This window comes from Methanoculleus sp. (assembly GCF_020696975.1).
Lineage (GTDB): Archaea > Halobacteriota > Methanomicrobia > Methanomicrobiales > Methanoculleaceae > Methanoculleus.
On sequence record NZ_JAJGBK010000021.1, the window covers coordinates 1 to 55,827 of the forward strand.

56 protein-coding genes and 2 tRNA genes (1 of these 58 only partly in view) are annotated in these 55,827 nt (G+C 62.8%); 33 read left to right on the top strand and 25 right to left on the bottom strand.

All coding sequences use genetic code 11. The features are described from left to right. Positions 1-503 precede the first annotated feature (503 nt). The 3 genes from QZ650_RS05835 to QZ650_RS05845 form a co-directional block, all read right to left on the bottom strand. Positions 504-710: a histone family protein gene (locus QZ650_RS05835; RefSeq protein ID WP_066955067.1), complete on the bottom strand. Its 207-nt coding sequence runs from the start codon at positions 708-710 to the stop codon at positions 504-506. Between the two features lie 186 nt (positions 711-896). Beyond that, complete coding sequence (gene mtxX / locus QZ650_RS05840; RefSeq protein ID WP_292519716.1) at positions 897-1,658, bottom strand: methanogenesis marker protein Mmp4/MtxX; 762 nt, start codon at positions 1,656-1,658, stop codon at positions 897-899. Beyond that, positions 1,649-2,659 (bottom strand): methanogenesis marker 2 protein, encoded by a 1,011-nt coding sequence (locus QZ650_RS05845; RefSeq protein ID WP_292519717.1) that lies wholly within the window; start codon positions 2,657-2,659, stop codon positions 1,649-1,651. The genes mtxX and QZ650_RS05845 overlap by 10 nt, the downstream gene beginning before the upstream one ends. Before the next feature lie 249 nt (positions 2,660-2,908). Between QZ650_RS05845 and QZ650_RS05850 the strand changes: the two genes are divergently transcribed. Further along, positions 2,909-4,255, top strand: a complete 1,347-nt coding sequence (locus QZ650_RS05850) for a replication factor C large subunit (protein ID WP_292519720.1) — start codon at positions 2,909-2,911, stop codon at positions 4,253-4,255. Here QZ650_RS05850 and QZ650_RS05855 read toward each other — a convergent pair. Further along, complete coding sequence (locus tag QZ650_RS05855) at positions 4,252-4,659, bottom strand: UPF0146 family protein (RefSeq protein WP_292519723.1); 408 nt, start codon at positions 4,657-4,659, stop codon at positions 4,252-4,254. The two genes, QZ650_RS05850 and QZ650_RS05855, sit on opposite strands and share 4 nt — an antisense overlap. Before the next feature lie 17 nt (positions 4,660-4,676). Between QZ650_RS05855 and QZ650_RS05860 the strand changes: the two genes are divergently transcribed. From QZ650_RS05860 to QZ650_RS05880, 5 genes are read left to right on the top strand one after another with little or no spacing between them, the layout of a single operon-like run. Further along, entirely contained in the window at positions 4,677-5,204 is a 528-nt protein-coding gene (locus QZ650_RS05860) for an archaemetzincin family Zn-dependent metalloprotease (protein WP_292519726.1), read from the top strand. After that, the gene (locus QZ650_RS05865; protein ID WP_292519728.1) at positions 5,201-5,371 is read left to right on the top strand and encodes a hypothetical protein; all 171 of its coding nucleotides are present in this window, start codon (positions 5,201-5,203) and stop codon (positions 5,369-5,371) included. The genes QZ650_RS05860 and QZ650_RS05865 overlap by 4 nt, the downstream gene beginning before the upstream one ends. Positions 5,372-5,382: 11 nt before the next feature. Beyond that, entirely contained in the window at positions 5,383-5,925 is a 543-nt protein-coding gene (locus QZ650_RS05870; protein ID WP_292519731.1) for a universal stress protein, read from the top strand. A gap of 11 nt (positions 5,926-5,936) precedes the next feature. Further along, positions 5,937-7,259: an ArsB/NhaD family transporter gene (locus tag QZ650_RS05875; protein ID WP_292519733.1), complete on the top strand. Its 1,323-nt coding sequence runs from the start codon at positions 5,937-5,939 to the stop codon at positions 7,257-7,259. A gap of 5 nt (positions 7,260-7,264) precedes the next feature. Beyond that, a complete protein-coding gene (locus QZ650_RS05880) occupies positions 7,265-7,714 on the top strand; it encodes a universal stress protein (RefSeq protein WP_292519736.1) in 450 nt (149 codons plus the stop codon). 143 nt (positions 7,715-7,857) lie between these two features. Here the strand turns inward: QZ650_RS05880 and budA are convergent, their stop codons facing one another. From budA to QZ650_RS05895, 3 genes are all read right to left on the bottom strand, one after another. Further along, positions 7,858-8,682, bottom strand: a complete 825-nt coding sequence (gene budA / locus QZ650_RS05885) for an acetolactate decarboxylase (RefSeq protein ID WP_292519738.1) — start codon at positions 8,680-8,682, stop codon at positions 7,858-7,860. Positions 8,683-8,692: 10 nt separating this feature from the next. Continuing rightward, entirely contained in the window at positions 8,693-9,127 is a 435-nt protein-coding gene (locus QZ650_RS05890; protein ID WP_292519740.1) for a nucleoside deaminase, read from the bottom strand. Positions 9,128-9,390: 263 nt separating this feature from the next. Next, positions 9,391-9,933, bottom strand: a complete 543-nt coding sequence (locus QZ650_RS05895) for a HEAT repeat domain-containing protein (RefSeq protein ID WP_292519743.1) — start codon at positions 9,931-9,933, stop codon at positions 9,391-9,393. 105 nt (positions 9,934-10,038) lie between these two features. Here QZ650_RS05895 and QZ650_RS05900 point away from each other — a divergent pair, with 105 nt between their 5' ends. Beyond that, positions 10,039-10,467, top strand: coding sequence for a hypothetical protein (locus QZ650_RS05900; RefSeq protein ID WP_292519745.1), 429 nt, complete (start codon positions 10,039-10,041; stop codon positions 10,465-10,467). Between the two features lie 36 nt (positions 10,468-10,503). On the opposite strand, the gene nadC is transcribed toward QZ650_RS05900, so the two are convergent. Genes nadC through nadX form a run of 3 tightly spaced genes read right to left on the bottom strand, consistent with a single transcriptional unit; the run spans position 10,504 to position 13,020 of the window. Continuing rightward, complete coding sequence (gene nadC, locus QZ650_RS05905; RefSeq protein ID WP_292519748.1) at positions 10,504-11,358, bottom strand: carboxylating nicotinate-nucleotide diphosphorylase; 855 nt, start codon at positions 11,356-11,358, stop codon at positions 10,504-10,506. A gap of 7 nt (positions 11,359-11,365) precedes the next feature. Continuing rightward, on the bottom strand, positions 11,366-12,259 hold the full coding sequence (gene nadA, locus QZ650_RS05910) for a quinolinate synthase NadA (RefSeq protein WP_292519751.1): 894 nt from the start codon (positions 12,257-12,259) through the stop codon (positions 11,366-11,368). A 2-nt stretch (positions 12,260-12,261) separates the two neighbouring features. Next, positions 12,262-13,020 carry an aspartate dehydrogenase gene (nadX, locus tag QZ650_RS05915; protein ID WP_292519753.1) on the bottom strand — a complete coding sequence of 253 codons (759 nt, stop codon included), beginning with the start codon at positions 13,018-13,020 and terminating at the stop codon, positions 12,262-12,264. A gap of 93 nt (positions 13,021-13,113) precedes the next feature. Here nadX and QZ650_RS05920 point away from each other — a divergent pair, with 93 nt between their 5' ends. The 6 genes from QZ650_RS05920 to QZ650_RS05945 all read left to right on the top strand — a co-directional run bounded on the left by QZ650_RS05920 (position 13,114) and on the right by QZ650_RS05945 (position 17,974). Next, positions 13,114-14,373 carry a tRNA (N(6)-L-threonylcarbamoyladenosine(37)-C(2))-methylthiotransferase gene (locus tag QZ650_RS05920; RefSeq protein WP_292519756.1) on the top strand — a complete coding sequence of 420 codons (1,260 nt, stop codon included), beginning with the start codon at positions 13,114-13,116 and terminating at the stop codon, positions 14,371-14,373. A gap of 42 nt (positions 14,374-14,415) precedes the next feature. Beyond that, positions 14,416-14,856, top strand: a complete 441-nt coding sequence (locus tag QZ650_RS05925) for a metal-dependent transcriptional regulator (protein ID WP_292519759.1) — start codon at positions 14,416-14,418, stop codon at positions 14,854-14,856. 65 nt (positions 14,857-14,921) lie between these two features. Further along, complete coding sequence (locus QZ650_RS05930) at positions 14,922-15,824, top strand: zinc ABC transporter substrate-binding protein (RefSeq protein WP_292519762.1); 903 nt, start codon at positions 14,922-14,924, stop codon at positions 15,822-15,824. Beyond that, positions 15,821-16,588: an ABC transporter ATP-binding protein gene (locus tag QZ650_RS05935; protein ID WP_292519764.1), complete on the top strand. Its 768-nt coding sequence runs from the start codon at positions 15,821-15,823 to the stop codon at positions 16,586-16,588. The genes QZ650_RS05930 and QZ650_RS05935 overlap by 4 nt, the downstream gene beginning before the upstream one ends. 1 nt (position 16,589) lies before the next feature. Further along, positions 16,590-17,399: a metal ABC transporter permease gene (locus tag QZ650_RS05940; protein ID WP_292519767.1), complete on the top strand. Its 810-nt coding sequence runs from the start codon at positions 16,590-16,592 to the stop codon at positions 17,397-17,399. Between the two features lie 50 nt (positions 17,400-17,449). After that, on the top strand, positions 17,450-17,974 hold the full coding sequence (locus QZ650_RS05945) for a hypothetical protein (protein WP_292519770.1): 525 nt from the start codon (positions 17,450-17,452) through the stop codon (positions 17,972-17,974). 201 nt (positions 17,975-18,175) lie between these two features. Here QZ650_RS05945 and QZ650_RS05950 read toward each other — a convergent pair whose 3' ends face one another. Beyond that, positions 18,176-18,628 (bottom strand): hypothetical protein, encoded by a 453-nt coding sequence (locus QZ650_RS05950; protein ID WP_292519772.1) that lies wholly within the window; start codon positions 18,626-18,628, stop codon positions 18,176-18,178. Between the two features lie 154 nt (positions 18,629-18,782). Between QZ650_RS05950 and serS the strand changes: the two genes are divergently transcribed. Then, positions 18,783-20,060 (top strand): serine--tRNA ligase, encoded by a 1,278-nt coding sequence (gene serS / locus QZ650_RS05955; RefSeq protein ID WP_292519774.1) that lies wholly within the window; start codon positions 18,783-18,785, stop codon positions 20,058-20,060. Between the two features lie 136 nt (positions 20,061-20,196). Then, positions 20,197-21,420, top strand: coding sequence for a serine hydrolase (locus QZ650_RS05960; protein ID WP_292519776.1), 1,224 nt, complete (start codon positions 20,197-20,199; stop codon positions 21,418-21,420). A gap of 18 nt (positions 21,421-21,438) precedes the next feature. On the opposite strand, the gene QZ650_RS05965 is transcribed toward QZ650_RS05960, so the two are convergent. Together QZ650_RS05965 and QZ650_RS05970 are read right to left on the bottom strand one after the other, a co-directional pair. Beyond that, the gene (locus QZ650_RS05965; protein WP_292519778.1) at positions 21,439-22,140 is read right to left on the bottom strand and encodes an ABC transporter permease; all 702 of its coding nucleotides are present in this window, start codon (positions 22,138-22,140) and stop codon (positions 21,439-21,441) included. Then, entirely contained in the window at positions 22,137-23,069 is a 933-nt protein-coding gene (locus tag QZ650_RS05970) for an ABC transporter ATP-binding protein (RefSeq protein ID WP_292519780.1), read from the bottom strand. The genes QZ650_RS05965 and QZ650_RS05970 overlap by 4 nt, the downstream gene beginning before the upstream one ends. Before the next feature lie 237 nt (positions 23,070-23,306). Here QZ650_RS05970 and QZ650_RS05975 point away from each other — a divergent pair, with 237 nt between their 5' ends. After that, positions 23,307-24,581 (top strand): solute carrier family 23 protein, encoded by a 1,275-nt coding sequence (locus tag QZ650_RS05975; RefSeq protein WP_292519782.1) that lies wholly within the window; start codon positions 23,307-23,309, stop codon positions 24,579-24,581. Positions 24,582-24,639: 58 nt separating this feature from the next. Here QZ650_RS05975 and QZ650_RS05980 read toward each other — a convergent pair. Further along, positions 24,640-24,712, bottom strand: a tRNA-Ile gene (locus QZ650_RS05980). 281 nt (positions 24,713-24,993) lie between these two features. After that, a tRNA-Ile gene (locus QZ650_RS05985) sits at positions 24,994-25,066 on the bottom strand. A 106-nt stretch (positions 25,067-25,172) separates the two neighbouring features. On the opposite strand from QZ650_RS05985, the gene iorA reads away from it, so the two are divergent. The 3 genes from iorA (at position 25,173) to QZ650_RS06000 (ending at position 29,135) form a co-directional block, all read left to right on the top strand. Continuing rightward, positions 25,173-26,942, top strand: a complete 1,770-nt coding sequence (gene iorA / locus QZ650_RS05990; RefSeq protein WP_292519784.1) for an indolepyruvate ferredoxin oxidoreductase subunit alpha — start codon at positions 25,173-25,175, stop codon at positions 26,940-26,942. Further along, positions 26,939-27,535, top strand: coding sequence for an indolepyruvate oxidoreductase subunit beta (locus QZ650_RS05995; RefSeq protein WP_292519786.1), 597 nt, complete (start codon positions 26,939-26,941; stop codon positions 27,533-27,535). Before iorA ends, QZ650_RS05995 begins: the two co-directional genes overlap by 4 nt. An 88-nt stretch (positions 27,536-27,623) precedes the next feature. Further along, positions 27,624-29,135: a class I SAM-dependent methyltransferase gene (locus tag QZ650_RS06000; RefSeq protein WP_292519788.1), complete on the top strand. Its 1,512-nt coding sequence runs from the start codon at positions 27,624-27,626 to the stop codon at positions 29,133-29,135. Positions 29,136-29,386: 251 nt separating this feature from the next. Here the strand turns inward: QZ650_RS06000 and QZ650_RS06005 are convergent, their stop codons facing one another. Next, positions 29,387-30,367 (bottom strand): hypothetical protein, encoded by a 981-nt coding sequence (locus QZ650_RS06005; protein ID WP_292519790.1) that lies wholly within the window; start codon positions 30,365-30,367, stop codon positions 29,387-29,389. 107 nt (positions 30,368-30,474) lie between these two features. Next, positions 30,475-31,107: a hypothetical protein gene (locus QZ650_RS06010; RefSeq protein WP_292519792.1), complete on the bottom strand. Its 633-nt coding sequence runs from the start codon at positions 31,105-31,107 to the stop codon at positions 30,475-30,477. Positions 31,108-31,285: 178 nt separating this feature from the next. Between QZ650_RS06010 and QZ650_RS06015 the strand changes: the two genes are divergently transcribed. Further along, on the top strand, positions 31,286-31,699 hold the full coding sequence (locus tag QZ650_RS06015; protein WP_292519794.1) for a hypothetical protein: 414 nt from the start codon (positions 31,286-31,288) through the stop codon (positions 31,697-31,699). A gap of 20 nt (positions 31,700-31,719) precedes the next feature. On the opposite strand, the gene QZ650_RS06020 is transcribed toward QZ650_RS06015, so the two are convergent. Both QZ650_RS06020 and QZ650_RS06025 read right to left on the bottom strand, forming a co-directional pair. Continuing rightward, a complete protein-coding gene (locus QZ650_RS06020) occupies positions 31,720-34,158 on the bottom strand; it encodes a DNA-directed DNA polymerase (RefSeq protein ID WP_292519795.1) in 2,439 nt (812 codons plus the stop codon). After that, positions 34,151-35,017, bottom strand: a complete 867-nt coding sequence (locus tag QZ650_RS06025; RefSeq protein WP_292519797.1) for a lactate dehydrogenase — start codon at positions 35,015-35,017, stop codon at positions 34,151-34,153. The genes QZ650_RS06020 and QZ650_RS06025 overlap by 8 nt, the downstream gene beginning before the upstream one ends. A 202-nt stretch (positions 35,018-35,219) precedes the next feature. Here QZ650_RS06025 and QZ650_RS06030 point away from each other — a divergent pair, with 202 nt between their 5' ends. After that, the gene (locus tag QZ650_RS06030; RefSeq protein WP_292519799.1) at positions 35,220-36,107 is read left to right on the top strand and encodes a dihydroorotate dehydrogenase; all 888 of its coding nucleotides are present in this window, start codon (positions 35,220-35,222) and stop codon (positions 36,105-36,107) included. Beyond that, positions 36,100-36,864 carry a dihydroorotate dehydrogenase electron transfer subunit gene (locus QZ650_RS06035; RefSeq protein ID WP_292519800.1) on the top strand — a complete coding sequence of 255 codons (765 nt, stop codon included), beginning with the start codon at positions 36,100-36,102 and terminating at the stop codon, positions 36,862-36,864. The genes QZ650_RS06030 and QZ650_RS06035 overlap by 8 nt, the downstream gene beginning before the upstream one ends. Before the next feature lie 32 nt (positions 36,865-36,896). Here QZ650_RS06035 and QZ650_RS06040 read toward each other — a convergent pair whose 3' ends face one another. From QZ650_RS06040 to QZ650_RS06060, 5 genes are all read right to left on the bottom strand, one after another. Next, entirely contained in the window at positions 36,897-37,961 is a 1,065-nt protein-coding gene (locus QZ650_RS06040) for a WD40 repeat domain-containing protein (protein ID WP_292519801.1), read from the bottom strand. A gap of 451 nt (positions 37,962-38,412) precedes the next feature. Continuing rightward, positions 38,413-39,048, bottom strand: coding sequence for a molybdenum cofactor guanylyltransferase (locus QZ650_RS06045; protein WP_292519802.1), 636 nt, complete (start codon positions 39,046-39,048; stop codon positions 38,413-38,415). A 19-nt stretch (positions 39,049-39,067) separates the two neighbouring features. Then, positions 39,068-39,979: a ketopantoate reductase family protein gene (locus QZ650_RS06050; RefSeq protein WP_292519803.1), complete on the bottom strand. Its 912-nt coding sequence runs from the start codon at positions 39,977-39,979 to the stop codon at positions 39,068-39,070. A gap of 19 nt (positions 39,980-39,998) precedes the next feature. Further along, positions 39,999-40,469 carry a methylated-DNA--[protein]-cysteine S-methyltransferase gene (locus QZ650_RS06055; RefSeq protein WP_292519804.1) on the bottom strand — a complete coding sequence of 157 codons (471 nt, stop codon included), beginning with the start codon at positions 40,467-40,469 and terminating at the stop codon, positions 39,999-40,001. Continuing rightward, positions 40,457-42,469, bottom strand: coding sequence for an ATP-dependent DNA helicase (locus QZ650_RS06060; RefSeq protein ID WP_292519805.1), 2,013 nt, complete (start codon positions 42,467-42,469; stop codon positions 40,457-40,459). Before QZ650_RS06060 ends, QZ650_RS06055 begins: the two co-directional genes overlap by 13 nt. Before the next feature lie 262 nt (positions 42,470-42,731). Here QZ650_RS06060 and QZ650_RS06065 point away from each other — a divergent pair, with 262 nt between their 5' ends. From QZ650_RS06065 to QZ650_RS06085, 5 genes are all read left to right on the top strand, one after another. Beyond that, the gene (locus QZ650_RS06065; protein WP_292519806.1) at positions 42,732-42,986 is read left to right on the top strand and encodes a DUF5654 family protein; all 255 of its coding nucleotides are present in this window, start codon (positions 42,732-42,734) and stop codon (positions 42,984-42,986) included. Positions 42,987-43,084: 98 nt separating this feature from the next. After that, the gene (gene corA, locus QZ650_RS06070; protein WP_292519807.1) at positions 43,085-44,128 is read left to right on the top strand and encodes a magnesium/cobalt transporter CorA; all 1,044 of its coding nucleotides are present in this window, start codon (positions 43,085-43,087) and stop codon (positions 44,126-44,128) included. Between the two features lie 138 nt (positions 44,129-44,266). Beyond that, complete coding sequence (gene corA / locus QZ650_RS06075; RefSeq protein WP_292519808.1) at positions 44,267-45,367, top strand: magnesium/cobalt transporter CorA; 1,101 nt, start codon at positions 44,267-44,269, stop codon at positions 45,365-45,367. Positions 45,368-45,439: 72 nt separating this feature from the next. Further along, positions 45,440-46,780, top strand: coding sequence for an adenylosuccinate lyase (gene purB / locus QZ650_RS06080; protein ID WP_292519809.1), 1,341 nt, complete (start codon positions 45,440-45,442; stop codon positions 46,778-46,780). Between the two features lie 1,458 nt (positions 46,781-48,238). Then, on the top strand, positions 48,239-49,384 hold the full coding sequence (locus tag QZ650_RS06085; RefSeq protein WP_292519811.1) for a peptidase S9: 1,146 nt from the start codon (positions 48,239-48,241) through the stop codon (positions 49,382-49,384). Positions 49,385-49,518: 134 nt separating this feature from the next. Here the strand turns inward: QZ650_RS06085 and QZ650_RS06090 are convergent, their stop codons facing one another. Next, a complete protein-coding gene (locus QZ650_RS06090; RefSeq protein ID WP_292519813.1) occupies positions 49,519-49,845 on the bottom strand; it encodes a cobaltochelatase subunit CobN in 327 nt (108 codons plus the stop codon). Here QZ650_RS06090 and QZ650_RS06095 point away from each other — a divergent pair. The 6 genes from QZ650_RS06095 to QZ650_RS06120 all read left to right on the top strand — a co-directional run. After that, positions 49,822-50,073 carry a hypothetical protein gene (locus QZ650_RS06095; protein ID WP_292519815.1) on the top strand — a complete coding sequence of 84 codons (252 nt, stop codon included), beginning with the start codon at positions 49,822-49,824 and terminating at the stop codon, positions 50,071-50,073. The genes QZ650_RS06090 and QZ650_RS06095 overlap by 24 nt on opposite strands. 156 nt (positions 50,074-50,229) lie before the next feature. After that, entirely contained in the window at positions 50,230-51,237 is a 1,008-nt protein-coding gene (locus QZ650_RS06100) for an asparagine synthase C-terminal domain-containing protein (protein ID WP_292519817.1), read from the top strand. Beyond that, positions 51,227-51,496: an Asp-tRNA(Asn)/Glu-tRNA(Gln) amidotransferase subunit GatC gene (gene gatC / locus QZ650_RS06105; RefSeq protein ID WP_292519819.1), complete on the top strand. Its 270-nt coding sequence runs from the start codon at positions 51,227-51,229 to the stop codon at positions 51,494-51,496. Before QZ650_RS06100 ends, gatC begins: the two co-directional genes overlap by 11 nt. After that, a complete protein-coding gene (gene gatA / locus QZ650_RS06110; protein ID WP_292519821.1) occupies positions 51,497-52,798 on the top strand; it encodes an Asp-tRNA(Asn)/Glu-tRNA(Gln) amidotransferase subunit GatA in 1,302 nt (433 codons plus the stop codon). Beyond that, on the top strand, positions 52,795-54,210 hold the full coding sequence (gatB, locus tag QZ650_RS06115; RefSeq protein ID WP_292519823.1) for an Asp-tRNA(Asn)/Glu-tRNA(Gln) amidotransferase subunit GatB: 1,416 nt from the start codon (positions 52,795-52,797) through the stop codon (positions 54,208-54,210). The genes gatA and gatB overlap by 4 nt, the downstream gene beginning before the upstream one ends. Positions 54,211-54,216: 6 nt before the next feature. Next, positions 54,217-55,827, top strand: the 5' portion of a protein-coding gene (locus QZ650_RS06120; protein ID WP_292519825.1) for a DNA topoisomerase I. Its footprint extends 1,185 nt past the window's final position; 1,611 of the gene's 2,796 nt are visible here — the first part of the coding sequence; its start codon is at positions 54,217-54,219; its stop codon lies off the right edge, out of view.

Sequence of the window (55,827 nt, forward strand, 5' to 3'; positions counted from 1 at the left end):
AGGAGTTGGAGCACCGCAGGTGCGACTGAGGAGCGCGACGCGCGGGTGGGGTGGGGGTTACAGGTGTCCTTACGGAGTAGAGACGGGGGAGGGGGGGCTCGCCCCCCTCGAAACTCTTCGAGTTTCTCAAGCTCGCTAAGCTCGCACTCCCCACCTGACGGTGGTCGAGCTCCATTCCTATCGGAACGTCGCACTCCCCGTCAGCCCCACTTCGCACCTTCGGTGCTCGAACTCCGTTCTTTCAGGACGTCGTTCTCCGGAGCGTCGTTCCCCCCATGGCGATATCCCCACGGTCCAGTGTATGGGGCTTTTCTTCGCTTGGTGTTCTGCTAGTTGCTGACCGAATTCCAGTGTCTCCTCACGCTCTACTCCCGGAAGAAACGCCACCGGTCGCACCCAACCACCAGAACAACAAACACGACACCGTCCGGCAAAAACCCACAGAATAGAGACCTGTGAAGGGGGTCTGATTACCCCCCGTAAAGAGAAGAGAGAAGACCGAGTTACGCGGACTTGACCGCGAGCTCGACGTCTTCTGCCTTGATCGTCTTGCGTCCTGCGTGCTGGGCAAGCCTGTTGGCTTCCTTGGTCAGCTCGGCGATGTACGCCTCGGCCTTGGTAACCAGTGCAGCAGCGGCGTCGCTGCCCACTCTCTCAGCACCATTCTTCTTTGCGATACGAACAACCGCAGCAATAGGTAGATCTGCCATAATCTAATTCACCTCTAAAAAGAGGTGTATGAGTTAATATTTAAACATTTCGGGATTATCTCGAAAATTTGCGTTTCTCTTCCCCATCGGGATTACATATGGAGAGTGCATCTCGATACCCGGCAGAGAATTGAGGCGATTCAAAAAAAGGCAAATATTGCGTTTTTTGGGAAAATGAGGTCAAATTTAAGAACGCCGGTATTCCACCAGCGATTTTGCGAGTAATACTGCATTGGTATAATTTGCTGAGGCGCGCGACGTATCCACGAAAATTTCATCGATATTTACCACCGGAGCACCGTGTCCCATCCCCGCTCCGAGGAACGTGAGCGTACGGAAGATCAGGTTCCCCGAGACCCCGTCGGGAGCGACGACCATCCCGTAGCGCCCCGCTGTCTCCTCGATCAGGATCTCGGCATGCTCCGCACCGGTCAGGCGGGCGACGAGCTCGGCATCCGCCATCGTCCGGTCGACGACCGGGTGCCGCCCGATATCCCCGAGCCTTCCGCCCGAGAGGACCGCCACCCCCTCCGGAAGCCCGAAACTCCTGGCAATCTCCCTGCCGCGCTCCACGAACCGCACCTTCTCTTTGACGGTCCAGCCCTCATCGACCCCGACCGGGGCGAGGAGGAAGAGGTCTCCACCGGCTGTCTCAAGCAGCGCAATCCGCTCCAGGTGGTCGACGCCTGCGGCCAGTTTGAGGGCCTTTAACGTGGAGGACGCAGGCAGGGTACCCCTGACGGCGGCATCGATCCTGCCGTCCGTGAGAGCCGAAACGAGGGCCGTCTCCGGCCGGTCCGCCTCGACGACCCGCACGGCGTCTCCAAAAAAACCGGCAGTGCCCGGGTGGGAAAAAAGGATAAGGTCAACCTCCGGGCCGATCGCCCGGATGGTCGCGAGGATTCTCTCATCAGGGGATGCCGCACCAAGACCGACCGTTACCGGCATGCCCCTCCTTCAGAGAAGATCCGCATGATACCGTTCTGGTCCAGGTCAAAGACCTCCGTCTCCCGGCCCAGGTACCTGACGGTCAGTCTCCGGCTGCCGTCGACCTCCCCGATGGTGGCCGCAGCGATCCCGACATCGGCGAACCGGCGGCAGACCTCCTCCGCATGCTCCTTCTTTGCGGTCAGGATGAACCCCATACCGGGATACATCCGCACCCACTGCTCGAAGGGAAGACCGATCGCAGTGAGATCCGGCCGCGGGATCGCCTCAAGGTCGATCACCGCTCCCTTCCCGCTCATCTCAAGGAGCATGCCGAGGGTCCCGATGACACCCGGGTTGCTGATGTCCTTGCCGGCCGTCACCAGGCGCTCTCTCCCGAGATCCTCCATCACCTGGATCTGGGCCCGCACCACCTCTGCCGGCTTCATCGTGACCGAGTCCCAGTTAAAACAGCATGACGGGTGCACCCGGCCGTCGATATCGATCGCCGCGATCACCCGGTCACCCTCCTCTGCCGTGTTCGAGAAGATGAGCTGGTTCATCCGGGCCGTCCCGAGAATCGCCACATCCACAACGCTGTATGGCGTCGCCGGGTGCAGGTGCCCGCCAACGATCGGGACGCCGAATTGTCCGGACGCGGCGACCATGCCCCGGGTCACCTCGTCGCGGATCCGGTCGTCCGCAACAGAGAGGATATCAACCATCGCAACAGGCCTCCCCCCCATGGCAGCAATATCGTGGACGTTCACGAGCACGGCACAGTAGCCTGCCCAGAACGGGTCCGCTTCCATGAGTTTGCTCCAGATGCCGTCTGCCGCAAGCAGTAGCGCATCCTCCGCGTTATGCCGGATGACCGCGGCATCCTCACCAAACGACGCGACGACGTCGGGACTCTCGATATGGAGAGACCGGATCATCTGCCCGATCACCTTCTTCCGGGTAACGCCCTCATAGTCCCTGACGGCCTGTGCTACCGTATCGGTGGAGCAATCTTTCACCACAAGAACACCAGCACTCCACTTTTCTTTATGGTATTCTGTCTCATCAGAGATAATGTATTTGATTCACCGGTATTATGCACTCCGTCCCGCGAGCCGGTCGCGGTAGAGGGGGACCGACCGGTCCGGATCCGGATGAGGAGCCAGGAAGGCTCCAACCGGGAGAGGCGTTCTTCCCATGCAGGACGTGTCCCGGATCCCCGTGCCCAACCCGGGGTTGTATTTTTGATGCACCGCGACGAATAGATCGGTATGGATTGGGTGGAGAAGTACAGGCCACAGCGTCTCTCGGACATTGTGGGGAACTCCGGCGCCGTCAGGCAGATGTACGAATGGGCGCGGGACTGGTCGCGGCAGAAAAAGCCGCTGCTCCTGTACGGAAAGCCCGGTATCGGCAAGACCTCAAGCGCGTACGCCCTTGCAAACGACATGAACTGGGAGGTGGTCGAGTTGAACGCCTCCGACCAGCGGACCAAATCGGCCCTTGAGAAGGTGGCGGGATCGGGGTCCACGACGGCCAGCCTCTCCGGTGCAAGCCGCAAACTCATCCTGCTCGACGAGGCCGACAACCTGCACGGGCAGGCGGACCGGGGCGGAGCGAAGGCGATCGTGGATATCATCGCCGAATCGCAGCAGCCGATGATCCTGATCGCAAACGACTACTACTCCCTCTCAAGAGACCTCAAAGCGGCCACGGAACCGGTGCAGTTTCGGGCGCTCCAGGCCCGCTCGATCGTCCCCCGTCTCCGCCAGATCTGTGCCGCAGAGGGCGTGGCGTGCGATCCCGTCGTGCTCGAGGAGATCGCGAACCGCGCCGGCGGCGACATGCGGGCCGCCGTGAACATGCTCTACGCCGCAGCTCTCGGGAAGGAGCGCCTCCTTGCCGGCGATGTCCAGACCTCCGCAAAGGACGAGCGTTCCACCATCTTCGAACTCGTCGGGGGGGCATTCAAGGGACGTAGAGACGCCGACCTGCTCCGCATGGCCGTGGAGGTCGAGGATACCCCGGATGCCGTCGAGCAGTGGCTCGAAGGAAATATCGATCATATGCCGGACTCCGCCTCCCGGGCGAAGGGTTATGCCTGCCTCGCAAGAGCGGACGAGTATATCGGCCGGACCTACCGGCGGCAGTACTACACCCTCTGGCGGTATGCGAACGCCGTCATGCTCCTCGGCATCGCCGACGCCGCCGGCGGGCACGGTGTCCACGGCCGCATCATGCCGCCGTCGCGCTGGCAGAAGATGGGGACATCAAAGAAGCAGAAGGCGCTCAGGGCCGGACTGACCCGGAAACTCAGCGAGATGGCGCACATCCCCGAGAGCGTCCTGCGCGAAGACTTCTTCACCGCGATCAGTATCCTCGTCGAGCAGAACCCGAAAGGATACGTTCGCGAGTTCGGGCTCGACGCCGATGAGCTCGCCCTCTTCATCCACGACAAACCCCTGGCCACGAAGATGGTCAAGGAGGTGGCAAAAGAGGAGAAGGCAAAAGAGAAGAAGGCTTCCGGCAAAGGAAAGAAGCCGAAGAACGACGATCCGCCTGGAGATGCCGGGGAGACGCACCAGGATCTTCCTCGTGGCCAGGCGACGCTCTTCTAAGTCCGGCGGCGGTGATAGCAGTGGAGAAGAGCGGGACCGCAGTCCACGATCTCGCCGCCGTCTTCGTAAATCTCGCACCCCAGGTGATAGACCAGGAGGTCGCAGTTGACCCGGCCGGCAAGAGCGATCAGCGACGGGACCATCTCGACACCGGGCCGTACGGCATAGATCAGGTCCGCACCCGCATAGAGCCGGAGATCGGGCTCGAAGATATCGTCGGTCACCACGGTGAGCCCGTCGTGCCGGATACCGGGCCGGATATCGGTGCAGAGCATAAGAGCACCTGCGGCCGCGATCAATCTTGCGGCCTCCGGGTTGTTGCCGATGCCCACTTCCACAGCCTTTCGGTAATGATTGGCGATATACTCCCCGATACTCCGTTCAATACGTTTATAGTGACACATTACCCAGAAATTAGGTGATGGGCATCAATATTCTTTGGGACCCGCTGGCACCGGAAGGTATCGAACTCCCGGTCGCCCGGATGATCGCGATGATCCTCGGAAGAGAACCCGAACTCATCGATTATCCGTTCCTCATCGAAGGCTATGACAGAACTCGCAACCAGTACGATGCTCAAAACATCCTGGACCGCCTTCAGGACACCTTCACCCGCAGGTATCCGATCTCCGGCCCCCTGCTGCTCGTCACCTCCCACGACCTCTACGTCAACGGGTGTGACTTCGTCTTCGGTCTCGCACGGCCGGCATGCGGCGTCGCCGTCGTCTCGACCGCCCGCCTCGGGAACGAGTACTACGGCAGGACGCCGGACGATACCGACCTCGTTGACCGGGTTGCAAAGGAGGGAGCACACGAACTCGGGCACCTCCTCGGACTCGGGCACTGCGGCAACCCCGAATGCGTAATGTTCCGGCCGCGGACCCTGGACGAACTGGACAGGAAGAGGAAGATGCTCTGCCCGGCCTGCACAAGGGCGCTCGCGCCATGAAAGAGGGACAGGCGAGGATCCCGGGAATCCTCCCCCGGAGCAGTCCTCCCGCCGTCGTCCCGGTGAGAGCAATTGAGATCCCCGCAAGCATCCTTCCGGCGCTTCGGCGGGAGGCATGCGGCAACGGCCAATCAAAAGTATTAAACGAGAGTTTCGGGATACAATGAAGTGAGTTACCATGGGATACTCTTCTGCCCTGATCCAGCGAAAGTTCAAAGATATCGTCGGGAGGCGCTACGAGTCGGTCCTCAAGGAGTACGGTGAGTTTCTGCTGGCCGACGAGGAGATGCTCGTCCCGGAGGTCCGCTCCATCCTGATACCGCTCGACCTCTTCGCCCATGATATCACCGATGAGGCCATCGACATCCTCTCCGCCTACGATGCCACCATCTCGCTTGCCTACATCACCGACGCCGGGGTGGTCGAACTCATTGAGCAGACGCTTGACCGTGCATCAATGGAGGAGTTCCAGGCAAAGAAAGAAGAGTACGGGCAGAGACTGCTCGAACGAACCGTGGCAAAACTCGAAGAACACGGTTTTTCAACCCAGACAAGGATGTTTGTCGGGCATAAGGGCGACGATGTCGTCCAGATGGCGAAGAATCACGATATGGTCGCGCTCTCCCGGCGCTATGCGAACGGGGAATCGACCGATCTCTCGATCAGCCCGACCGTCCTGCGCATCTGCCAGCGGGTGGAGACGCCAGCTCTCATCTACTGACAGGTGCGTGGATGGATACAATTGCACTGATCGCAGTAGCGGTCTTTCTCTTCACCTACGCCCTCATCATCGACGAGCGGATCCACCGGGCTGTTGCCGCCATGATGGGAGCGGCGGTCGTCGTCTTCATCGGGATCATCACCTGGGAGGGACTCCTCGAGCATATCGACTTCGGGACGATCTTTCTGCTCCTCGGGATGATGATCATCGTCAATACCGCCCGTGGCAGCGGTCTCTTCGAGTATATCGCAATACGCACGGCGAAACTCGCAAAAGGGAGTCCAATCAGGGTCATGATACTCTTTGCGATCGTGACCGCGATCGTGAGCGCGTTCCTCGACAACGTCACCACGGTCCTTCTCCTCACCCCGATGCTCCTTTACGTCGCGAGGGTGATGAACCTCAACCCCATCCCGTTCCTCGTCACGGAGATCTTCGCCTCCAACGTCGGCGGGGCCGCAACGCTCATCGGCGACCCGCCGAACATCATGATCGCATCGTCAGCGGGACTGACGTTCAATGAGTTCCTGATCCACCTCGGGCCCATCATGGTCGTCAATATGGTGCTCCTCATCGGGCTGATGTACCTCATCTACGGCCGGTCCATGAGGGTGAGCCCGGATGAACGGCAGGAACTGGTCCGGACACTCAACGGTCTCGATGAGCGGGCGGCGATCGTCGACCGGTCGCTCTTCAACAAGTCAGTGGCCGTCATCGCCTTTGTGGTCCTTCTCTTCTTCATCCACGATCGGATAGGCGAGATTCTGCACACCGTCCTGCCGTTCGTCGACCCGACGATGGGGCTTGAGCCCGCGGAGGTGGCCCTCATCGGGGCGGCAATCCTCCTCTTCTGGAGCAGACAGTCCCCTGAGGAGATCTTTGAGAAGATCGAGTGGCCGGCCCTCTTCTTCTTCGGGGGGCTCTTCGTCATCGTCGGCGCCCTCGTCGAGACCGGGATCATCTCAAGCATCGCTACAGTCATGGTCGAGAACGTCGGAACGACCGGGGAAGCGATGTTCATCGTTACCTGGTTTGCCGCCATCGCCTCGGCGATCGTGGACAACATCCCCCTGACCGCGGCGATGATCCCGCTCATTCACGACCTGGGGGCGACAATGGACGTCTACCCGCTCTGGTGGTCACTTGCCCTCGGTGCGTGTCTCGGCGGAAACGGCACCGCCATCGGTGCGTCAGCAAACGTCGTGGTCATCGGTATCGCCGAACGCGAGGGGATCGGCATCACGTTCATCGACTTCCTGAAGGTGGGGATGCTCGTACTCTTCCTGACGGTTGCAGTAGGATTTGGAATACTCTGGCTGAAATTTGCGATGTGAATGACATGAAGATTCTGGTGCTTATCGATGGTTCGAAGTGGAGCCAGAAAGCGGCTCTGCACGCGATTGGACTGGCAAAGCGGAAGAATGCCGAGGTGGTCCTCTTCTCGGTGCTGGATATCGCGGAGGCAAAAGCGATGACGTTCAACTTCTGCGCCCAGAGCGGGATCTGCGAGCAGTTGAAGGATTATGAGAGCAGGATCTGGAAGGACATGCATAAGAGCATCGAGGACGACCAGAACAGCCTCCTTACCCGCTACCGGGGGGAGAAAGTCCTGTGCTCGGGTAAGATTGTCGAGGGCAGTGTCCGCGACGAGGTCGTCAGGGAGGCAAACTCCGGCGACTACGGGCTGGTCGTCATGGGGGCTTTCGGCCGGAGCGGGAAGACCCGGATCAGCGCCCTGCTCGAGCAGATCGGCGGCGCGGTCAGCCCCCCGCTGCTCGTTGTCCGGTAATCTCCACTTTTCCAGGCCGGGTCTTAAATCCCGCCCACAGTCTTTTCTCAACCGAAGAACGGTTTTCCCGAAGGAGGATTTCTGCCATATGAGCTGGCGCTCTACTCTCGGTTCAGGCAAAGGGCGCAAAAAATGAGTGGTTCTTACTCAACCTTCTCAAGATCGTCCGAGAGGTCTGTCGAGAGGTCGACCGTCCAGAAGTCGCCGCTCGCGGGGAACGCCATGCTGAAGTTCGTCGTGGTGTCAACCTGGATGCTGCTCCCCGCAGGCGCCACCATCTCAAGCAGGTGCCCGCCGGCGGTGCGATCGGCGGTGATGAAGTGGAGATGGTAACCCGGGACGTTGATCCCTTTCGCGAGCGCCGGCGTCCAGAACCCGACGGCAGTCCCGGTGACGTTCTCAAACGTAAAGACCATCTGGTTCGCCGTCACATCAGCGAGCCGTGGGTAGGGTCTCTCCTGGGCGGGCACGCTCCGGGTCACCACCCGCGGGAAGGTGCCGTCCATCCGGATCGCATAAAAGAGGTTCTCGGAGGGGAGCTCCGCCGCCAGGCGGCGCCCGAGACCGGTCAGGTTCATCGGTTCGTCGATCGTGACCGAGAGGTCCGGGTCAAAGAACGTCGCGACGGCAAACGGCGTCGTCTCGTTCCCGGCGACCGGGTAGGCCCGGCCGTCAACCCGGATAAGGTACCACTCGCCGTCGACGCCGATCAGTTCCCCGTCGAGCCGGTCACCGCACCCGATCCCGAGATCCCCGTAGGTCGCGAGATCGTCGTACGCCACGCTCCCGTCATACACGCCCTGCAGGAGTGCATCGATCGTCGAGACCTGAAAGAGCGTCTCCCGATCGACGTCCTTGCCGGGTACAGGCCCGGCAAGGATGGGCGCGACGGCAAGGGCGACACAGGCGCCGATGAGGAAGAAGACGGCGGCAACGGCGGCGTAAGGAAGCAATGCACGTGTAGCCATGAAGCGCCCCTCACAGCACCCCGATATCCTCGTACCAGAGATGGGGATGAGCCTCGATGAACGCGTGCATCATTGTTTTGCAGATATCGAGATCCAGGTCGAGCACCTCGACCCCGTGGGACTCAAGGAAGTCCCGCGCTCCCGGGAAGTTCACCGACTCCCCTGCCACAACCTTCCCGATCCCGAACTGGACGGCCGCTCCGGCACAGAGGTAGCAGGGCATCAGTGTGGAGTAGAGGGTACACTCGGTGTAGTTCTGGATCCTCCCGGCGTTCCTCAGACAGTCGATCTCGGCATGGAGTATGGGGTCGTTGCACTGGACACGGCGGTTCCGCCCCCTTCCGATGATCCGACCGCCGCGGACCAGCACCGCCCCGATGGGTATCCCACCTTCCTGCAGGCCCTCTTCCGCCTCTTCAATGGCGCACTTCATGAATAAGTCCATCTACATTCTCCCGGGGCGCTGATCTTACGATACGTGGAGCGCAGCTGTTAGTTAAATAAATGGAGTTGCTACTAGGTTATAAACCCATATGGGATGAACGCGGCGCACCCGGGCTATGATAAGCGAAACAGCATTCTGATGGGTACGTAAACAGCCGGGACCGCATCAGACAACCCCGCCACTACGGGTTCCAACCCGGGCCTGATAACCCGCGCTCCGCGTGGACCGAGATGACCGGCCGCTGGAGAGAGACGGCATCCGCGTCAGATGGCCGGGATCTCCCGCTCGGTCCCGATCTCATCGAGCGCCTGCCGGGCAGCAAGCCCGACCTCGCGGTCAGGATCGCCGAGGAGGCGTGCCAGGGGCTCCCGGGCCTGTGAATTGCCTATCCGCCCGAGCGCCCATGCAGCCATCTTCCGGACCCGGGGTTTCTCGTCGTCGAGCATCCGGATCAGCGGTTCGACGGCCCGGGGGTCACCGATGTTCCCGAGCGCCCATGCTGCGCCCGCCCGGACCCAGGGACTCGCATCCTCCAGGCTCTGTATCAACGGGAGAACGGGTTCGCGGTCATCGAGGATCCCGAGCGCTCTTGCCGCCTTCCACCGAACATCGACGTATTCGTCGTCCAGCGCCCGGATCAGGGGCTGCACCGCACGGCGGTCCCCCATCTCCCCGAGGGCATCAGCGGCTCGCCACCGATCGTTGAGATTCTCGGACTCCAGCATCGAGAGGTACCTGTGGAGTCTCTTCTCCCTGTTGAGGCTCCCGACCCCTCCTCCCGGTACCGGCGAATCCTTCCCCACCATAGGCCACCTCACGCCCAACTTGGGCCACCGATGTATAAGGTTTTCCCCGAAAAGAAGACACACGCAGGAGGTGAATTTTTCTACTTTCTCTGCCTTCACCATAGTATGGAGAGTTCGACCGGTATACCGGAGGGCAGAACGTTCCCGCCGGACCTGGAACGCATCGGTGTCGCCCCCGGAGCGAAGATCGACATCAGGGATCTCGACACCCTGAGTAAGCATCACAACTTCCATGTTTATCTGTACTTTGAGGAAGACCTGGCCCGGGATTCCACACTCCGAAAAGACCTGCAGGAATACAGCGACGTCCCGGACCTGGAACGCCCGTTCATCAGGCTGGATGCGTTTCTCCGGTTCGCAACCGAGTCGGACCCTCTCTTCATCCAGCGCTTGAATGAACTTCCGCTGGTCGTTGAGGTCATCGCTTACGGGGAGATCGCGATCCGGGGAGGGAAGAACACACCGTACGTAAAAGGAGTGATGCCGTTCCTGGACGAACTCACGATGGAAGAGGATACGCCCGGGGGACCCTGATCCCTCGCCTTTCTCCCCCGGGCACTTTCAGCACGGTCACGAAACCCGAACCGTGCCCGCACCCTTCAGGATATCCAGGCTCACGTCGAAGTTCCTGACCGTATGGGTGAGTGACCCCATACTGATGATATCGATCCCGGTCGCGGCGTAATCGGCGAGGTCATCGGCAGTAACCCTCCCCGAGACCTCGAGGGTCAGACGGTCCCGGAGGCCCCGCCCGGTCAGCGCACGGACTGTCTCCCGGACCGCGTCCGGGGCCATGTTGTCGAGCAGGATGATATCGGCCCCGGCACCCGCAGCCGTGATCGCGTCCTCCGTTGTCTCGACTTCCACCTCGACCGCCCGGTAGAGGCTCTGTTCCTTCGCTCCCCGAACCGCCTTCGCGAGCGGCACCAGTGCGAGGTGGTTATCCTTGATCAGGACCATATCCGAGAGGGAGTACCGGTGCGGGTCCCCTCCGCCAAGCACCACCGCCTTCTTGTCCAGCATCCGCAGCCCCGGGGCCGTCTTCCGGGTGGCGGCGATCCGCACGGCAGGCGAGACCTTCCTGACTGCATCGACCGCTTCCCGCGTCCGGGTCGCAATCCCGCTCATGCGCCCGATGATATTGAGTGCCGTCCGTTCCACGAGGAGGATCGCTCTCGCAGGCCCGTCGAGTTCGAGAAGAGTCGTCCCCGGTGCGACCGTCCTGCCGTCCGGGATACGCTCGCGAACCCCAACCCCGAAATGCTCAAAGAGCGCCCGCGCCTCTGCAAGGCCGGCAACGGTCCCCGAATCCTTCGCCCGGATCACCGCCCGGCAGGGGATGTCGGGGACGACCGTCTCGGACGTGACATCCCCCCAGGGTGCATCCTCCCGGACGAACCGGAGCAGGTCCTCGATCGGGATCATGCACACCTCACGCCCCGACGGCGATCATCCGCTCGATAGACCGTCGTGCCCGGTCCATGACCTCACGGGGCAGGACGATCTCATGCTCCTCGCGATCGAGCGCCCGACGGAGGTCGGCGACGGATGTCTTCTTCATATCTGCACATACAGCCTCTGGCTTCTCGTAAAAGACCCTCCCGGGATAGAGCACCCGGAGGCGGGCGGCCATCTCCCGCTCGGTGAAGATCGACCAGGACCTGTCCGTACCGGCGGCGCTCCTGACCATACCGCTCGTGGACGCGACCAGGTCGGCCTGCTCCTGGATCTCCGGCGGGCATTCGGGGTGGCAGACGATCATGTCGCCTCTTCTCCGGGCCGCTTCAACGTCAGCGAGGGTGAATCCCGCATGAACGTAGCAGTGGCCGCCGGGCGGGACCGGGATGATCGTCTTTCCGGGGAGTTCACGCTGGACGTATGCCGCAAGGTTTGCATCCGGCCCAAAGAGGATCGTATCGTTCGGGAGCGACGCGACAACCCTGACCGCGTTTGCGGAGGTGCAGGTTATATCGGCAATCGCCTTGACCTCAGCCGTACTGTTGACGTAGACCACAACGGCCGCATCGGGATGCCGCTCTTTTGCCGCCCGGATCAGGTCCGGGGTCAGGAAGTCAGCGAGGGGACACCCGGCGTCCTCCACCGGGATGATGACCTTCCGGTCCGGGTTGAGGATCTTTGCCGTCTCGGCCATGAACCGGACGCCGCAGATGACGATCAGGTCCGCCCCGGTCGCTTTTGCCTTCGCCGCGAGTTCAAGGCTGTCACCAACCACATCGGCAAGCGCCTGGATCTCCATGGGCTGGTAATTGTGCGCCATGACGGTTGCGTTCTTCAGGGTTTTGAGTGCACGAATCTCTGTCTCCATTGTTACGTTCCCACCACCAGAGGGTTCTCGAGGTTCTTTAAGAGTGTCAGGATGGAGAGAGCTGCCATGTAACTTGTTGCAGGGTTGTCAGGGCTCGGTACGTTCCTGACCCGTATATAGATGTCCCCGAAGTCGCCCTCGACGAATACCTCGTGTATATTTCTCTCCGCTGCAGGGTCGACCCAGAGCTCCACGTCGACGTCCCTGCCGGCAGCAAGTCCCAATGCCACCGCGACGTTGATGTTCTTCGGATACTGTTTTATGCAATCGTGGGCGAGCCCCTTAAATATCTCTGTCCGGTTCGCGACAGGGATCCCGAGCGATGCAGGGGGTTTCGTCGTCCGCAGGAGGAGTTTCTCCGGCGGCGAGACCTGGCCGATCTTGAGGTTATCGAGCCCGACGATGGCGCCGCTCGGGATCCGGATCTTCTTTCCCGCCTCACGGGCAACCCCGATAAGGCGCTCACGGAACTCTTCGTCGGCGAGAGCCCCCCCCGAGAGGAGGATGATATCCCGCCCCGACCGAAGGACAGTCTCCGCGTGACACCTGACGGCGTCGACCGAGGCGGCTTCCACGACAATCGAGAAATCCTCCTGCATGAAGGCGTCAAAGTCCGTATACGGACGGGCATGGCAGAGCGCCGCGAGTTCCTCCGCCCGCCCGGGGATGATATCGAAGACTGCAACGACCTGGATGCTCTCGGCGTGCGTGGCGATAATATGCCCGACGTTGCCGCATCCCAGCAACCCTATTTTAATCATCAAGTAAAGAAGTTGTAATGTCAGCGGTTAAGTATTGTGCTCGGCACAGACGGATAAACATCCATCGTCGGCGGAGAGCCGGTTAACGGCCGCGTGCAGGGAGAGTCGATCACCATTACCCTGGAGAACCTGCGAGGAAAACGGGTCTACATCGAGAGTTACGGGTGCACCTATAACCACGCCGATACCCGGAGGCTCGCGGCGATACTGGAAGGTCTCGGCTGCAGGCTGACCGGGCCGGACGACGCTGACGCCGTCATCGTCAACACCTGCACGGTGATCGGCGCGACCGAGCGCAAGATGCTGCGGCGCCTTGCGACCCTCGCCGACCGCGACCTCTATGTGACCGGGTGCATGCCGGTCGTCCAGGAGGACCTGATCCGATCGGTCTGCACGCCGCAGATCATCCATCCGGACGAGATCCACGAACGAGCCTGCGGCGTCGGCACCCGTCATGCTGGGGCGGTCGGCGTGGTCCAGGTGGCGAGCGGGTGCGTCGGCAAGTGCAGTTACTGCATCACGCGGCTTGCACGCGGGCGCCTCAAGAGCGCGCCGCTCGAGGAGATCCTCGACGCAGTCCGGGACCTTGCCGCATCGGGAGCCTGCGAGATCCAGTTGACCGGGCAGGACGTGGCCGCCTGGGGGCTCGACCGGGGCGAGTCGCTTCCCGACCTCCTGCAGGCGATCGCGGAGGTCCCCGGGCGGTTCGCCGTCCGGTTGGGGATGATGCACCCCGCATCGGTGCTCGGGATCTTAGAACCCCTCGTTGAGGCCTACGAGAGCGAGAAGATCTTCCGGTTTCTCCACCTCCCCGTCCAGTCCGGCTCGGATTCCGTCCTTCAGCGGATGCAGCGCGGTTACCGCGCAACCGATGTCATAAGGATCGTCGATGCGTTCCGGGACCGCTACCCGGATATGATAATCTCGTCGGACTTCATCACCGGGTTTCCCGGGGAGACGGATGAGGAGTTCGGACAGACGCTCGAGCTCCTGCAGCGGGCAGCATTCGTGAAGGTGAACATCACCCGCTACTCCCGGCGGCCCGGCACACCCGCCGCCGCTTTAAAGGACCTCCCCGAGCGGGTCCGGAAAGTTCGATCCCGGGCGCTGCTCATCGAGGCAGACCGGATCTACGACCGCTACAACGAGCACTGGATCGGGAGGGAGACACCGGTCGTTGCAACCGAGAAGAACGCGCCGGGGTCGACCGTCTGCCGTAACCCCTGCTACCTCAACGTCGTCGTCAATGAGGATCTGCCGTTCGGGCTCTCCGGGAGAGCGGTGATCACGGAGAGCCGGCGGCACTATGTCATCGGTGAGTGGATCGGGAACGGCGTCGGGCAGAATGTTTAGCCCCACCGAAAATTTTTCTTCCGGCAGAGCATATCCTCTCCCATGCAGAGCATCACCGGGCATGAACTCTCCGCGAAGAAGGCGGAATATCTCAAATACATCCTTATGCAGGGAGATGTCGTGAAAACGACCGAGATAGCCGCCCACTTCTCGGTCGCGCCCTCGACGGTGACGAAAGCGCTCACGGAGATTGCAAAAGCAGGATACATCGAGCATACGCCCTACCACGGGGTGAGACTCACCGTCCTTGGCGCCAGTTACGCCCGGTTCCTGATCCGGCGCCACCGGATCGTCGCCCTGGTGCTCAGCCGGCACGGCCTTGAGCCCGGCGAGGCCTGCAGGGAGGCGAAGAAGATCGAGCAGTGCTTCTCAAAAGACCTCACCGACAGGATGTGCACATCGCTCGGGCACCCGATGATGAGTGTCTGCGGCGAGATCGAGCATGACCACTGCTGCTGCCCTTCCGGCGACTACCAGGGATGACGGCAAACATTTTTACTCCAGCACGGATGAAAGTTTAGACCCATACCAAATTACGGGGGAGAATCATGGGATCACAAAATCGTGGCAATATCACCTCCTTATCGCTCGTTGCAGCCGTATTCTTAGCCCTCCTCTTCGCAGCAGTCACGGCAGGGTGTGCCGAAACCGAGCGGGAGGATGACGGACGCGTCGTCGTCGCGGTCACCATACCGCCCGAGCAGGAGTTCGTGGAACGGGTGGGGGGCGACCACGTCCGGGTGGTCGTGCTGGTGCCGCCGGGGGCCGACCCGCACACCTATGAACCTCCGCCGGGAGTCCTCGCCGGAGTCTCGGAGGCAGATATGTATGCCGTGGTGGGATCGGGGATTGAGTTCGAACTGGCCTGGAAGGATAAGATCGCCGCCCTGAATCCGAATATGCTGGTCGTCGACTGCTCGCGCGGCGTCAACCTGATATCGACCGGCGAAGGCGGTCACGCGGGGACGGACCCCCATATCTGGGTATCCCCGCGGAATGCGAAGATTATGGTCGAAAACATCCGTGAAGGGCTCACGGAGGTCGACCCGGCAAACGCCGACGATTACCGCAGGAACGCCGCGGCATACCAGGCAGAACTCGATGCCCTTGATGCGGAGATCGCCGGGGCGCTCGCCGGGTCCGGGGTAAAGAAGATCATAGTCTACCACTCATCGTGGGCCTACCTGGCCCGGGACTACGGTCTTGTCGAGGTCCCGATCGAGGACGAGGGGAAAGAGCCTTCCCCGCAGAGGATCGAGCATCTCATCACGCAGGCAAAAGAAGAACAGATCAGGGTAATCTTCGCATCGCCTGAACACTCCACCCGGAGCGCAGAGGTGATCGCGGGCGAGATTGATGGGACTGTGGTCACGGTAAGCCCGCTCGCGAAAGATTACCTGGAGAATATGTGGCGCGTGGCATCGGCATTCACAGGGAGCAGCAGGCCATGAGCACCCCCGTGATCGAGGTCGACGACGTCTGGGTCAGGCTGCACGGCCAGACCGTGCTCGAGGCCGTAAGCCTCGCCGTCAACCCAAACGAGTTCTACGCCATCATCGGACCGAACGGCGGCGGAAAGACGACGCTTCTCCGGGTGATCCTCGGCCTCCTCGCCCCTTCCCGCGGCGTCGTCCGGATCCTTGGCCGGACGGAGAAGGAGATGCGTAAGGATCTCGGCTACGTCCCCCAGTTCCGGACGTTTGACTTCGAGTATCCCATCACGGTCCGGGAGATGGTCCTCTCCGGCCGCCTCGGCCACATCACCCGCTTTCCAAGGCGCTACGACGAAGAAGACCACGCCCGGGCGGAACAGGCGCTTGAGACGATGCAGATCGCCAATCTTGCCGACCGGCAGATCCGGGACCTCTCGGGCGGGGAGCAGCAGCGGACGATCATCGCCCGGGCGCTCGTCAGCGACCCGAAGGTGCTCCTTCTTGACGAACCGACGGTCTACGTGGACGCCCCGACGGAGGCGCAGTTCTACAGAATCCTGGATCGGCTCCGGACCCGGATGGCGATCGTCCTCGTGACCCACGACATCGGTGTGATCCCCGAACGCGTGAACCGGGTTGCCTGCTTGAACCGGCGCCTCTACACGCACGGCACAAACGAGATCACGCCGGATATGCTCGAGGCCGCATACCATTGCCCGGTGGACCTGATCGCTCACGGGGTCCCCCACAGGGTCCTTTCGGAACACTCAAGGGAGGAGTAAGATGCTTGAGGTGCTCGGGTTTGAGTTCTTCCGGAACGCCCTCGCCGCCGGGATACTTGCGAGCGTCGCCTGCGGGATCATCGGCACCTACGTCGTGGTGCGGCGGATGGTCTCGGTCAGCGGCGGGATCTCGCACGCGGCCTTCGGCGGGATTGGCCTCGGATACTACCTCGGGATAGACCCGCTCCTCGGCGCCGCCGGGTTTACCGTCGCCTCGGCACTCGGGATGGGAGCGCTCCAGCTCCGCGCCAGGCAACAGATGGATACACTCATCGGCGCATTCTGGGCAGCCGGGATGGCGATAGGCATCCTCTTCGTCTACCTGACGCCCGGGTTCGCTCCCGACCTCTTCTCCTACCTCTTCGGCAACATCCTCCTCGTGCCGCAAGGCGACATCCTGTTGATGGCGGTCCTCGTCATCATCATCATCGCCGTCGTGGCCCTCCTCTACCGGGAGTTCCAGGCGATCACCTTCGACCCGGATTACGCGACGGTCATGAACCTGCCGGTCGAACGGCTTTCCCTCCTCCTCCTTGTGCTGATAGCACTCACGGTGGTGATGCTGATCCGCGTGGTGGGGATCATCCTGGTGATCGCGCTCCTCACCCTCCCGGCGGCGATCAGCCGCCTGTACACGACCCGGATATGGACGATGATGCTCCTTGCGGTCGCCCTCGGCATCGCGTTCTCCGTGACGGGGATAGGCCTCTCTTACATCCTGAACGTCCCGTCGGGAGCGACGATCATCCTCGTCAGCACGCTCGCGTATGCGGGCGCCCTCGGCGTCGAGCGCCTCCGGCAGGGGGACTAGCAGGACAAACCGGTGCGCTTATGCCGCCGTACGCGAGAGGTGAGTGAGCAATGGATCCGATCATCGAAGAGGGATACGCCCGGCTCCTCGAGACCCTCGAGGACCTGCAGGCGAAGAAGGAAACGTCGGCCGCTGAACTCCGGGGCAACGTAGGAGCCCTCGTTTCGCGGATGGCGGCCGATACGGCACCGATTGTGGAGAAGATCGGGCTTGAGATGCTCCGGCGCGCAAAGAGGGAGGCATCCGGGGAACTTTACGACCAGGAGTTCTACGAGAAGAAGATGATCGTCCTCGGGAAGGGCGAACCGCTCCCGTACCGCCCGGATGACCCATCGAAACCCGTCGATACCCAGATATGCGTCCTCGATACAGACGGGGCCTTCCACGAGTTGATGTACACCACTACAGAGATTCGTACCGACTCGTATCTCGCCCCCCTGACGCCGGAGGAGGCGTTCGATATCTACGGCTACGACCTCGTCTTCATGCTCTACCGGGCGCTCTACGAGTACGCGAAGGAGGATGAGGAACTGACCGCCGCGCTCGCGCGGGCGATCGAGTATATCGGGTCCTGAATTATTTTTGCTCAACTACACGGTGTCCTTGCCCCTGCCGGGCGCCCCATGAAGACCTGCAGATCCCGGGGCCCGGGCCTTAAACGCCGAGGGTTGGGAGTCATAGCCGCAGAAACAATCAAAGCCCGTAAATTCTGATAGAGCGGACCGCGGGAATATCGCTTGAGAGGAGAGGGGTTGCAGGGGGGGGGTGAGACCCTCTCACCTGCTTCCGAAGATCGGGAAGAGCGGTTCGGTGGGGTCGCGCCCGGCACCGAGCGCCGTGAGCGAGTACGAGCGCTGGAACTGCTGGCCTTCTGAATTCTCGTAGGTGACGACCGCCTTTGCCTCCGAGACCATCGAAGCAAGGCTAAAACCGGATTCCTCGTCCGGGTCCAGCGAGGCGATCTCGAAGTCGATGTTGAGCGGGACGAGGGCAACCTGGATCTTCTGCGCTCTCGCTGTGCCCGTGTTGGTGATGATGACCTCCCGTGCATCCTCCGAGAGATCCGCGGTGACGAGCGGGTAGTTCTTTGTATCTCCCATGATGCGGAAGCTCATTAAGAGAACAAGGATGATTATCAGGGCGATGAGGGCGAAGAAGACGTCGATGAAGAGCAGCCCGAGCGCGATGAGGCCGCCAGCCACCAGGACGATCCTCTGATTCTTATCCATAGAGAAATGGTTGGTTTTTCAGGAATTATAAGAGTAGGTTTCAGGTGAGACGGCACGACGCGCCCGGACGCAAGATGGGTGATCGTCCGCACTCACACCGCAGGAAGGGCAACATGACCATATACCGTCATGGCGAAGTATGTACAGAGACAGCATGCTTGAGTTGAAGTTCGTTCGTGCACACCCCGAGATCGTCAGGGCAGACCTCATCAAGAGGGGAGATACCGAGAAACTGGCCTGGGTCGACGAGGTGCTGGAGATGGACCGGAGAGCACGGGAACTCACCGTGGCAATCGGCGACCTGCGCAATCGGAGAAACGTCATATCCCGCGAGATCAGCCAGGCGAGAAAAGCGGGAAAGGATATCGCGGGCCTCCTCGCCGAAGCGGCGGATCTCCCTGCGCGGGTCAAGGAGGCGGAGGCGGAGCGCGACAGCCTCACCGAGCAGGTGCGGTACCGCCTGATGCGCCTCCCAAACATCCTGCACGAGAGTGTACCCATCGGCAAGGACGATACCGAGAACGTCGAGATCCGGCGGTGGGGTGAACCGGCCGTCCCCGGGTTCGACCTGGAGAACCACGGCGCGCTCGCCGTCAAGCAGGGGTGGGCGGACTTTGAACGCGCGGCAAAGATATCCGGAGCCGGGTTTTACTTCCTGAAAGGCAGGCTTGCCCTGCTCGATATGGCTCTCCAGCGGTTTACGATGGACCTGCTCGTCGAGCGCGGGTATACCCCGATAATCCCCCCCTACATGATGAACCGCGCCGCATACGAGGGCGTGACGGATCTCGCCGACTTCGAGAACGTCATGTACAGGATCGACGGCGAGGACGAGTATCTCATCGCAACGAGCGAGCACCCGATGGCCGCGATGTACAGCGGCGAGATCTTCGAGGAGAAGGATCTCCCGCTCAGGCTCGCGGGCTTAAGCCCGTGCTTCCGGCGGGAGATCGGGGCGCACGGCCTTGATACGAAAGGGCTCTTCCGCGTCCACCAGTTCCACAAGGTGGAGCAGTTCGTCTATGCTACTCCCGAGCAGTCCTGGGAGATCCACGAGGAACTGATGGCAAACGCCGAGGAGGTCTTCCAGCGGCTCGGCCTTCCCTACCGGGTCGTTTTGATCTGCACGGGGGACATCGGGACCGTCGCCGCGAAGAAGTACGACCTCGAGGTCTGGATGCCGCGCGAGGAGCGCTACCGCGAAGCGGTCTCCTGCTCGAACTGCACGGCCTACCAGGCGGTCAGGCTGAATATCAAGGTGCGCCACCCGACCGAGTTCACCGAGAAGCGCTACGTGCACACCTTGAACAGCACCGCAATCGCAACCTCCCGCGCGATCCGGGCGATCCTTGAGAACTACCAGAACGAGGACGGTTCGGTCACGATCCCAAAGGCCCTCAGGCCGTATCTCTACGGCGAAGAGACGCTGTAGAGCACTCCGGGTCTGCGAGAGCCCGACAATACTTTTTTGGCGAACCCGGACATCTGCCGGTCTCTTCTTCGCATACCCCGGGCGCTCTTTCGAAAGAAAGAGACGACATATAAGCGGAAAACTCCCAGGTAAGGTTATGGTTCCCTATCAGCGTACGAAGTTTCACATACTCCTTCTCATCGCTATCGCCATAGCCGCGGCCGTCCTCACTTCCGGGTGCATGCAGAACGCCGGGCCCGTGCAGGAAGCAGGTGACGTCAGCCGGAGCACCCCCCCTCCGGCGATAGCCTCCGACCTTGAGTCGATCGTCTCGGCCGGAGTCCGGAGTGCCGGCGTTCCCGGCACCCTGATCGAGATCTCGACGCCGGAATGGACCTGGAACTATGCGGCCGGCAACACCTCGTTCTCCCCGACAATGACGGCAACGCCGGAGATGCGGTTCATTATCGCGAGCGTGACAAAGACCTTCACGAGCGTCGCCATCCAGCAACTCGCCGAGGACGGAAAGCTCTCGCTTGACGATCCCATCGGCCGCTGGCTGCCGGCGGATGTGGCGGGGGAGATCCCGAACTCTTCCGCGATCACCGTCCGTCACCTCCTCGACCACACGAGCGGGATCGCGGACTACGACGAGCACACGATCCTCCTCAAAGAGTACGAAGACCCCGACACACCGGTCCCCTACCAGGTGGGGCTGCGGCAGGCCCTCGATGCGGGCCCCCTTTACCCGCCGGGAACGGATTTCACCTACTCGAACGCGAACTACATCCTCTTGACGCTGATCATCGACAAGGCGGCCGGCGTCCCCTACGAGGACTACGTCACCCGCAACATCCTCGTCCCGGCGGGGATGAACGATACGTTCGTCCACAGGACCAACCACATCCCCGGCCCGCACATGAGGGCCCTGGAGAGTGGGGAAGACGGCACCGTCATGGACTTCAGCGACCTCTACATCCAGTTCGACCGGGGCGCCGGGGATATCGTGAGCACGACGGCCGACCTCAACAGGTTCCACCGGGCACTCCGCTCCGGAGCGCTGATCAGCCCGGCATCGTTTGCTGCAATGGAGAATACCTCTCCGCAGTCCCGGCAGACCAGGGAGGTGCTCGGTCTCGGAGAGGTGAGCCTCGGATACGGTTACGGATACGCTGCGCAACAGAACGCATTAGAGGGCCTGACCCTCTACGGGCATACCGGCGGGTACTACGGCTCATACACGATCCTCTATTACTGGGCCGAGAAAGACACCCATATCGCCATGAACAGCAACTCTGCGGCAAAAGCGGGCGCGGTAAATGAGGAGATCCTCGCCCCGGTCATCCAGTACCTCAAGGAGGGGACGGCGGCCGGACGGTAGGCCGGCCCGTTTTGCACCTTACGGAATCGTTCTGACGATCCGCTCCTTCGTCACCTTCCCGGCGATGAAGCGGGCGAGGGCGAGGAGCGAAAGCCCGACTGCCGCAAGGACACCCTCCATCGCCGGCGAGATGCCCGCCCCGCCCGGTACGACGGCCTGGAGCCCGCCGACCAGAAAGATGAACCCGAATATAAGGATGAACCCGAGGATCTGGTTCTCCCGCATCCCGAGCGCGAGCTGGGCCGCGCCGATGAGCCCGGCCGCCGCGAGGATCCAGACCGGGACGACGGCCGCGAGATGGATGAGGAGCAGGGGTTCGGCGGCGACGGAGACACCCGAGAAGGTGGAGGCCGCCGCGATGGCCACTGCGGCCGAGAGGAGCATCATCAGACATGCCGGGACGGCGACCCCGATAGCCTTCCCTTCCCAGAGACGCTGGAGCGAGACGGGGGCGCAGAGGAGCGTCTCGATGGTGCCGTCCCGCTTCTCGCGGAGGAAGGTGTCGGCGCAGAAGATGTAGCCCATGAAGACCCCGACCGGGAGGGTGATCGCGGCGATGCCGCCTGCAACGGCTGCGGTGTCCCCACCGGCGCCCACAGCGATGCTGAGGGTCGACATCACCGGGAACCAGACGGCGAAGATGAACGCGGCGATGAGGGCGCTCCGGTTCCGGACGGCGAGCCTTATCTCGCGGCGGGCGATGACGGAGAGCGTGCTCATGCGCCGCCCTCCGCCCGGCTGACGTGTTCGAGGTAGATCTCCTCAAGCGATCGGGATGACCGGCGAATCTCCTCGATGCGGAACCCTGCCCTGACAAGGGCCGCGATGAGCTCGGGTGTTGCGCCTGGTTCGGCGAGGGTGCAGTGGAGGGCGTCGCCATCGACGTCGCACCCGGCAACGAACGGGAGTCCCCCGACGGTCTCGCATGCGCGGGCACGCTCGCCCGGGTCGGCGAGGGCGACGGTCACGGCCGGGCGGCCGGAGGCCCGGGTGAGGTTTGCCACCGTATCAAAGGCACGAATCCTCCCTCCGGCCAGGATCGCCACCGTCGAACATATTCGCTGGACCTCGTCGAGGTGGTGGGAGTTTAGAAAGACCGTCATCTCCTCCCGCCGGGAGAGTTCAACGATGAGGTCGCGGACCATCCTCTGCGCGCCGGGGTCGAGACCGGAGGAGGGTTCGTCAAGGAAGACGACCTCCGGCCGGTGGAGGATCGCCCGGGCAATCCCGAGCTTCCGCTTCATCCCGGTCGAGAACGTCCCGACCGGGTCGTCCCGCCGGTCAGCAAGATCGACGAGCACGAGGAGCTCGTCGATCCGCTCTGCCGGGTCGTCGATCCCGTAGAGCCCGGCGTAATAGGCCAGGTTGTCCGCGGCACTCATCCGGTCGGCAAGACCGTTGTTCTCGAAGAGCACCCCGACTCTCCTGCGCGCATCGTCGTCGGCGGCGAGGTCTCTCCCGAGGACCCGGACCTCCCCCGCGCCAGGCGCAAGGAGGCCGAGCAGGATCCGGATGGTCGTGGTCTTCCCTGCCCCGTTCGGGCCGAGGTAGCCGAAGATCTCGCCGTGCCCGACGGTGAACGAGACATCGCGGAGGATATCGCGGCCGTCGAACGACCGCGAGAGGCCCCGGACCTCGACGGCGCTCACGAAGGCAGCCTCCTCGCCCCCGGAGCGTCCCGGAGATCCCGGGCTGTATGACCGGAAAACATAGGGATAGATACTCTCGTAAAAATGTAAAAGGAATGGATTTTGTGCGAGAGGCGGGACCGGGGTATCTATCCCCGACCCGGATGGGAAACGCTATCCCGCCGCAGGGAGAGATCCTCTAGCGCTGCGCCGGAATACCCGCCACCCGTTCCGGCAGCCCTGGGAGGAGCCTGTGCGATGAAGTTCACCTGCGGTATCGACGACCGGCCGCGGCCGGCATCGCTTATCATCTTCGGCCTTCAGTGGCTGGCGGTGAGTCTTCCCCTCATCCTCATCATCGGCGGTGTGGCGGCCGGTCTCCAGGGAGAGGGGTCGGCCGCCCCCTACCTGCAACGGCTCTTCCTCCTCGTCGCCCTGGTTCTCCTCGCGCAGGTCTACCTCGGCCACAGGCTCCCGCTGGTGCTCGGTCCGGCGACGGTGCTCCTGGTCGGTATCCTCACAAGCCTTGATGCGGGGCCTGGAGCAGTCAACGCATCGCTGCTCCTCGGGGGGCTCGTTCTCTCCGGGCTCGCGGCAACCGGGCTCCTCGGGCGCCTCAAAGCCCTCTTCACGCCCCAGGTGATCGCGGTCGTCCTTATGCTCATCGGGTTCACCCTTGCCCCCACGATCCTCGATCTGGTCACCGACGGCGGCGGCACGGTCGGCACGGGCCGGGTCTTCCTCTTCTCGATCGCGTTCGCTCTCATCCTGTTCTTCGTAAACGGATACCTCACCGGCATATGGAAGTCGACCCTGGCGCTCTGGGCGCTCCTCCTCGGCACCCCGGCCTACATCGCCCTCTTCGGGGCGGCATCCCTCCCCTCCGGAGATATCGCCCTCTTCGCGCTTCCCGGCGGCCTGCCCGCGCCGCTCGCCGTGCCTGACGGAGGAGTCCTTGCGGCGTTCCTGATCTGCTACCTCGCGCTTGCCACAAACGATCTCGGGTCCATCCAGTCGGTGGGCGGCCTTCTTTCAGCTGACAGGATGGAGGAGCGGGTGAACCGCGGGATGATCGTCACCGGCCTCGGGAACGTTCTCGCCGGCATCACCGGCGTTATCGGCCCGGTGAACTACTCCCTCTCCCCCGGGGTTATCGCCGCCACCGGGTGTGCGTCCCGCCTCGCCCTGGTCCCGGCCGCCGTGGCGCTCGGTCTTGTGGCCGCATCGCCGCTTGCCATAGGCTACCTTGAGAGCATCCCGGCGCCGGTCATCGGCGTCGTCCTCACCTACATCATGGGATCCCAGATCGCAGCGGGGCTCGTCCTCGGTCAGGAGAGCAGGGCGATCGGGACGTTCGAGGAAGGCCTGAGCGTCGGCATCCCCCTCCTCCTCGGGACCGTGGTGGGGTTCCTGCCCCCGGAAGTCGCCGCAGAGTTCCCGGCAACGCTCCGCCCCCTTGTCACGAACGGGTTTGTGGTCGGGATCATCACGGCCCTGGTGCTCGAACACGTCGTCTACCGCCGGCGAACGTAGGGTTGCCCTCGCCGGGGGAGAGAAGGCTGCGTGGCGAAGAACAAGGATGAAAAAACGATGGGCCCGGTGCGATTCGAACGCACGACCTCCCGGTTATCAGCCGGGTGCACCACCGGCTATGCTACGGGCCCGGAGACAATTGTATTAGTGCCTGTAAATGTTGTATCACCATCATCTTAAAGGTTGCGTCAAAACCCCGCTCACAAACCGCCGGATAACAGAATCTTTAACAAGCACGCACGGGATACCGCAACAGCGAGACCACAAAAAGCGCCTCCGCGGAAGACGAAGGCATCCCCCCACCCCGCCCCTCAAGAAGGGTCTCATCTTCTCTCCTCCGCCGAAGAGAAACCAGGCGGTCCCGGGGTAGAGATAACAGCGCGAGTTGCAAAGACGCATGCTAAAAGGGATATGGGCCCGATGCGATTCGAACGCACGACCTCCCGGTTATCAGCCGGGTGCACCACCAGCTATGCTACGGGCCCAACAAAATTACTCTGCAGTTTCTGACATCCAAGCACTTAATTTTTTGGATTGGCATCCAAACCGCTATGTTAAAAACCGACAATAGAAGTACAGTTGAGTTGAACAATGGCAGTACGATACCTACTCGGGAACGAAGGCATTGCGCACGCATGCCTGGAGGCAAACATCGATTTTGCCAGCGGCTACCCGGGGACGCCGTCTTCTGAAGTGATCGACGTCCTCCGGGTGCAGAAGGAGCGCCCCTTCACCGTGGAGTGGTCCACGAACGAGAAGGTTGCCTTCGAGAACGCGCTCGCCGCCGCCTGGTGCGGTCTGCGGGCACTCTGCACGATGAAGCACGTCGGGCTGAACGTGGCGGCCGATCCCCTGATGACGAGCGCATACACCGGGGTGACCGGCGGGTTCGTCATCCTCTCTGCAGACGACCCCTTTGCGCACAGTTCTCAGAACGAGCAGGATACCCGGCGCTACGCGCATTTCGCCCGGCTCCCCTGCCTCGACCCGTCATCGGTCCAGGAGGCGCACGATATGCTGCGGGACGCCTTCGCTCTCTCCGAGGAGTTCAGCCTCCCGGTCATCTTCCGCCCCACCACCCGGATCTGCCACTCGAAGGGCGACGTCGACCTCGGAGAGATCGGGACCGAGCACCGGACTGCCGCATTCCAGCGCAACCCGAAACAGTACGTGGTCATCCCCGCGCACACCCGGGTTCTGCATAAAGTCCTGAACGAGAAGCAGCCGGCGCTCAAGAAGCGCCTGGTTGAACTCGGCTACAACCGCCACACCGTCCGCGGCCCGACCGCCGTCATCGCAAGCGGTGTCGCGGCCGCTTACGTCCAGGAGGTGCTCCCCGACGACGTCTCGCTCGCGATCATCGGCGCTTACCCCATCGACGAGGAGTGGCTCAAGGACTTTGTCGACCGGCACGAAAGAGTCCTCGTCGTCGAGGAACTCGCCCCGGTCGTCGAGGAGGCGGTGCGCCAGGTGGCGACGAAGACGGAGGTCTTGGGTAAGACAGACGGCACGGTGCCGTACGAAGGGGAGTTCACCCCGGCGACCGTCGCCGCCGCCCTCGAGAGCGCGGGCATCACCCCCACGACAGCCTTCCCGGCGGCCGCCCCGGTCCAGGGAGTCCCGCCCCGCCCGCCGATCCTCTGCGCCGGGTGCATGCACCGGCCGACGTTCTATGCCATCCGGAAGGTCTTTCGCGACGGCATCTTCCCAAGCGACATCGGGTGCTACACCCTCGGCCTCCAGCTCGGTGCGGTCGACACCACCATCTGCATGGGCGCCTCGATCACCGTCGGGAGCGGGATCGCCCGGTCGGGGGAGGAGCGTCCCGTGGTCTCGACCATCGGCGACTCGACGTTCCTGCACACGGGGATTCCAGGACTCCTGAACGCTGTCTACAACGGCGCCGATATGGTCGTTGTCATCCTTGATAACCGGATCACCGCCATGACCGGCCACCAGCCAAACCCCAACACCGGGTTGACCGCCACAGGCAAGGAGAGCACCCCGATATCGCTTGAGGCGATCTGCCGGTCGTGCGGGGTCTCCTGGGTCGAGACGGTCGACCCCTACGACCTCCCCGTGCTTCTTGACACCTTCAAAAGAGCAAAAGAACGTAACGGCGTCCGGGTGATCATCGCAAAGCAGCCCTGCGTCATCACCGCACGAAAGAGCGGGATCCGGCGCAAAGCCTACGCGGTCGATCTCGACCGGTGTACGGGCTGCGGCGTCTGCCGGTCGTTCGGCTGCCCGGCGATCGCGTTCATCGATAAGAACGCGACGATCACCGAACTCTGCGCCGGGTGTGGCGTCTGCGCGGATATATGCCCGTCGGGGGCTATCGGCATGGAGGGACGGCGATGAAGCCACCGTTCGATATCCTGATCGTCGGTATCGGCGGCCAGGGAACTGTCCTCGCCTCGAACGTCCTCGGCGAGGCGTGCATCATCGAGAACCGGACCGTCCGAAGCGCCGAGACCCACGGGATGGCGCAGCGCGGTGGGTCGGTGGAGAGCCATATCCGCATCGACGGGAGGTTCGGGTCCCTGATTGCACCGGGCACGGCCGACCTTCTCGTCGCCTTCGACCTCCTCGAGGCCCTCCGCTACCGCCATTATCTCCCGGCCGGGGGAAGGCTCGTGGTGAACCGGCACCTGGTCGTCCCGACGTCGGTCTACCAGCAGGCCCTGGACGTGCCCGACGAGGAGAGCATCCTTGCGGCGCTTGCCGACCTCGACGTCACCTGCATCGACGCCGCGGCCCTCGCAGAGGAAGCGGGGAGCATCCTCTCGCAGAATATCGTTATGCTCGGGGCAGCGTCGGGCGCGATCCCGCTCCGGCCGGAGACCCTCGAAGAGGCGGTGCGGCGGTGCGTGCCACCTAAAACCGTCGAGGTTAATGCCCGGGCATTCCGGCTCGGCCGGGATGCGGTGAAGCGGGGTTCCGGCACGTCCTGAGCGGGAAGGCGCAAGCCCCCGCTGCCACCGTTTTTCTGCACACCAAGCGCCGTAACCTGTATTACCCACCCCGCCAAGCTGGTATGCCATGAGCGAGCGGGATACTGTTGCAGCACTGAAGCGCCTTGCAGAGACAAAACCCGAGTTCCGGCTCTCTGAACTGCAAAGAGACCTGAAACCCGGGCAGCCGCTCGAACGTCTCGCCGGGGAGGTCCGCCCGCACCTCGACGGCCTCGGCCTCACCCTCACGTCAGCAGACGACGACTACGTCGTCCGCCGCGGCCCGGGAGGGCCGTTCAGGGTCGATGATGCCGGACGAGAGCGCCAGCTCGCGTTCTTCCGCGACCCCGGGGTCCCGGACTACATCCAGACCCTGGTCGGGTCCTACATCGAGAAGAAGACGGGAAAACCCTGGGACGACCCGGTCGTGCTCGACAGGATGGCGAACGCCATCCTCGCCCAGAAGAGCCAGTACTGGAAAGAGCGCCAGGTGAGTTACCGGAAGGCCTACCAGGTCCTCGGCTACCTGGCCTACCACGCGCCGGTCTACCTGGTGCAGTTTGAGCACATCCTCTGGCAGGTCATCAGCCAGGGGCTCGCAAAGCCCCACATGCGCATCCTCGATCTCGGCACCGGGCCGGGAGTCGTGCCGCTCGCCGTCATCGACCTCCTCGGACGGGTCGGGAGCGGCTCCGCGGAGGTCTACGCCGTCGAACGATCGGAAGAGCACCTGGAGGCCTACAACGCCCTCGTCCCGGCCGCAGCCGCAGCGCAGGGGAGCATGGTGCGGGTGGAAAAACCCATCAGGGGAGATATCGAGGCGCTCGCCGCCGCAGACCTGCCCGACCGGATAGATCTGGCGGTCTTCTCGAACGTCTTGAACGAACTCCGCCGCATGGATATCGACCGGCGTGCCGACCTCGTCGCCACCCTCGCCGACCGGCTCTCGCCCGACGGGACTATCGTCATCGTGGAGCCCGCCGATCTCGCCAACGCGACCGCTATGCGCCAGACCGTCCGCGCGATCGCAGACCGTGGGCTTGCCATCCACAGTCCCTGCTCGTTCATCTGGGGCACTACCTGCAACCCCGCACGGTGCTGGACCTTCGAGCAGAAGGGCGATATCCGGCCCACCCGGCTGATGGAGCGGCTTGCCAGGGAGAAAGACGGCTACCGGTTCGTCAACGTCGACATCAAGTACTCCTCGGCGCTCCTCCGGAAGGACAAAAAGACACAGCACGCTTACCGGGTCCCGCCGGGAGCGAAGTTCGCCCGGCTCTCTCACCTCCGCCGGCACCGCGACAAAAAGATCAACATCGTCGGTGCGGTGATGTCCGGGAACCTCGGCGATGCCCGGACAAAGGTCTATAAGGTCTGCGACGGGACTCCCGCGGACCCGGCCTACGCCATCGTCCCGGCAACGCTGCGCGGCACAAACCGGGATGCGCTCGAGGGACTTCCTTACGGGGCAATCGTCCAGTTTTACGGGGTCCTCGTCCGGTTCAACCGGGACCACGGCGCGTACAACCTGGTTATCCTGCCGGGAACCCGGATTGAGACGGTCGGGTGCCCGGTGGCGGAGGGGACGGAGATAACGTAGATTTACTGAAGAGACTTCTGCCGGAGTGATGGGCCGTAGGGCCGGAGCATGAGCACCGGAGGTGCGAGTCTCCCCCGGTCCGCCGTATGGGGCTTTGCCCGTCATTTCAATTCTATTATTCACACAATTGGGATGCTCCTAACCGGGAGAAGGAGAATGCGTCTTCTTTCCACAGGCCGGGAACTCTCTCGCTACGGCCACACATCCCCTACCGGGACGCAGCACACCCCGAAAACCCGCCGAAAAAGAGATTACGCCCTCCCACCCGCACGGAACGGGCAGACGCTCCTGAGCGCATAGAGGATCCCGCCGTAGCCGAGGCTGACTGCGATGACCTGGACGATCGCTCCGAGGAACGGGATGAAGATGAGGATCTGCAGGATCACGAACCCCAGGACGAATATCCACGCACGCCCCGGCCTCCATCGGGTCCGGGAGAGTATGACGTCCCCGAGGGCGTAGGCGACAAAAAGAGACGAGAGCATCAGGGCGACGATGAAGAGCAGCCCCCCGACGAGCGCAAGAGGGAGACCGATGATGGTGATGGCGACGATGAAGAGGACGATCGCCGATACGATGATCGCGACGAACCCGATGATCGTCAGGATGACCGGACTCCTCTCAACCTGCCGGACCACCGCCAAAAAGAGGTCGGGAAACCCCCGGATCAGAAGAAGGCCAAGGATCAGGAAGCCTATCGCAATAAGGATCGAGAATATCCCGGGCACCGCCGGCCCCGGATCCTGCTGCTCCTCGAACGTGACGTTCCCGGCGGTGCCGGTGTTGCTGAAGGTCCCGGCCGAGACCGTCAGGTTGCCAAGGACCGATCCGGCGTTGGTGACATCCCCGGCACTGATGAATGCATCACGCTCGATGACGGCGTCTTCGCCGATCCGGACCGTGCCTCCGGTGACGAGAGCGTTCGTCGCATTCCCGTTCAGCTCGATCTCCCCCCCGGCGGCGAGCACCTTCCCGCCGACATCGCCGTTGACGATCAGGGTGCCCCCCGCCGCAATGACGTCGCCCCGGACCGGCGCATCCACCGTCACGATGCCCCCGGCGACCGTCAGGCTGTCGACAGGGGCGTTGACAGTCACGGACCCACCCGAGGCGACCACGTCGTCGGGGATAGGGGTCTCGATCACCTGCTGATCGCCGCCAAGGAAGGTGAGCGCCTGGGCACCGGCGGGGATGAGCAGCAGACCGAGGATGATCAGTATCAGATGCTTCATGCGGCGGGGATGGATCGCTCGCCACAAAAAGGTTCGTGCGGACCCGAAGCAGGTGAAGATCAGCCCGCAGCCGGGGACGAAAAAAAGACAGAGCGGCTCTGCTCCCGCTACACCAGGTTCGCAAGGCGGCTCTTGAGCTCGGCGATCGCCTCATCCTTCCCGGGAACATCCGTCTTCTGGATCGAATTGATGTTCTCCTCGACGGATGTGGCGATCCACTCCTTCGGAACGCCGGATGCCCCGAAGAGCTCCTGCCACTCATCGGTTCCGAACGGGATGACCTGGACCAGTTTCCCGAGAATGTTCCAGTCGACGACCTTGTAATCCTCCCCAGTGCTGGTATCCGCGACCTGGAACGACCGGTCCTCGTTGCACTTCATGATCCGGCCGTGGATGACGTAGACACTCACCTCGTTCTTATCGGTGAAGGAGATCTGGACGACATCCCCCGGCTGCGGGCTCTCGGGAACCATGTAGAGGACGATATCACCCGGATACATCAGGTCCGGCTCATACCGGTCTGCGATACCGATGTAGCCGGTATCGGAGACGTAGAGCCGGAGGTACTCCTGATAGAACTTTCGAACAATCCAGTAAACCGCTCCGGGATGCGTCTCCGCCAGTTTCAGGAGAAGATTGTGGATGGCGCTCGGGATGCTCTCCGGCCGATTCAGCACCTCACGGGCCAGCCTGTCGTATGCTTCCACAACCCCGGTATCTATCTGTGTTGCCTCTGCCATAACAAACCCCGCCGAATAATACGGGTCGTACCATAAAAGTGTTCCTCCAGGATTTTTCTCATGCACCGCTGGGACCGGCCGCCATACCAGCACCGAAGTGAGGGGACTGCCGGAGGGAAGAAAGAACTACAATACTTATATTCGACCGTGACCATACAGTAGAGCAGAGGATATTGATATGGGTGGCATAAAGGATTCTACGTATCTTGATGTCCAGAAGACCCTTGCCCGGCGGTTCTCTGCCCGGGACGGGTGGCAGTTTGCATGGTCTCCAGCCGGCAGTGTGCAGCCGGAATGTGTGCTCTCCCGCCGGGTCGCCGGCAGGACGGAGCGGGTGGCCGTGAGCGTGAAGATGGCGCCCGAGGTCCCGGTGAGCAGCATTGAGGCGCTCCAGGCTGCCGCAAGCGCCGGAAGCGTCGACAAGGCGGTCCTCGTCGTACCCTGCGGGGCAGACGTCTCAGGGGTCCCGGCAGGGATCGACGTTCTCGAGCTGGGCACCTGGCAGGTCGTCGACGGCCGCATTGCCTGGTCAAAGAATATCGAGAGGAGCGCGTTCATCCAGGAAGAACGCGCAAAGAGGGGTCTCGCGTAAAGCGCCCCCCAACACTTTTCTTACATCCCGAAATCAAAGAGTGTCGTCCGTGACGGATCGACGTCGTGCCAGTCCCACCCGAGCGGCTCGATGATCCTCGATATGGGTCCTTTGAGCGTCTTCTCAAGCATCGTCTCCCAGTCGACGACAAACTCCGGCGGCACCTGGTCGGCGTACTCGAAACAGACCACGTCCGTTCGCGGGTACTTCGCCGTGACGGTCTTGATGTAGACGCGTTTGGGCTTGCTGCCCCGCTTGAAGTCGGTCCCGAGATACTCGTTCGAGTACTTGGCGCCGCGGATATGGGCATCGTCGTTCTCGTAACTCTCCAGGTTCTTCCCGATCCCGCCCGGGATACCGGCCTCGTCGAGCGAGTACTCACCGCGGCGATACTTCCGTATGACGTCGCGCAGGTACGCCTGCACGTCCTCGAACGCATCCCCGCGGAGGATCATCTCGATGACGGTCCGCTGCACTTCCCGCGTTATCTGCGGCGAGTCGCTCCGCCGGATTTCGAAGCCGACGACATCCACCTCGTCGACGTCCTTGCCCTCTTTCCAGACCAGGTGCCCGGCATAGCGCTTCTTCTTACCGGCCTGGAAGAAGCGGCGGTAGACCTTCTCGAACTTGATCGAGAAGTAGTGCGTATCGGCGCCGAGCTCGGTCTTTGCGAAGTCGCCGTAACTGGCGTTCAGTCGCGCCTCGATCGCCCTCGCCCGTGCGATGGTCTCTTCAAGGGTCCCCGGCGGGACCTGGATCATACACGAGTCGGTGTCACCATAGAGGACCGTGTACCCAAGACCGGTGATGATCTCGCGGGTGTGCTTGATGATCGCCCGGCCGACCGAGGTGACGGCCGACCCGATCTCACGGTCGTAGAGCCTGAACCGGGTGTAGCCGGAGACCCCGTAGTAGGAGTTCATGATCACTTTGAGGACGTTCTGCTGGAGATCGTAGAGCACGTACTCAGGCGACCCGAAGGGGTACTGGTTGCGCAGGCGCTTGCGCTCGTCCCGTTCGCTGAGGAGTTCGGAGAGGATGCTCCTCGTTAACCCGTCGGGCTCCCGGGAGAACCGGATGCCGTTCGGGGCCCGGAGTTCGCCGTCCGGATTCTTCGTCTCGGGCGACGCGTTGATCGTCATCATCGCCATCGGGTAGAGCGACTTTAAGTCGAGGACCACCACGTTCTCCCGAAGGCCGGTCGCCGGCTCAAAGACGGTCGCGCCCTCGAACTCGTCGCCCGCAGCAAGGCCCTTGGAGGGGAGGACGAACCTGCCTGAAGCCTTCCTGAGGACATAGATATCGATGACGTTTGACGAGTTCAGCGTCCGGTCGAGCGGGCACCCGACATACCGGGCGATCTCCCGGTAAAACTCGATGATGTTATTCTTCTTATCGATCCCGACGCAGAGCTCGACGTCCCGGCAGTTGTACTCCACAAGCCGCGCCGGGTCGGACCGCCAGAGCGAGGTGACCGTCCCGCTGTAGCGGACCTTCGTCACCCCGAGTTCCTCCCCGGCGATCGCGTCGAGCCGGTAGGACTCCTTCTGGGCCTGGTGCATCTTCCGGTAGGCGGAAAGGAGATCGAAGATTGCTCGCCCGCGGACGGCGTTTCGCTCGGTCTGCCCGGGGAGACGCGCAAGATCCTCGCCCCGGAGACCGAGCGCCGCCATACGCTGCAGGATGTAGGGGATATCGAACTCAACGAAGTTCCAGCCCGAGAGGATATCCGGGTCATGCTCCCTGACGTAGGCAACAAGCCCCCGGAGCATCGCCTTCTCGTCCGGGTACCGGACGACACGGTGGTGCTCGTGGACGCGGAGAGCCGGGTCTTCGACGGGGGCGTCGCCCGGCACACCGCCGGGCTGCCAGAGGAGGGTCGTATACTCCTCGTCAAAAGAGTCCCAGCAGGTGACGCAGATGATCGGGTCCCGCTCGGCCTCGGGGAAGCCATTCTCGTCCACGCACTCGATATCCATGATGCAGGTCCGCGCGGGAGCCGCAACGTCGGACGGCACGAGTTCATGGTAGTCGGCCGGGGAGGTCCCGGCAGGAAGTTCCACGCCGGCGGAGAGACCGCAGTCGATCATGAACCGGGTGGCAAACGGGATGTCCGCCTCAAAGTGCTGGTAGCGGTCACGGGCTTCGCGGACGTCGCCAGGGCGCCGGGTGTAAAGCCGCCGCAGCGGCTCGCCGCGGATGGAGCGATACGCCGTCTCCGTCTCCACGTCGACGATTAGCGGGTGAAGGGGCGTGTCGTCCACCTGCCCGGCGGGCGCGTAGAAGTAGGGGCGAAAACCGGTCACATCGACCCTGACGGCCTTGCCGGAGGCGTCCCGGCCGAAGATGTGGATGACCGGGATATCAACGCCGACGCTGTACTCCACCTGGTGGATGCCGATCCGGACCTTCCCGAAGTCGTCCAGGGTCGCCGGGGTGCTTATGTGGGACTCAGCCATTGAACCGCCTGCAGAGGTCCTGCACGAACGCTCCCGCTTCTGCCATCTTTGCATTCTCCCACGGGTCAAGGTCCCACTCCTCGATGCCGATGACGCCCTCGCGGCCGATCCGTGCCGGGACGCCAAGCGAGCAGCCGGAGAGACCGTACTCGCCGTCAAGCACGCACGAGCAGGGAAGCACCTCGCGCCGGTCCTCGAGGATTGCACGGATCAGCATGGTGATGTGGTATGCCGGGCCAAAGACCGTGCCGCCCTTGCCGCGGATCACCTCCATGCTCGCCCCCCGCATCCGGGAGAGGATTGCTTCCCGCTCGGCGAGCCCGATATTCGCACCGACTTTCGAGAAGAGCGGCACCTGGTGTTCGCCGTGCTCGCCGAGCACCCAGGCAGGCCCGCAGTTCCCCGCATCCTTAAGGAGACGGGCAAAGCGTGCGCTGTCGAGCTGGCCGCCGAAGCCGATGCACCGTTGCCGCTCAATGCCCATCATCTTCCAGAGTCCGTAGTTGTTCGCGTCCATGGGGTTCGTGACGGTGATGACAACACCGGCAAACCCCCGCAGGAGTTCACTGCAGCGCTTCGCCACCGGGATGTTGGCCTCGAGGAGGTCGGCCCGGGTCTTTATGTCGGGCGTCCTCGGGGTGCCTGCCGCAAAGACGAAGATGTCGGCCTCCCGCATCGCCGCCGTATCGGTGGAGAACGCAACATCGATACCCGTGTGCTGCAGGTCAAGCACCTGTGCCCGAAGAATGGGCTCGTAGATGTCGTAGACGATGATCTCATCGGCGAGACCGAGCGCGGCGGAGAGGAACGCTGTCTCGCCCCCTACCTTTCCTACACCTAAGATTGCGAGCGAGGTCATAGTATCGGTCCAGATTCTCTATCGGTCAAGATTGTGCGCGCAAAGAAGCCCCGCTTCACGGAGAATAACGATCCGGCAGGGGAAAGGGACGTCTTACCGCCTTCCGTACCGGAATCCGGGCCCCGGAGAGCGGAGCTCAATCGTCCTTTGCTAGTACACTTGGCGCGAGAGTATAATAATACTCTACTCCCACCTTTTTTCAATGGTTGCGCTTTATCCAGGCTCCATCGAGGTCGGTGGCATCCGGTTGAAGAACCATCTTCTTCTGGCGGCCGGCATCCTCGGAACCACCGGGGCGTCGCTCGCCCGCGTCCTCGCGAGCGGTGCAGGTGGTGTGGTCACGAAATCCATCGGCCCGAGCCCCAAGGAGGGACACCCCGGACCCTGCCTGATCGTCGTCGACGGCGGCATCATCAACGCGATGGGTCTCCCCAACCCCTCGGCCGCATTCGTGGACGAACTGACCGTCCTCCGGGACGAGCCGGTGATCGTGAGCATCTTCGGGGGGACGCCGGAAGAGTTCCGGACGGTTGCCGGGTGGTTTGCCGGCACGGCTTCCGGGCTCGAACTGAACCTCTCCTGCCCCCACGCGGAGGGGTACGGGGCGGCGATCGGGAGCGACCCGGCTCTCGTGGAGGAGTGCACACGGGCGGTGGCCTCTCTCGGGGTTCCGACCTGGGTGAAACTCACCCCGAACGTCGCCGATATCGGCGAGATCGGGGCAGCCGCAGAACGTGGCGGAGCGGACGCGATCGTTGCGGTGAACACCGTGAAGGCGATGCGGATATCGACGGCCCTTCGCCGACCGGTGCTTGGAAACCGTTTCGGCGGGCTCTCGGGGAAAGCGATCTTCCCCATCGCTGTCCGGTGCGTCTACGACCTCTACGAGGCCTGCTCCATCCCGATTATCGGGTGCGGCGGGATCTCCACCGCCGACAACGTCGTCGAGATGATGATGGCGGGTGCGAGCGCCGTGGAGATCGGGAGCGCGGTCATCGATGGCATCGATATCTTTGCTACGATTGGAAAGGACCTCTACAGCCGCGACGGCATCGACGCACGCGAGATCGTGGGGTGCGCCCATGCATGAGCAGATGCCTCTCGGGGTTACGATAACGAGGATCGTAGAGGAGACGCCGTCGATCAGGACGTTCGTCTTCGACCGCGAGATCGCCGCCCGGCCGGGGCAGTTCGTGATGGTCTGGGTGCCGGGCGTGGACGAGGTTCCGATGGCCCTCTCCTCCCCGTCCTCGATCACCGTCCAGAAGGTAGGGGACGCGACCGCCGTCCTCTTTGCGATGGGCGAGGGAGACCGTATCGGGATACGCGGTCCCTACGGCAACGGGTTTGCCGTCTCGGGGCGGACGCTCGCCATCGGCGGCGGCGTCGGGGCCTCCCCGCTGCTGCCGCTTGTCACGGCCGGGCATGTGGACACCTTCCTTCTCGGCGCACGGACGGCCTCCGAGCTCCTCTTTGCGGACCGGATACGCGAAGATGCGACGCTGATGGTCGCGACCGACGACGGCACCGCCGGCCACCACGGGTTCGTGACGGAGCTCATCTCACGGGTGGACCTCGCCGACTTCGCCCACATATGCGTCTGCGGGCCCGAGATCATGATGAAGGCGGTGCTCGCCGTCCTCGACCGGGAAGGGTGTGCAGAGCGGGGGCAGTTCTCCCTCCACCGTTACATGAAGTGCGGGGTTGGTCTCTGCGGTTCATGCTGCACCGACCCGCACGGCCTGCGGGTCTGCAGGGACGGGCCGGTCTTCACCGGCGACGTCCTGCTCGGAAGCGAGTTCGGGCACCACACACGCGACGCAAGCGGGAGCAGGCACAGGGTCTGAGAACGTCCCGTAAAAAGTCAGAAGAGGGGGAGTCAGGCTAAGAAGTCCTCCTGGGGCTCAAGGAAGAGGGAGATGATGTTCTCCACCCATCCGAGCACCTGCGAGACGATCGGGACCTCCCCATCCGGCACCCGGGCGTCCGCCTCCACGACACTGCCGGAACTCTCGTTTGCAGCCGTCGGCAGGGGGGTCAGGTCGTCCTCAACCGGAGTCGGGAGTTCAACCCCCCCTCCCACTGCCTCTTCCGGCTCCCCGCTCTCGAGCAGGGCCGTATCCCTCGTGAAGAGACGGATGAACCGGTCGCCGTCGCCACCCCCGACAACCAGGAACGTGCCGTCAGGCGTCACGGCAACAGACTCCGCACGACCATTGAGGGTGATCTTCTGGATCTCGGCTCCCGTACGGTCGAGGACATAGACCGTCCGGCCGGATGCGGCGAAGACCTCTCGTGCTTCGTTCGTCAGCGCTGTTGAGAGGATGGCATCGCTGGTCGGGTACTTCCAGAGGTGCTCCCCCTGCCCCGTCGAGAGGTAAACACACCGGTCAAGCGATCCGGCTGCCACAAACCTCCCGTCCGGGGTGAGGGCAATCCCCTCCACGCGCTTGCCGGTGCCGTAACTCCATGATTCTCCCTGCCTGCTGTTGAGATAATAGACCCCCTGGTTGTCACACCCGACCGCAATGACGCGGCCGTTATCCGATATGGCAATACCGTGAGTATCGGTCCCCATATCGTAATCCCAGAGGGTCTTCTTATTCTTATCAAAGAGATATATCGCGCCGTTATCGCACCCGGCGGCGATATAGGCTCCGTTAGAGGAGAGTGCCACGTCATTGTAGACGAAGGTCGTCTTCTCGGTCCAGACCAGATCTCCGCTTCTATCAAAGAGGTAGAGTTTGTCCGCAGCGACACCGATCAAAGACCCTTCGGGTGATATCCCGACACCGTTCACCCGCGAACCGACAGGGGTCCTCCAGATAACGGCACCCTCCCGATCCACGAGGTATACCACCCGGCCCGCACCGGCAACGATCGTTGAACCGTCCTGCGTGATTGCCACAGAACTGACGGCATCGCCGGCCCCGAATTCCCACAAAGGAGCATAGGTCTCCCCCGCAGCGGATGCAAACCCGCACAGGGCAGTGATGAGACAGCAGAACAGGAAGAGCGATGCAAAGAGCCGATTGGTCCGGGACCTGCGGGATCCGTACCCGGAGTGCGCGAATACCAGGCTCGCGGGCTCTGCCCGGCCTCGCATGGTAGAGTGAACTGAAGTTACTTCCCCCGATAACATCAGACCCTGACTTATCTGATCGTGTATATATCCCTTACGGGGAGCCGGGCCGGCCTCACACGCCGGAGGGTCCAGAGCACACGCTCAACTCCCTGTTCGGGATGGCACGGCATCGCCAGGGTTTCAAGCACGTCGCAGAGAGCGGTTAGGATAGATCCGGTGAAGCCCGGGTTGGCGGTCATGCCCGGGGGGTATACCGGGGTAACAATGAGACAGGGTGAACCGCCGGGAAAGACCCGGAGTACCGGCCCGCTTATGACGGCCCCTGTTCGGACCTGCACGCATCGTCTCCACCGTGCTCTGCGGACGGGTCGAACAGTTCCAGGTCCTTTAAGTTATTGATGTTGGTGAACGTCAGCAAGTCCGGATCGATCTCCCGGATCTTCTCCACGCTCACGTACCGGGCATTCAGGCTCCGCACCATCGAGCGAAGCGAGAGCGACTCGTGCTCCTCAAGGTAATCGAGGAGTGCGCTCGTCCGGTAGACCGCGTGGAGCGGTTCAAGCATATCGGCGTTCCAGCTCGGGATGGCAGCATCGTAGCCCTCCGCGGCCCCAAAGAGCATCCTCACCACCCCGGGGTGGATGCAGGGCATATCGCAGGCGGCAACGAAGATGTACTCGCCGTGCACTGCGAGGGCACCCGCATGCAGCCCGCCGATAGGTCCAAGGTCCCTCCTGATATCCGGTATGCACCGGATCTCCCCGAGATGGCCGAACCGTTCACACTGTTCGGGGTCCCGGGCAACCACCACGATCTCATCCACCACCTCAGAGAGGGTACCGATGAGACGGTCGATGAAGGTCTCGCCCCGGAAGGTGAAGAAGTACTTCTCCCGACCCCCGGCGCGCCGTGCCGCTCCACCAACAAGGACTATTGCAGACTGCATGCTCCTCTCCCCCCGACCGTCAGAGCCGCTCCCGGAAGCGGATCAGTTCGGCGATGCAGGTATTGTAGGGCGCGTCGATGCCGTGTCTCCGGGCGAGCGCCGCCACCGCGCCGTTCAGGAAGTCGATCTCGGTCCTCCGGCCCAGGGTGAGGTCCTGGAGCATCGACGAATGATGAGCGGCCGTCGGCGGGAGTTGAGTCGTCCGGAGGTGCTCCAGGTACGCTTCCGGCGTCATCCAGGGGAGGGTGACGCCCTCGGCATCCACCACCCGATAGGCCTCCTCCACAATCGCGGTGACGATCGTCCAGGCGTGCGGATCGGTGAGCGCGCCGTAGGGGACGTTCATGACGGCTCCGAGCGGGTTCAACGCGCAGTTGTAGAGGGTCTTACTCCAGATATCGGTCCGGATTGCATCGGTCGCCTCCACCCGGATGCCGGCCTTCCGGATGAGGTCCGCGAGAAGCCCGACCCGGTCGTCCATGCCGGAAGGGAACCGGCCCAGTTTCATCGGGGCCGCCTCGACCGAGACATGGACCGATGCATCGCCCCGCCACTCGAACCCGGTGATGATCATGGCGCCGATGATCCGATCGGTGAACCGCCCGATGATCTCCTCGTTGCCGATCCCGTTCTGGAGGCTCACGACCTCGCGCCCCCTGATGGCGTCGGCGAACTGGCGGCAGACCGCCTCCGTGTCGGTTGACTTTGCGGTGATGATGTAGTAGTCGGCGTCCTGCCACGCATCGGGGAGATCCTCGGAGCAGCTGAAACGGTATGTGCCCTCTCCCCAGATTCCAGTCAGCAGGAATCCGCGTTCCCGCACCGCGTCCGCATGCCGCTTCCTGGCGACGGCGTGGACATCCGCAACGCGGGATAATTTTGCGGCAATGGTCAGGCCGACCGCCCCCGCACCCAGGACTGCGATCTTCATCTCAAGTATATAGGTTGAGTTACCTGTTAATTCCTCTCTTTTCCGACGCACAGGGGCCGGGTGCACGGCGTTCCATGGCGAGCAGCGCCTCCTTGATCGAGAGATCCGGGGTGAACCCGCCGATACCGGTCTTCGCGACGACACGGTGGCAGGGCACCACGATCGGGGTCGGATTCCGTGCCATTGCCGATCCGACCACCCGCGGCGCGGTCCCGACGATCCGGGCGATATCGCCGTAGGTGACGGTCCCGCCGCAGGGGACCGTACGGACGGCGCGGTAGATACGGGCAGATGTGGAGTCTCCCTCGGTTGCGATGCTTCTGAGGGAAGTGAGGTCTGCCGGCAGCCCGGCACAGTAGCGCCGGATCTCTTCCGGGACCGGCCCCGGAAGTTCAACACGGGCGAACCGGACCCGGTAGATGAGGTCGTCCTGCCATGCCACATGGACGTACCAGAGGCCGAACCGGCACGACCCGGTCACGATCGCCATTTACCGGCCTCCTTCTTGAAGAGGTCGATGGTGCATGCGGTCATCTCCTCCTGCATCCACGGCGGCAGCCCGGCATGGACCCGGGACTCGAGGAACCGCTTATCCCCGACAACAAGCATTCCGCGATCCTCGGGTGTCCGGAGCACTCTCCCGAGTGCCTGCAGCGCGCGGTTGACCGCCGGGAGGGTGTAGCTGATGAACTCCCCCTCTTCGCCGAACTTCATCCGGAAGTAGTCAATCACCATCCTGCGGACACGGTTGAAGGGGGCGAGCGGGAGGCCGATGACGAGCGCTCCCGAAAGCATATCACCCCGGTAGTCCAGGCCCTCGCTCCACTTGCCGCCGCATACCGCAAAGAGGATGCCCGAGCGGCCCGTCCCGGGGAGGGCCATAAACTCCCGAAGCATCCCGGCCGAGGCTGCGGTATCCTTTGACTCGATGTAGATCTGCTTTCCCCGGATCCGGGGAGCGCAGCGTTCTGCAAACGTGTTCAGGAGGTCGTACGAGGGGAAGTAGATCGCGAGGTTCCCCGGGAGGCGGGCAAACGTGGTGATGTAGTCCTCGGTCCGCGCGAGGTTCTCTTTGTCCCGGCGCATCGAGTAGGCGGTGGTGATGTCGCTTGTGCAGAAGATGCGGCGGTTCTCCGGGGGGAAGGAGTTCGGGAGCGATATCGTTGTGACGGGAAGGTCGCCGAAGTAGTAGCGGCGGTAACTCTCGATGGGAGAGAGCGTTCCGGATATCAGGACCGTGCAGGCGTGCGCCTGGGCGATATCCTGGAGTTTGGTGCTCGGGTCGATGTTTCGGACCTCAAGCGCCACAGTCCCGTCATCCTCCTTCCGGTAGACCGTCAGGTACGCCGGGTCGGCCGCCGACCGGAAGATCCGGTAGAAGAACTCGGTCAGCCGCTCGATTGCGCTCTCCCGGAACTCGCCCGCCTGCATGTTCTTCTCGCGGATCCCCTCGCTGATCTTGAGGAGGTCGTCCACGACCTCCTCCATGCTCCGGTAGAGTGTGCCGGAGAGGATCATCCGCTGGAAGATCGCGGGGTCGAACCAGTCCTCGATCTCGTGGGAGGCTTTGAGCGCCTCCATGAACCGGGTTATCTGAGGAAGGATCTGGGCGACGGCGTCCGCCTGGTGCTGGGAGCGCCGCCGACCGGCGAGTTCATGTTCGGCCTGGACGATATCGCGCTCCTCGATCGTCACGCTCTCGATGCTCTGGACGACATCGCCGCAGTTGTGGGCCTCGTCGATGAGCAGCAGGGTATCGTGCCCCTCAACCCCGAGCGACTGGTAGAGCTGCTCCCGGATGATGTCGTCAAAGAGGTGATAGAAGTTCACGAGCACCACATCGGCTTCCCGGGCGGCATGCATCATTGTGTCGTAGGGGCAGATGTCGCCGCAGAACCCGGCAAGCTGGTCGGGCCAGATGAGCTCGGTGCTCACCCGCTCGGCCCGGACGCGCAGGGCCGCCGACGGGATCATCTTCAGCCCGGCATCCTCAGGCTCCACAAAAGATTTGCCGTGGATGAAGTAGGGGCAGATGAGCGGGTGGTCCGGGTCCATCTTCCGGATCTGCTGCCGGATCTGGCGGTCGTTTGCCGGGACGAGCGATCCCTTCTGCGCCCGCTCCCGCATCAGCGCCGTCGAGAAGGCCTTGACGCCCTCGCACCGCCGGTAGATATCCCCCTCGCCGCCGAGCGGGCACATGCTGGACTTGCCGATGAGGTAGGCGAACTTGAGGCCGCCACGCCTCTTCCGGATGAGATCGAGTTCGCGCATGAACGTCGAGAGTTGACTGATAGTCCTGACGGCGACGAGCACTTTGCGTCCCCGGCTCTCCGCGAGGAGCGCGGAGACCACGCTCGACTTGCCGCTCCCGGTCGGGGCATCAATCATGGCGATGCCGCCGTCGCGCGCGACAGATGCAGCCGCCTCAAGCATCTCCCGCTGGTTGGGCCGGTACTCCCGGTACGGGAACCAGCCGTCGAGGGTATCCATTACATACAGATTCGACGGCTGACGTCAATGTAGTTTGGGTGCCCGGGGCGAAAGTGAAGGAGGTCGGACCGGTCACCGAATGGCAGGGGAGCGGGGCCCGATATGCCGGGATACCGCTACGAATCGCCATAGCGAGGATATCACCAGGCCTTGTCGGCAATAAGCGCATTTTGTAGACTCATTCAGCCAATAAACCCCGGAGAGCGGGCCCGGCCGAAAGTATTATAGCGTCATCGGTACACCTCCCGCCGGAGGAGAACATATGTCACTCAAGGCTGAGGTCATCGATAAGATAGCGGCCCTCGTCACAGCCGCATTCGGCCTGGTCGCAGCTCTCGCGTGGAACGGCGCCATCCAGGAACTCTTCACGCTCATCTTCGGAGAGCAGAGCACACTCGTTGCAATGCTGGTGTATGCCATCGTCGTGACGATCGTCGCGGTGATCGCGGTTATCCTGATCGGCCGCGCCGCGGCGAAGGCAAAGGGAGAGGATGAGGCGGCGGCAAGAAGAAGGTGAACCCCGGGCACCCCTCCATTTTTGGCATACCCTTCTCGACCGGAACCAGCCTGATCTCCGATGAGCCGGCATGATGACCAGCAGCGGGGCGGGGCCGGATGACCGAGGGGCAGGACGCTGACGCCGGGGGAGCCGTCTATACCGGCCCTGCCCGTGCACGATCGGTCACCGTCACGGTCATGGACTACGATGCGTCACGCCTCGACGAGTGGACCTGCACCCGGTCCGGGGACCTCCGGGCCCTCATCCTCCGTCCGACGGCGGTTACCTGGATCAACATCGACGGTGTCCACGAGACCGGGATGGTCCAGGCAATCGGGGAGGCTGTCGGGATCCACCCGCTGACCCTGGAAGACATCACGAACACCCGCCAGCGCCCGAAGATCGAGGACTACAGCGACTACCTCTACGCTGCAGTCCGGATGCTCGCTCCCGACGGCGATGGTGAGTTCCGGAGCGAACAGGTCAGTCTTGTGCTCGGGACGGGCTACGTTGTGTCGTTCCTGGAACAGCCGGGCGATGCATTTGAACGCATCCGGGAGCGGCTGCGTGCCGGGTCGGGACGGCTCAGGACCGAGGGGGCGGATTACCTCTTCTACGTCCTGCTGGACACGATCGTCGACGGCTATTTTGCCGTGATCGAGGCATTCGGGGAACGCATCGAGGTGATAGAGGAAGAGGTGGTGGCAGATCCCGACCACGAGACCCTGCAGGCGATCTACGCCTTAAAGCGGTCCCTGGTTGCTCTCCGGAGGGCGGTCTGGCCGCTCCGTGACATGGTGGCGGAACTCGAACGGGGAGAGTCGCCTCAGATCCAGGAACCGACACTCGTCTACTTCCGGGACGTCTACGACCACACCATAGAGGTTGCAGAGACCGTGGAGACCTACCGTGAGATGATGTCAGGGACCCTCGATGTCTACCTCTCAAGCCAGAGCAGCCGGATGAACGAGATCATGAAGGTCCTCACCATCATCGCCACCATCTTCATCCCGCTCACGTTCATCGCCGGGGTCTACGGCATGAACTTCGCCTACATGCCGGAGATCAGCCATCCCTGGGGCTACCCTCTGGCCCTCGTCTCGATGGCGGCCGTCGCGGGTGTGATGCTCCTCTACTTCAGGAAGAGAGGCTGGATCTGATCCAGAGAGGCTTTCGGGAGACAGGAACTCCTCTTCCCTTCCCGTCGTGATCACCGGGGGAGAGCGAGCGGATCGCCCCGGCGGTGGCGTTTTATACCATGGGGCGAATGCACCCTCCCGGAGGTCACCCCGGATCCGGTGGAGCAGGCGCTCGCGTGCCGGGATATCCCGATCGAACGCGATAGGGCAGAACAGCCCCGGGTGGTCCCCATCTCCGGGGCAAAGAGTCCGGAGGTGAAGATGCAGCCGGAAGAGTCATGTCGGATACTCCCGATCCGGGTGATGGACTACACGAAGGACCGCATTGAGGAGCAGGAATGCATTGAGCTCACGAAGGCCTGGTCGTGGATCAGCCGGGAGACAGTCACCTGGATCGACATCGTCGGGGTGCTGGAGCATGACGAACTTGTGGTGCTGGGAGAACAGGCGGGCATCCACCCGCTCACGATGGAGGATATCACGGTCCCTGACCAGCGGCCGAAGGTAGAAGAGTTCGGGAGTTACGTCGCCGTCATCGCGAGAATGCTCTCGGAGAGAGAAGGCAGGGTCGCAAGCGAGCAGATCAGCCTGATCTTCGGGGAGAACTACGTCATAACGTTCCGCGAGCAGTCCTTCCACGTCTTTGAGCACGTCCGGGAGATGCTCAGAAACGAGCAGAGCACTCTCCGGGGTTCGGGACCGGATTTCCTCGTTTACATGCTCCTCGACGCAATCGTGAGCGTCTACCTCGCCATCCTCGATGCGGTCGACGACCGGGTGGAAGACCTCCAGGGCAGGGTTCTGGCTTCCGCGGACCCGCTTGCCATAAAGCAGATCTACGAACTCAAGGAAGACCTCGTGACCATCCGGCGAGCGGCCGTCCCGGCACGGGAGGTCCTCGGTTCGCTTGCCGCCCATGAGTCCGGCCTCGTCCGGAAGGAGACGGTCCCGTACTTCCGGGATGCATACGACCGGTGCATCCAGGCCGCCGAGATTGCGGAGTATTCCCGGGATACGCTCTCCGGCGTGATGGACCTTCATGCCTCAAATCAGAGCAACCGGCTCGCCGAGATCACGACGTTCCTCACCATCGTCGCGACCATCTTCATTCCCTTAAGTTTCATCGCCGGGTTTTACGGGATGAATGTCCGGAACATAACGTTCGTGGACTCGCCCTGGGGCTACCCGTTCGTCATTCTCCTTATGATAGGCGTCGTGGGCGCGATGCTCCTCTACTTCAGAAGGAAGAAATGGATCTGACAGCGAGCCCTGCGGCGCGGGGAGAGGGGCGGCACCTCTTTTTTGTAGCGAGAATACCAACACTTCTCTACTATGGCAATCCACCCCATCGACTACCGGTACGGCACCCCCGAGATGCGGGCCGTCTGGAGTGAGGAAAACCGCTTCCGGGCGATCGTCACGGCCGAAGTGGCGCTGGCGCGGGCTGAGGCGGCGCACGGGATGATCCCCCGCGAGGATGCGGAGACGATCGCATCCTGCGCGCCCGAGGCACGCCTTGAGCGGGCGAAGGAGATCGAGGCCGAGATCAACCACGACATGATGGCGGTCGTCAAGGCCGTCACCGAGGTCTGCGGCGACGCCGGGCGGTGGATCCATTACGGGGCGACCTCAAACGATATCCTGGATACGGCGACCGCACTGCAGGTCCGCGAGAGCCTCGCTCTCATCGAGGAGAAACTGGGCAAACTCCTCTGCGTTCTCCTCACCCGGAGCGCCGAGACGAAGACCCTCGTCTGCGCGGGGCGCACCCACGGCCAGATCGGTGTCCCGACGACCTATGGCCTCCGGTTCGCGATCTGGGCAAGCGAGGTCGCGCGTCACATGGAACGGCTCCGCCAGATGCGCCCGCGGGTCGTCGTCGGGCAGCTCACGGGGGCGGTTGGCACCCAGGCGGCGCTCGGGGATGCCGGTATCGAGATCCAGGCAACGATGATGGAGTTCCTCGGCATCCAGCCGGTGGACGTCTCGAACCAGATCATAGCGCGTGACCGCTACGCGGAGTACTTCATGCTCCTTGCAAACATCGCGACGACGCTCGATAAAATCGGGCTTGAACTCCGGCTGATGCAGCGCTCCGAGATCGGAGAACTTGCGGAGGCGTTCGGGAAGAAGCAGGTGGGCTCAAGCACGATGCCCCACAAGAGAAACCCGATCAAGAGCGAACAGGTCTGCGGCCTTGCCCGCATCGTCCGATCCGCGGTCGAGCCGGCATTGCAAAACAACGTCCTCTGGGACGAGCGCGACCTGACGAACTCTTCCCCTGAGCGGGTGCTCTTCCCCGAGGCCTCGATCCTCGCCGACCACATCCTCAAGGTGATGATCGGCGTGATGGAGGGCCTTGAGTTCAATAAGACAAACATCCGCAAGAACCTGATGATGCTCCGGGGCGTGAATCTCGCCGAGTCGGTGATGATCGACCTCACAAAGCGGGGCATGAACCGGCAGGAGGCCCACGAAGTGATGCGGACGGCGAGCATGCAGGCCCTCGCCGAAGACCGGGACCTCGCCGAGGTGCTCGGCGAGCGGCCGGAGGTCACGGCGTTCGTCACCCGCGAGGAACTCGACGCTCTCCTCGACCCGGACGCCTACATCGGGACGGCCGTCCGGCAGGTGGAGCGGCTGATCGAGAAACTCACGCCGCTCTGCCGGTGAAGGGATCCCGGGGCGGGGTGCGCCGCCGCATCCCGTCCGATCACCGGCAACGACGGCCATCATCGCGATAAAAAAAAACGTCCCTTCACCACATCTTTTTACCAACGCGGCACAGGGTGGCGCTATCTCACCGGTGTGAACGATGACCGCTTCTGCACGAGGACAGTGGTTGGGCGAAACGGAAGGAGTCGCTCAGAACTCTTCCGCGATGCCGTAACCGTAGGACCGCAGTACCTGACTCCCCGGCATGCCGGACAGTGCCCCGGGGACCAACCGATACAAGAAAAACCAGATCCCTTGAACCTCTTCCGCGCCTGCTCCCGACGAACGCAATTCCCGGGCACGACGGTTCACCGGACGTGCACCTGACGATGCTCGATGGACGCTCCCTGAGGGGCATCCTGATCCTGAGGATTCACACCTCTCCGGGGCGACCGTTGAAGATACACTCGGCGAGATATGGTCGAGCGTGGTAGCGCTGATCCTCTAGCCCGTCGTCGTCTTTGCCGTCGCATACACGCGGTTCATGCGGACGGATATCCGATGATAGACGGGCGCGCACATTCGCTCCCGGGGAAGGGCTGCATCGGAAGCAAGCTGATTATTCCGCCGGGTTTCGGTATTTGGGGGAGGTATGCAGGATTCTTACCGGGGTACGCACTCATACCCGCGATCCGGGGACCGAGGTATATTTCCACTGGATGTCGGCAGTACTGCCGGGAGATGGAACAACGAGCGCGTATCAGGAGAATGCGAAGGCCCGGGTACAGCCACGACAGTTCGATGTTTGTCACAGAAAAGGTATATGGGGGAACGTTGACGCCTTGAACGGTGACACCGTGTACGGTATCCCACGGGGGCCGGGAACCCCGATTGCCGTCGTATCCCGGCCCCCAAAAGCGTGCCCGGAGGGCAATAGGGCTGCTGGGTGCCAGGGGATAGCCGTTGCGGTTCCGTGTTCCTCCAGGCACTGTTACGGAATTTCGAGTGACATAGTATTGCAATGGGAAGGAAATGCACCAAACAGGATAGTGATGTGATGTCAATTGGTTCTTGTGGTCCTGTTCAGGACGTTAAAATGAACGCATCGGCAAAGATTAATTCTGCAGAATTGTACCAGAGGGGTGACGGTACCCGCTATGTTGTAATAGACTGGTATGTAAGTGGATGTTTTGATTATAGTCAACAGTTCACGTTCACGAGCTGCGAACTCAGTACAACGATCAAAGTGAGTTGGCCTGGCAGCTCGAGTGAGATCGTGAAACCTCTCTATACCGATTACTGCATACAGTCCGGTACGGACAATTTAGCTGTGACGTCTTCAGCGTCCTCCTATACTGTGGAAGTAAAAGTGCATGCCGAATGTTGGGTCTGGGTCATCAGATGGACGAATATTGGTAGAGAGGACGCTTCTGCTTCCTGCGTTATATATCCATGAAACGCACAGGAGAGGCCTGTATGAACCGAAAAACGATATGTATCGTTCTCCTGCTGATCGCGTGCGCTCCCCCGGCAGTGGCTGCACCCGTCGTCCAGCTGACGAACGATTCGGCATTCAATTCGTATCCTTTCTGGTCGCCGGACGGTGCCAGGATCGCCTTCGTCTCATCCGACGGAGTGCATGCCGGCATCCGGGTGATGGAGCGCGACGGCCGGGGCCTGACGCAGGTGACGGACGACCGTTCGTGGAATCTTTTCACCGAGTTCGATCCCTGGTCACCGGACGGGAAGAAACTCCTCTTCCTCTCCGACGGTGGAAGAGGGCTCGACCTCTGGACGATGAACCCGGATGGGACCGGGAAGGTGCGCCTGACCGAAAGCGGCTGCATCGTCCCCATTCCGGGGCTATCCGGCTACGGGGCGGACTGGAGCGCCGATGGGAGGGGGATCGTCTATACCTCCTGCCTCTTCGATGATGCGGCCATCCAGGAAGTGAACCTCTCGGCCATCCGCACGGAAGCGGACATCTGGATCATGGACGCGGACGGGGGTAACAAGAAGCAGCTGACGACCGATGGAGATGCGCGTTTGCCCCTGTGGCAGCCGCAGGGGGACAGGATCGCATACCTCGCAGACAGAACCGGGAACCGGGAGATCTGGACCATGCAGAGCGACGGAACGGGCAAGACACAGGTGACGTTCAGCGAGGGGAGCGTATCCGGGTATTCCTGGTCCCCGGACGGTGCCAGGATCGCCTACGTCGTCGCGTCACCGCCGGGGACATTGCCGGAGTTCTCTCTCTGGGTTATCGATAGCGACGGATCGGGTTCGGAGCAATTGACAACCGGAAACCGGGACACATCACCAGTCTGGTCGCCGGACGGTACCAGGATCGCCTTCCGGTCGGAGTCGCGGGACCGGGCGCTCTGGGTGATGAAGAGCGACGGATCGGACCTCGCACCCCTCGGTCCTGATAATCCGGCATACATGATGCACCAGTGGTCTCCCGACGGCAGAACGATCGTCGTGAGCGATGGAAACGACCTGTCTGCAATCCCGCTCGAAGATCCAGCGGCACCCGCATCGCCGGGATTTGAGGTAGTTTCTGCAGCGGGTGCACTGCTTCTCACGGTATGTCTGCTCAGACTGCGAAAACAGAAATGAGGGAAAAGCGGGAACGTGCCGCACGAAGACGATTACCGGTGGAGCGCGACGCGTTAACGAGTAGCGCACCTGACGGTGCTCGAGCTCCGTTTCTGCCGAAACGTCGCTTATCGCCATCGCCGTCTTCACGCCGCTCACTCCTTCTCCCGTGCTCCCCGCAGTGCTTTTACATCCCCCACGGTCACCACGCGAACCGCACCGCCCTGGACGTCGCCTCCGGCATCGCCCATCCGGTCCTCGATCCAGCCCTCCATCTCCAGGTACGCCGCCCGCAACCCTTCGAGAACATCCGGATCGGCATCCCAGAGGGCGCGTTCGTGCGCTTCAAGCAGCCGTCTCCCGATCTCCTCCAGCGCCCAGGGATTCTCGTGGGAGCAGACGTTCGCGAGCGGAAACGGCGTGGGGGGACGCTTTCGCTCGATACGTCGGTGGAGACGATGAAGATCAACCTGACTTCCCAATCACCGCCCACGATCGAAATCGTGGTCAATACAGGCCTCCCGGTTCCGCTGAACACGCCACTCTGGGAGGCGTGCAACGAGACGCTGCACGAGACAAGGATATATGCCGATGTCGTTAACTGCACGTCCTCCTCCGGAGACGGCCGGGTGACGCTCACCTTTGCCGAGGGCCACGCGCCCGAGGTGACGCTGCGTCCGGTCAGGATCACCGTATCCGCCAGGGGGTGACGGATTCAGGCTTAAACCCTCCGAACCGCCCGCATTTCGCGCCGGCCGGTGTACGCACATTTATAATTTAACAGTGCAAACACTGACACAGATCCGTTTTTTGAGGTGATCGCATACCGCGTGAACCTCACGGCGATACCTGCCGGATTACGGAATATGCCAACCATGAACCTGAAGGGCTGGATGGAACGTGACGGGGTGCGGCTTATACCGACTGACGTGGAGCGAATGCTCGGTGAGGGGCCGGAAGCCATCGCCCGGTGCGGCGGCGAGTTCCTGCTCGCCCATGACGACTGGATCGCCCGCGACGCACTCGGGATCATGCCCGGCCCGGTCCCGCCGGGGACCATCTGCTGCAACGGGCGGGAGGTGGGCCGGATAGCTCCCGACCCTCCGTCCTGCACCCTCGAGGAGGCAATCGTCACCGCGGTCAACCTCCGAAGCGACGAGGGAGCGGTGGCGTTCTCCGGCGGCGTTGACTCGGCCCTCATCGCCGGGCTCGCTCACCTTCCCTGCGTGACGGTGGGACTCCGCGGGTCGCATGATACCGCATGGGCGGCAAAATCCGCCCGGATGATGAGGCTCGACCTCGATATCGTCACCCCGAAGGAAGACGAGATCGCGGAGGCGCTCGCCCGGGTGGTTCGGACCATCCCCGATCCGACAAACCCCCTCGAGGCCTCGATCGCGACGACCCTGTACTTCGTCGCTCGATGGGCGGGAGAGTACGGGTGCACCCGGATCCTCGCCGGACAGGGAGCGGACGAGCTCTTCGGCGGTTACGCGCGCTACCTCGCCTCCCCGGACCTCGCGGCGGAACTCGAGCGGGACTTTGCGGATCTCGGGCGCCAGAGGATGCGGGACCAGGCGGTGGCGGCGCTTTTTGGGACATACTTCTCGATGCCGTACCTCGATCTCCGGGTAGCGCGCGCCGCAAGGGCGATCCCGGCTGAGGAGAAGGTGCGCGGCGGAGTGCGAAAGCACCCTCTGCGGATGGTTGCAGAACGGCACATTCCGGCCGAAATGGCCCGGGCCGAGAAGAAAGCGATGCAATACGGGAGCGGGATCTGGAGAGCAATCCAGCAGCTCGCTCGTAGGAATGGTTATAAAAAGTCGGTACAAGGGTACTTAAAGGAGATCAGTAGGGCGGAACATGATAACTGAGAGGGATATTGAGCATATAGCAGAACTTGCAGATATCGGCATATCGAAAGACGAGGTGCCGGAGTTCACCACCCAGTTCAATGCAATCCTGGATTACTTTGAGGTTCTCGACACCGTAGTGGGCGAAGGCGCCCCGGCCGCCGGGATCACGAACGTCTTTCGTGAGGACGAGCCCCGGCCGTGCCTCTCGCAGGAGGCAGCCCTCGCGAATGCGGGATCGACCGAGAACGGATTCATCAAGGCGCCGAGGGTGATGTGAGTGGCGGGAACCTTCGACTTCTCGCCGGACGACCGCTGCAACGCATTCATCACCACCTGCAGCACAGCGCCGTTTACCGACGGTCCGCTCGCCGGCACAGCCGTCGCGGTCAAGGACAACATATCCACGGCAGGGATACAGACCACCTGCGGGTCACGGATCCTCGAAGGCTACGTACCGCCGTACGACGCCCACGTTGTGGAACTCCTCCGGAATGCAGGAGCCGCCATCGTCGGCAAGACCAACATGGACGAATTCGGCATGGGCACCACCACCGAGACGAGCGCGTTCGGCCCCACCAGAAACCCGGTGGACCCGGAGCGGGTGCCCGGCGGTTCGTCCGGCGGGAGCGCCGCCGCAGTCGCTGCAGGCTTCGTCCCGATGGCCCTCGGCACCGATACCGGCGGCTCGATCCGGTGCCCGGCAGCGTTCTGCGGGATCGTGGGACTCAAACCCACCTACGGGCGGGTCTCCCGCTACGGCCTCATCGCCTACGCAAACTCCCTTGAGCAGATCGGGCCGATGGCGCGGACGGTGGAGGACGCTTCAAGGCTGATGTCGGTGATCGCGCGGTATGATCCCCGCGACTCGACGATGCTCGATAAACCCTACGACCATGGGCCAACGGCCGATATCGCAGGCCTCCGGATCGGCGTGCCGGAGGAGTACTTCGGCGAAGGCGTGGACCCCCGTGTCGCGGAGACGGTCCGTGACGCCATCGGGGTTCTTGAAGGGCTCGGTGCCGAGACGGTCCCGGTGAGCATCCCCGGCATGCGGCACGCGCTCGCGGCCTACTACGTCATCTGCACGAGCGAAGCCTCCTCAAACCTCGCCCGGTTCGACGGCGTCCGCTACGGTCCGGCCGTCGACACCAGGAAGACCTGGCACGAGGCCTACCAGGACCTGCGGCAGGAGTTGTTCGGCACGGAAGTCAGACGCCGGATCATGCTCGGCACCTTTGCCCTCTCGGCCGGCTACGCCGGCAGGTACTACGCGAAGGCGCAGGTGGCCCGCCGGAACATACGGGAGGACTTCGAGCGGGCCTTCCGCGACGCGGACATCATCGCCGGCCCGACGATGCCGACCGTGGCCTTCCGCCTCGGCGAGAAGTCCGACCCGCTCTCGATGTACCTCTCCGACATCCTCACGGTGCCCGCAAACCTCGCCGGCATCCCGGCGATATCCGTACCGTGCGGCAGGGTGGACGGCCTCCCCGTGGGCCTCCAGCTGATGGGAAGGCAGTTTGAGGACGAACGCGTCGTCGACGCTGCGTTTGCCTACGAACAGGAGGTGAGGGCATGAAGACGATTGTCGGGCTTGAGATCCACGTCCAGCTCGCGACCGCAACGAAGCTCTTCTGCGGGTGCTCGACGGACTACCGCGACGACGAGCCGAACACCCACTGCTGTCCGGTCTGTCTCGGCCTTCCCGGGGCGCTCCCGCGCCTGAACAGAAAGGCGGTCGAGTATGGCCTCCGGGTAGCAAAAGCCCTCGACATGAAGGTGCCGGAAGAGTCGGAGTTCGCCCGGAAGAACTACTTCTACCCCGACCTCCCGAAGGCCTACCAGGTCACCCAGTACGACAAACCGCTCGCGGTAGAGGGGACGGTCGAGATCGAGGACGACGAGGGGCACGAGAAGATCGTCCGGATCACCCGGGTGCACCTCGAGGAGGACCCCGGAAGGCTCGTCCACGTCGCGGGCGGCTCGAAGTACTCGCTCGTCGACTACAACCGGTCCGGCATCCCGCTCCTTGAGATCGTCACCGAGCCGGATATGCGCTCACCACAGGAGGCGCGCCGGTTCCTCAACAAGCTCAGGACAATCCTCGAGTATCTCGGGGTCTTTGACGGCGACCGGGAGGGGTCGCTCCGTGTGGATGCAAACATATCGCTCGAGGGCTCCGAGCGGGTCGAGGTCAAGAACATCTCCTCCTACAAGGGTGTCGAGAAGGCCCTCACCTTCGAGGTGACCCGGCAGAAGAACCTGCTCCGGCGCGGCCAGAAGGTGACGAGAGAGACCCGGCACTTCATGGAAGGGCGGGGGATCACCACCTCCGCCCGCGGCAAGGAGGAGGAGCACGACTACCGCTACTTCCCGGAGCCCGATCTCCGGCCGCTCCGTGTCGCCGGGTGGGTCGCGGAGATCGATCTCCCCGAACTCCCCGTCGCCCGGAAGAACCGGTTCATGGCTCAGTACGGCATATCGCTCAACCACGCCCGGACCCTGACCGGCGACCTGAAACTGGCCGACTTCTATGAGGAGGTCGCTCACGTCGACCCGGCACTCGCCGCCACCTGGGTGGCCGACACCCTTCTCGGGGAGCTCAACTACCGCAACATGGGCATCGCGGCCGTCCCTGCCGAACGCTTTACGGAACTCCTCGCACTTCTGCGGTCCAAGACCATCACTGATGCGGCCGGCGTCCAGGTTCTGCGGGAGATGCTCGATACCTGCGCCGCGGGCAAGCCCTGCGAACCTCCCGCCGCGATCGTCGATCGCGAGGGGCTGGCCAGGGCCACAGAGAGCGAGTTCACAGAGGTCGTCGAGAAGGTGATCGCTGCAAACCCACAGGCGGTCGAGGACTACCGGGCCGGCAAGAACGGCGCCCTGAACTACATCGTAGGGCAGGTGATGAAAGAGACTCGAGGCCGGGCTGACCCGCGTGAACTCGGGCGAATCGTAGCCGAAAGTATCGATACAGGCGGGGTGTAATCCGCAGTGCATCTGATCATCGCAGAAAAGAACATTTCGGCAAACCGGATCGCGCAGATCCTCGCCGGCAACGAGAAGGTGAGGGCGTCGAAGGACGGAAACGTATCCACCTACTCCTTTGACACGAAGACGGTGGTAGGCCTCAAAGGGCACGTGGTGGAGGTGGACTTCGAACCCGGCTACACGAACTGGCGAAGCGAAATCCACACCCCGCGAAGCCTCATCGACGCGGGCACCGTCAAGAAGCCGACCGAGAAGAAGATCGTCAACCTCATCCAGAAACTCTCAAAGAAGGCCGACCTCGTCACTATCGCGACCGATTACGATACCGAAGGAGAGTTGATAGGGAAAGAGGCCTACGAACTCGTCCGTGCGGTGAACCCCGGCGTCAGGATCAACCGGGCCCGGTTCTCGGCAATTACCCCGGCGGAGATCCGCTCCGCGTTTGAGAACCTGACCGACCTCGACTTCGCTCTTGCGGCCGCCGGCGAGACCCGCCAGACGGTCGACCTGATGTGGGGGGCGTCGCTGACCCGGTTCATCAGCCTTGCGGCCCGTCGGGGCGGCAAGAACATCCTCTCCGTCGGCCGGGTCCAGAGCCCGACGCTCGCCATGATCGTCGAGCGTGAGCGCGAGATCGAGAACTTCGTCCCCCAGACCTACTGGATGCTCTCGCTTGCGACCGAGAAAGACGGGATGCCGGTGGAGGCGCGGCATACCAGAGGACGGTTCACCGACCATGAGGAGGGCCTCGCCGCCGAGGCGGCGACCAGGGAGCCGCTCATCGTCACGGACGTGAAAGAGGGGCAGAAGACCGACCGGGCGCCGGCGCCGTTCGATACCACGACGTTCATCGTCGCGGCGAGCCGTCTGGGCCTCTCGGCGGCGAACGCGATGCGGATCGCCGAAGACCTCTACATGAACGGGTACATCTCCTACCCGAGGACCGACAACACGGTCTACCCGAAGTCCCTGAACCTGAACGGGATCCTGGACACCCTCCGGGGAGGGGTCTTTGATAAGGACGTCGCCTGGGTGCAGCAGCACCGGCGCCCCGTCCCGACCCGGGGCAAGAAGGAGAGCACCGACCACCCGCCGATTCACCCGACGGGCGCCGCGACCCGCGAGGCCCTCGGGCAGGACCAATGGAAGGTCTACGAACTCATCGTCCGCCGGTTCCTTGCGACCCTCTCCCCCGATGCGACATGGATGACCACGAAGTGCCTCTTCGACGCGTCGGGCGAGCCCTACACGGCAACAGGCGGCCGGCTCCTCTCCCCCGGGTGGCGCCGGATCTACCCCTACTCGGAAGCAAAAGAGAATATCCTCCCGGTCTTTGCCGTGGGCGAGAGGCTGCCGATCAAGAAGGTGAACCTTGAGGAGAAGCAGACGCAGCCGCCGGCACGCTACTCCCAGAGCCGGCTCATCCAGGTGATGGAGGAACTCGGCCTCGGCACGAAGAGCACCCGGCACGAAGTTATCGGCAAACTCGTCTCCCGCCGCTACGTGGAAGGGAACCCGCTCCGCCCGACGCTCGTCGGGAGAGCCGTCACCGACGCGCTCGATAACCACGCGGAGACGATTACGGAGCCCGAGATGACCCGGACGCTTGAAGAG

Excerpts from the sequence above, each read along its gene's own strand:
- QZ650_RS05860 (WP_292519726.1), top strand. The coding sequence starts at position 4,677 with ATGGGCATCAATATTCTTTGGGACCCGCTGGCACCGGAAGGTATCGAA.
- QZ650_RS05945 (WP_292519770.1), top strand. The coding sequence starts at position 17,450 with ATGGATCCGATCATCGAAGAGGGATACGCCCGGCTCCTCGAGACCCTC.
- QZ650_RS06060 (WP_292519805.1), bottom strand. The coding sequence starts at position 42,469 with ATGGATACCCTCGACGGCTGGTTCCCGTACCGGGAGTACCGGCCCAAC.
- QZ650_RS06015 (WP_292519794.1), top strand. The coding sequence starts at position 31,286 with ATGGGTGGCATAAAGGATTCTACGTATCTTGATGTCCAGAAGACCCTT.
- QZ650_RS05835 (WP_066955067.1), bottom strand. The coding sequence starts at position 710 with ATGGCAGATCTACCTATTGCTGCGGTTGTTCGTATCGCAAAGAAGAAT.
- QZ650_RS05975 (WP_292519782.1), top strand. The coding sequence starts at position 23,307 with ATGAAGTTCACCTGCGGTATCGACGACCGGCCGCGGCCGGCATCGCTT.
- QZ650_RS05875 (WP_292519733.1), top strand. The coding sequence starts at position 5,937 with ATGGATACAATTGCACTGATCGCAGTAGCGGTCTTTCTCTTCACCTAC.
- QZ650_RS06020 (WP_292519795.1), bottom strand. The coding sequence starts at position 34,158 with ATGGCTGAGTCCCACATAAGCACCCCGGCGACCCTGGACGACTTCGGG.
- nadX (WP_292519753.1), bottom strand. The coding sequence starts at position 13,020 with ATGATTAAAATAGGGTTGCTGGGATGCGGCAACGTCGGGCATATTATC.
- QZ650_RS05895 (WP_292519743.1), bottom strand. The coding sequence starts at position 9,933 with ATGGTGGGGAAGGATTCGCCGGTACCGGGAGGAGGGGTCGGGAGCCTC.
- QZ650_RS06035 (WP_292519800.1), top strand. The coding sequence starts at position 36,100 with ATGCATGAGCAGATGCCTCTCGGGGTTACGATAACGAGGATCGTAGAG.
- QZ650_RS05925 (WP_292519759.1), top strand. The coding sequence starts at position 14,416 with ATGCAGAGCATCACCGGGCATGAACTCTCCGCGAAGAAGGCGGAATAT.
- QZ650_RS05890 (WP_292519740.1), bottom strand. The coding sequence starts at position 9,127 with ATGGACTTATTCATGAAGTGCGCCATTGAAGAGGCGGAAGAGGGCCTG.
- QZ650_RS05995 (WP_292519786.1), top strand. The coding sequence starts at position 26,939 with ATGAAGCCACCGTTCGATATCCTGATCGTCGGTATCGGCGGCCAGGGA.
- QZ650_RS05855 (WP_292519723.1), bottom strand. The coding sequence starts at position 4,659 with ATGTGTCACTATAAACGTATTGAACGGAGTATCGGGGAGTATATCGCC.
- QZ650_RS05965 (WP_292519778.1), bottom strand. The coding sequence starts at position 22,140 with ATGAGCACGCTCTCCGTCATCGCCCGCCGCGAGATAAGGCTCGCCGTC.
- QZ650_RS06025 (WP_292519797.1), bottom strand. The coding sequence starts at position 35,017 with ATGACCTCGCTCGCAATCTTAGGTGTAGGAAAGGTAGGGGGCGAGACA.
- corA (WP_292519807.1), top strand. The coding sequence starts at position 43,085 with ATGACCGAGGGGCAGGACGCTGACGCCGGGGGAGCCGTCTATACCGGC.
- gatC (WP_292519819.1), top strand. The coding sequence starts at position 51,227 with ATGATAACTGAGAGGGATATTGAGCATATAGCAGAACTTGCAGATATC.
- QZ650_RS05940 (WP_292519767.1), top strand. The coding sequence starts at position 16,590 with ATGCTTGAGGTGCTCGGGTTTGAGTTCTTCCGGAACGCCCTCGCCGCC.
- QZ650_RS06055 (WP_292519804.1), bottom strand. The coding sequence starts at position 40,469 with ATGGCGATCGTGACCGGGTCGTGCCGGTTCGGCCTCTGGTACGTCCAT.
- QZ650_RS06050 (WP_292519803.1), bottom strand. The coding sequence starts at position 39,979 with ATGAAGATCGCAGTCCTGGGTGCGGGGGCGGTCGGCCTGACCATTGCC.
- QZ650_RS06000 (WP_292519788.1), top strand. The coding sequence starts at position 27,624 with ATGAGCGAGCGGGATACTGTTGCAGCACTGAAGCGCCTTGCAGAGACA.
- serS (WP_292519774.1), top strand. The coding sequence starts at position 18,783 with ATGCTTGAGTTGAAGTTCGTTCGTGCACACCCCGAGATCGTCAGGGCA.
- iorA (WP_292519784.1), top strand. The coding sequence starts at position 25,173 with ATGGCAGTACGATACCTACTCGGGAACGAAGGCATTGCGCACGCATGC.
- QZ650_RS06100 (WP_292519817.1), top strand. The coding sequence starts at position 50,230 with ATGCCAACCATGAACCTGAAGGGCTGGATGGAACGTGACGGGGTGCGG.
- QZ650_RS05935 (WP_292519764.1), top strand. The coding sequence starts at position 15,821 with ATGAGCACCCCCGTGATCGAGGTCGACGACGTCTGGGTCAGGCTGCAC.
- QZ650_RS06085 (WP_292519811.1), top strand. The coding sequence starts at position 48,239 with ATGAACCGAAAAACGATATGTATCGTTCTCCTGCTGATCGCGTGCGCT.
- purB (WP_292519809.1), top strand. The coding sequence starts at position 45,440 with ATGGCAATCCACCCCATCGACTACCGGTACGGCACCCCCGAGATGCGG.
- QZ650_RS05930 (WP_292519762.1), top strand. The coding sequence starts at position 14,922 with ATGGGATCACAAAATCGTGGCAATATCACCTCCTTATCGCTCGTTGCA.
- QZ650_RS05950 (WP_292519772.1), bottom strand. The coding sequence starts at position 18,628 with ATGGATAAGAATCAGAGGATCGTCCTGGTGGCTGGCGGCCTCATCGCG.
- QZ650_RS05960 (WP_292519776.1), top strand. The coding sequence starts at position 20,197 with ATGGTTCCCTATCAGCGTACGAAGTTTCACATACTCCTTCTCATCGCT.
- QZ650_RS06045 (WP_292519802.1), bottom strand. The coding sequence starts at position 39,048 with ATGCAGTCTGCAATAGTCCTTGTTGGTGGAGCGGCACGGCGCGCCGGG.
- budA (WP_292519738.1), bottom strand. The coding sequence starts at position 8,682 with ATGGCTACACGTGCATTGCTTCCTTACGCCGCCGTTGCCGCCGTCTTC.
- QZ650_RS06030 (WP_292519799.1), top strand. The coding sequence starts at position 35,220 with ATGGTTGCGCTTTATCCAGGCTCCATCGAGGTCGGTGGCATCCGGTTG.
- QZ650_RS05865 (WP_292519728.1), top strand. The coding sequence starts at position 5,201 with ATGAAAGAGGGACAGGCGAGGATCCCGGGAATCCTCCCCCGGAGCAGT.
- QZ650_RS06095 (WP_292519815.1), top strand. The coding sequence starts at position 49,822 with ATGAAGATCAACCTGACTTCCCAATCACCGCCCACGATCGAAATCGTG.
- QZ650_RS05870 (WP_292519731.1), top strand. The coding sequence starts at position 5,383 with ATGGGATACTCTTCTGCCCTGATCCAGCGAAAGTTCAAAGATATCGTC.
- QZ650_RS06010 (WP_292519792.1), bottom strand. The coding sequence starts at position 31,107 with ATGGCAGAGGCAACACAGATAGATACCGGGGTTGTGGAAGCATACGAC.
- QZ650_RS05900 (WP_292519745.1), top strand. The coding sequence starts at position 10,039 with ATGGAGAGTTCGACCGGTATACCGGAGGGCAGAACGTTCCCGCCGGAC.
- nadA (WP_292519751.1), bottom strand. The coding sequence starts at position 12,259 with ATGGAGACAGAGATTCGTGCACTCAAAACCCTGAAGAACGCAACCGTC.
- QZ650_RS05880 (WP_292519736.1), top strand. The coding sequence starts at position 7,265 with ATGAAGATTCTGGTGCTTATCGATGGTTCGAAGTGGAGCCAGAAAGCG.
- nadC (WP_292519748.1), bottom strand. The coding sequence starts at position 11,358 with ATGATCCCGATCGAGGACCTGCTCCGGTTCGTCCGGGAGGATGCACCC.
- QZ650_RS06005 (WP_292519790.1), bottom strand. The coding sequence starts at position 30,367 with ATGAAGCATCTGATACTGATCATCCTCGGTCTGCTGCTCATCCCCGCC.
- QZ650_RS06065 (WP_292519806.1), top strand. The coding sequence starts at position 42,732 with ATGTCACTCAAGGCTGAGGTCATCGATAAGATAGCGGCCCTCGTCACA.
- mtxX (WP_292519716.1), bottom strand. The coding sequence starts at position 1,658 with ATGCCGGTAACGGTCGGTCTTGGTGCGGCATCCCCTGATGAGAGAATC.
- QZ650_RS05850 (WP_292519720.1), top strand. The coding sequence starts at position 2,909 with ATGGATTGGGTGGAGAAGTACAGGCCACAGCGTCTCTCGGACATTGTG.
- gatB (WP_292519823.1), top strand. The coding sequence starts at position 52,795 with ATGAAGACGATTGTCGGGCTTGAGATCCACGTCCAGCTCGCGACCGCA.